Consider the following 57,671-nt stretch of genomic DNA (forward strand, 5'->3'; position numbering starts at 1 on the left):
CGAGCTGTTCTTCAAGTGGATCAAGCAGAACCTGAAGATCCGCAGCTTCCTGGGCCGGAGCCTGAACGCGGTCGCCTCGCAGATCTTCGTGGCGCTGTGCGTCTACCTGCTGGTGGCCTTCCAGAAATTCGTCTCACGCTCGGCCATGGGCATCCAGGCCGTGCTACGCCTGGTGCAATTGAACCTGTTCCAGCGCAGACCCTTGGCCGATCTCCTCCGCGGTCGGAAACACGATCCACCCGATCCCCAGATGCCACTGCGGCTGAGGGCCGCGTAAGTGGGACAGCAGTGGGGCCCATCTGTCCTTTCAGGGTTTCCAAGAACTCATGGGTGTCCTCTGCTTTCGACAAGACAATTTCCTAAATTCACGGATAGTATTTGTTCCCACGAAATCGACAGCCGTTTGGTTGCATGTACTTTGGATACATCTCGGGCCGCCTCCGGTCTGTCGATCTTCGTCCCCCAGTTTTCTATGCCGAATAGCCTGCGCGCCCTACTGCGGTCCTAGCCCGGTATACTGCCCGCCCTCTTCTTTGCGGCGTCAGCCCGATCGAAACGAGATCCCTCTGGATCACGTCATCAGGACCCTCCTAGTTCATGCACTCCCTCTGCAACCGAGACGGACCGCCTCAGACCGTCAAGACGATCATGGGTGTCCTCTTCCCTATGGACAATAACCCGGCCACACCTCCACGTCGAAGAGAAACTCACCCGACCGCCCAGAATAACGATAAACCATCCCTGCACCAGCCTCCAACAGCGATCTTATCTCCTCACTGGCGCACACTCGGTCAATGAGACCTCCCGAAACAGCGGAATTTAATTCGTCGACTCGCACTTGCGAACCGTCAAACGCCGTAAGGGTGTAGAAATATATTATTCTCGATCCGTGACTAACCATTGCACCATCTAGGCGCGGCATCTCGTCTAGCTGCATCGGTGCTGCCTCATTCACATCGTCAACGGCTTCCTGGAGCGAAGCCTCAAGCCCGGAACTAGAAGGGGACCCACCACGATCAGACAATAGATGCCGCGCAAACTCCTTGCCGAGAAACCCACTCAACGACAAAACAATAACAACACCGAAAAACCCCACGACCAATAATATAAACCGACTCATACGCCCTCCCACACTCACGGTTCCCGGAATTTATAGAATTTTTATATTACCTCAGATTTTCGGGGGAAAACTTTTTCTGTTGCGCTTCATGGCTCCAATTAGGGCGTAAAAAAGGACGCCATCAGGCGCCCTTTTCTGCTTCTTCATCGCCATCTCCCTGGCTCCTTTTCCCTATGCTTCACGTCTCCAGTTCAATCCCAGCTCAACGCCCCACCCGTCTGATACTCCGTAACCCGCGTCTCAAAGAAGTTCTTCTCCTTCTTGAGATCCAGCACTTCGCTCATCCACGGGAACGGGTTGTCGGCACCCGGGTACATCTCGGCCAGGCCGATCTGGGCGCAGCGGCGGTTGGCGATGAAGTGCAGGTATTCCTCGAACATCTGGGCGTTCATGCCGAGCACGCCGCGGGGCATGGTGTCGCGGGCGTACTGCGCCTCCAGCTCGACCGCATCATGGATCAGGGTGCGCATCTCGTCCTTGAAGTCTTCGGTCCACAGGTGCGGGTTCTCGACCTTGATCTGGTTGATCACGTCGATGCCGAAGTTCATGTGCATGGACTCGTCGCGCAGGATGTACTGGAACTGCTCGGCCACGCCGGTCATCTTGTTGCGCCGGCCCATGGAGAGGATCTGCACGAAGCCGACGTAGAAGAAGATGCCCTCGAACACGACATAGAAGGCAATCAGTTCGCGCAGCAGCTTCTGGTCCGCCTCTGGCGTGCCGGTGCGGAAGTTCGGGTCCGCCAGGTGCTTGGTGAACGGCAGGGCCCACTCGGCCTTGACGGCGACGGAGGGCACCTCGCGGTACATGTTGAAGATCTCGCCCTCGTCCAGGCCCAGGGACTCCACGCAGTACTGGTAGGCGTGGGTGTGGACTGCTTCCTCGAAGGCCTGGCGCAGCAGGTACTGGCGGCACTCGGGGTTGGTGATGTGGCGGTACACGGCCAGCACCAGGTTGTTCGCCACCAGCGAGTCGGCGGTGGAGAAGAAGCCCAGGTTGCGCTTGACGATGGTGCGCTCGTCCTCGGTCAGCCCGTTCGGGTCCTTCCACAGGGCGATGTCCGCGTTCATGTTGATTTCCTGCGGCATCCAGTGGTTGGCGCAGCCGTCCAGGTACTTCTGCCAGGCCCACTTGTACTTGAAGGGCACGAGCTGGTTGAGGTCCGCGTGGCAATTGATGATCTTCTTGTCATCCACGCGGATGCGCTCGGCACCCATCTCGATGTCTTCCAGGCCGGTGCCGGTCAGGGCCTCCTCGTTGGGCTCGGCCAGCGGCTGGCCGGCGTTCTCCGGCTCCGGCGGGACGCTGGGCGCAGCGCCGGCGGTGCTCATCAGGGCGTCGTTCTCCTGAAAGCCCATGCCCGGGCGTACGGCGGGTTGTTTCTGGCCTTCGCCTTTTACGGCGGCAATCGGATCGTCCCAGGAAAGCATAGTGTCCCTCTTCTTTCGGTGGCGGCCCGGCGCGGTGGCCGGGCCTTTGTTCAGTTTGCTTGGTCGTACGGTTTCGGTGCCCGCTCGCGGGCTGGGCCTTACTGGCAGGCCTCGCAGTCCGGGTCGAGGATGGAGCACGCCTTGGGCGCTTCCGGCTCGGACGCCTGCTGGCCGCCGGAGACGGCGTTCAGCTTGTTGGCGCGCGAGGAGTCGGCCACGGTGCTCTTCTCCACGTGGGTCGCACCCATGGAGCGCAGGTAGTAGGTCGTCTTCAGCCCGCGCACCCAGGCCAGCTTGTACAGGGCGTCCAGCTTGGGCCCGGAGGGCTCGGCCATGTACAGGTTCAGGCTCTGCGCCTGGTCGATCCACTTCTGCCGGCGCGAGGCGGCCTCGACCAGCCAGCGGGTGTCCAGCTCGAACGCGGTGGCGTACAGGGCCTTGAGGTCCTCCGGCACGCGATCCAGCGGCTGCACCGAGCCGTCGTAGTACTTGAGGTCGTTGACCATGACCTCGTCCCACAGCTCGCGGTCCTTCAGATCGCGCACCAGGTACGGGTTGATCACGGTGAACTCGCCCGACAGGTTCGATTTGACGAACAGGTTCTGGTAGGTCGGCTCGATCGACTGCGACACGCCACAGATGTTGGAGATGGTCGCGGTCGGCGCGATCGCCATGGTGTTGGAGTTGCGCATGCCGACCTTCTTGACCCGCTTGCGCAGCTTGTCCCACTCCAGGCGCTGGGTGGTGTCCATCTGCAGGTAGTCGCCGCGGGTCTCGGCCAGCTTCTCGACCGAGTCGATCGGCAGGATGCCCTGGCTCCACAGGCTGCCGGGGAAGCTCTCGTAGCGCCCGCGTTCCTCGGCCAGGTCGGTCGAGGCCTTGATGGTGTAGTAGGACACCGCCTCCATGGAGGCATCGGCGAACTCCACGGCGGCCTCGGAGGCATACGGCAGACGCAGCTTGTACAGCGCATCCTGGAAACCCATGATCCCCAGGCCCACCGGGCGGTGGCGCATGTTGGAACGACGCGCCTGCGGCACCGAGTAGTAGTTGTAGTCGATCACGTTGTCGAGCATGCGCATGGCCGTGTTCACGGTGCGCTCGAGCTTGGCCTGATCCAGCTCGCCGGCCTCGTTGATATGCGCGGCCAGGTTGATCGAGCCCAGGTTGCACACCGCGATTTCGTCATCCGAGGTGTTCAGGGTGATCTCGGTGCACAGGTTGGAGCTGTGAACCACGCCGGTGTGCTGCTGCGGGCTGCGCAGGTTGCACGGGTCCTTGAAGGTGACCCACGGATGGCCGGTCTCGAACAGCATGCCGAGCATCTTCCGCCACAGGTCGACGGCCTTCATGGTCTTGTACACGCGCATCTCGCCGCGCGCGGCCTTCTCTTCGTACTCGCTGTAGCGCTTCTCGAAGTCGGCACCGATCAGGTCGTGCAGGTCCGGCGCCTCGTTCGGGGAGAACAGGGTCCAGTCACCGTCCTCGGCCACACGCTTCATGAACAGGTCCGGGATCCAGTTGGCGCTGTTCATGTCGTGGGTGCGGCGGCGGTCGTCGCCGGTGTTCTTGCGCAGCTCGATGAACTCCTCGATATCGATGTGCCAGGTCTCGAGGTAGGCGCACACCGCACCCTTGCGCTTACCGCCCTGGTTCACGGCCACCGCGGTGTCGTTGGCCACCTTGAGGAACGGGACCACGCCCTGCGACTTGCCGTTGGTGCCCTTGATGTGGGCGCCCATGCCGCGCACGCGGGTCCAGTCGTTGCCCAGCCCGCCGGCAAACTTGGACAGCAGCGCGTTGTCGCGGATGGCGCTGTAGATGCCGTCGAGGTCGTCCGGGATGCTGGTCAGGTAGCAGCTGGAGAGCTGTGGACGCAGGGTGCCGGAGTTGAACAGGGTCGGCGTGGAGCTCATGAAGTCGAACGAGCTCAGCAGGTTGTAGAACTCGATCGCACGCGCCTCGCGGTCGATCTCGTTGATCGCCAAGCCCATCGCCACGCGCATGAAGAACGCCTGCGGCAGCTCGAAGCGCGTGCCATCGCTGTGGATGAAGTAGCGATCAAACAGGGTCTGCAGGCCCAGGTAGGTGAACTGCAGGTCACGCTCGGGCTTGAGCGCGGCGCCCAGGCGTTCCAGGTCGTAGCGGGTCAGCTCGCTGTCGACCAGCTCCAGCTCGGCGGCGCGCTTGATATAGGCACCGAAGTAATCGGCATAGCGCTCGGCCAGCTGGGCCTGGGTGGCCTCCTCCGGGCGGCCGTGCACGAAGCTCAGGGCCTCGCGGCGCAGCGCGTCCATCAGCAACCGCGCGGTGACCTCGGAGTAGTTCGGCTCCTTCTCGATCATCACCCGCGCGGCCATCACCAGCGCGGTGGAGACATCCTTCTCGGCCACGCCGTCGAACAGGTTGCGGCGGGCCTCGGTCAGGATCTTATCGCCATCCACCTGCTCGATGCCGGCGCAGGCCTCGGCCACCACCGCCTGCAGGCGGTCCTCGTCCAGCGGGGCCAGGGTGCCGTCGGCCCGGGTCACGTTCAGCGTGGTGGCCTCGGCTTGTTCGTCCGCACCCTGCTCGGCGGCCTCGGCGGCGCGCTTCTGCGACTGCTGCTCGCGGTAGATCACGTAGGCCCGCGCGACCTTGTGGTGGCCGCTGCGCATCAGCGCCAGCTCCACGTGGTCCTGGATATCCTCGATGTGGACCGTCATGCCCTGGGTCCCGGCGCGGCGGAACAGGCTGTCCACCACCTGCCCGGCCACTTCCTTCGACACCTCGTGGATGCGCCGGCTGGCGGCGGCATTGCCGCCCTCCACCGCGAGGAAGGCCTTGGTCACCGCGACCTCGATCTTGGAGGCATCGAAGCCGGTCACCTTGCCATTGCGGCGAATCACCTGGTGCTGGCCCGGGCTGGTCGCCAGGACCTCGGCCGACGGTTCGGCTTGCGGCGGGTACTGGGTGCCCTGCTGGGCTGTGGCAGTATGGGAATCGCTGTGCATGACGGGCCTCGCGCTGGTGTTGGATCGAACGTGAGATACTATAGATCGGGGATCGAGAACTGCATAGCCACTAGATATAGTAGCTCCCGAAAGAACAAACCGCGCACAAGCCGTGGGCAAGCTGTGGATAAAAACGCCCATTCTCCGTCCTGTCGCCATTCCTGGCGAGGCGCCCCGGTTATCCACCAAACGCCGATGTAGTGACTCCCCGCCGGGTGCCTGCGGCCCACGCGAACATGAAAATGTTTTATGGCCCGCGATTACCGAATCGGTATCGCGCGCGGGGACCGCTTTGGGGCATCCACGTCCGGCGTGGCGATGTTGGACAAAGATCCGCCGCGTCCCAATAATCCCCGCCTTATCGAACCCACTTTTTTGCGTTGCCGGCCGGGCCGGCGGCGCCAGCCGTATTCATCGAATCGACAGGGAGTACCGCATGAGCGACGCCAAGGACTCATCCGACAAGAAGAGCAAGCAGGCCGGCACGAAGGACGCCCCCAAGGCCGCCGTCGCCACGGGTGCCATGCAGGCAGCCGCCGGCGCCGTCTCGCTCTCCTCCGGTAGCGACACCGCGACCCAGCCGAAAAAGGGCGGCAGCGAGAAGGCGCCGCGTCACTGCCCGCTGCTGATCCTGGGCTCCGGCCCGGCCGGCTGGACCGCCGCCGTCTACGCCGCGCGCGCCAACCTGAACCCGGTCGTGATCACCGGGCTGGAACAGGGTGGCCAGCTGATGACCACCACCGATGTGGACAACTGGCCCGGCGACAACGAGGGCGTGCAGGGCCCCGAGCTGATGCAGCGCATGCAGAAGCACGCCGAACGCTTCGATACCGAGGTGATCTTCGACCACATCCATACGGTGCAGCTGAAGGACAAGCCCTACCGCCTGATCGGCGACTCCGGCGAGTACACCTGTGATGCGTTGATCATCTGCACCGGGGCCTCCGCGCAGTACCTGGGGCTGGAGTCCGAGACCACCTTCGCCGGCAAGGGCGTGTCCGCCTGCGCCACCTGCGACGGCTTCTTCTACCGTGGCCAGAAAGTGGCGGTGATCGGTGGCGGCAACACCGCGGTCGAGGAGGCGCTGTACCTGTCGAACATCGCCTCCGAGGTCACCCTGGTGCACCGGCGCGATTCGCTGCGCTCGGAGAAGATCCTGCAGGACAAGCTGTTCGAGAAGGAAAAGAACGGCAACGTCACCATCGAGTGGAACCACACCCTGGAAGAGATCCTCGGCGACGAGACCGGCGTGACCGGTGCGCGTCTCAAGAGCACCGAGTCCGGCGAGACCAAGGATCTCGAGCTGATGGGCGTGTTCATCGCCATCGGCCACAAACCGAACACCGACATCTTCCAGGGCCAGCTGGATATGGCGGGTGGCTACATCAAGGTGCAAAGCGGGCTGGAAGGCAACGCCACGGCCACCTCCGTGCCGGGCGTGTTCGCCGCCGGCGACGTGATGGATCACGTCTATCGCCAGGCGGTCACCTCCGCCGGCACTGGCTGCATGGCCGCACTGGACGCGGAGAAGTACCTGGACAAGCTCGGTTGATCGCGTGAGCGCCGAGGGCGACACCCAGGCAGCGGACCCGTCGGAGGACGCCACGGGCAACACGGCGGAGCGCGTCGAGCTGCGTGACGGCCTGGCCGAGGTGGACCCGGCCGCCTGGGATGCCCTGACCGGCGGCACCGAACCGTTCCTGCGCCATGCCTTCCTGGAGGGCCTGGAGCGCCACGAGTGCCTGGGCCGGCAGTTCGGCTGGTTCCCGCAGCATGTGCTGATCTTCCGCGAGGGCCAGCTGGTCGCGGCGGCCCCGGCCTACGCCAAGACCAACAACTACGGCGAGTTCGTGTTCGACTTTGCCTGGGAAGGCGCGTGGAACCGCCACGGGCTGAACTACTACCCCAAGCTGGTCGTCTCCGTGCCCTATACCCCGGCCACCGGCCCGCGCCTGCTGGTGCACCCGGAGGCGCCGGACTTCGATCACCTGCGCACCCTGCTGGTGCGCGCGCTGGTCACCCGCGGGCGCGAGCTGAACGCCTCCGGCGTGAACATCCTGTTCCCCAATCAGGACGATCTGGACGTGACCCGCGAGCTGGGCCTGGCCGAGCGCATGGGCTGCCAGTACCACTGGACCAACGCCCCGGACGGGGGGTACGCGGACTTCGACGCCTTCCTCGGCGCGCTCAGCTCGAAGAAGCGCAAGAACATCAAGCGCGAACGCCGCCGCGTGAACGAGGCCGGGATCGTGTTTCGCACCCTGACCGGCGCCACCGGGCAGGCGGAGGACTGGGCGCGCTTTCACCGCTTCTACGTGGACACCTTCGAGAAGCACATGGGCATCCCGACGCTGTCGGAGGCCTTCTTTGTCGAGACCGCGGCCGAACTGGGCGATCAGGTGGTGCTGTTCGAGGCCCGGCGCCCCAGCGCGGCGGATCCGGATGCGACAGAACCGGACGCGAAGGGAGACGGCGAGACCATCGCCGCGGCGCTTTGCTATCGCAGCCACGACACCCTGTACGGGCGCTTCTGGGGCTGCACCGAGGAGCTGGCCGACCTGCACTTCGAGACCTGCTACTACCAGGGCATCGAGTTTTGCATCCGCGAGGGGCTGGCCCGCTTCGAGCCGGGTGCCCAGGGCGAGCACAAGATCCCGCGCGGCTTCCTGCCCACGCCCACGTACTCCGCCCACCTGATCCTGACCGAGGGCTTCGAGCAGCCGGTGCGCGACTTCTGCGAGCGCGAGGCCCAGATGATGCGCGCCCAGTGCGAACGCCTGCACGAACACTCGCCCTATCGCCAGGCCCATTCCGATGATGTGCCCGACCGCTAACCCGAGCCCGGCTCGCTGCGGCCGTCATCCCGGCCACAGCGCCCCACCTCGTCATCCCGGCCGTAGCGCAGCGAAGAGCCGGGATCTCCCGACCCAGGCAACCGGCTCGCCGACTGGACCTTCTCCGCACTCCGGGATCCCGGATCGCCCTGTGGGAGCGGGCTTGCCCACGAAGCCCCTGCCCGCGCTGGACTCCCCCACACCCCATTCGCCTGCAAGCAGGCTCCTACAATGCCGCCGGCACACCGACACCCATCATCCCGGCCGCAGTGCCCCACCTCGTCATCCCGGCCGTAGCGCAGCGAAGAGCCGGGATCTCCCGACCCAGGCAACAGGCTCGCCAACTGGAGCTTCTCCGCACTCCGGGACCCCGGGTCGCCCTGTGGGTGCGGGCTTGCCCGCGAAGCCCCTGCCCGCGCTGGACTCTGGCCGTTGGGGGCTCGCCCCATGACCTCCGGCCCCCAGATCACCCTGCCCTGGCTCGATCCGGAGCATCCGGAGGCGCCGTTTCCGGACCCGGCGCAGGCGTTGCCCGAGCCCAACGGGCTGCTGGCCGCCGGGGGCGATCTCTCCGTGCCGCGTCTGCTAAATGCCTATCGCTCCGGCGTATTCCCCTGGTTCGAGGCCGGGCAGCCAATCCTCTGGTGGAGCCCGGACCCGCGCGCGGTCCTGGAGCCGGGCCACTTCCGCCTGCATCGCAGCCTCAAGAAGGCGATCCGCAATCGCGGTTACACGGTGAGCTTCGATCGCGCCTTCGAGGCCGTCATCGAGGCCTGCGCCGGCCCCCGTGACTACGCCGATGGCACCTGGATCACCACCAGCATGCAGCAGGCCTATATCGCACTGCACCGCTCGGGCCACGCGCATTCGGTGGAGGTGTGGGACGGCCCGCGCCTGATCGGCGGGCTTTATGGCGTCGCGGTCGGGCGGCTGTTCTGCGGCGAGTCGATGTTCTCGCGCGAGCGGGATGGCTCCAAGATGGCGCTGGCCTGGTTGTGCCGCCACCTGGTCGCCTGGGGCTGGCCGCTGGTAGACGTACAAATGGAGACCGCCCACCTGCGCAACCTCGGGGCCATCACCCTGCCCCGCCAGGCGTTCATCGACCGCATCCGCGAAATCGCCCGCGATCCGGTCGAGCCAGGCCCGTGGCGAACCGACCCGACCCTGAGCCCCCTCGACCCCGACTGGACCACCCCCCGGTAGGAGCCTGCTCGCAGGCGAAGCCCCTGCCATTGTCGGACGCGGGCAGGGGCGTTCGCCTGCAAGCAAGCTCCTACCGGGAGATCCGGCCTGGCGTCTCTCGGGCAGGGTCTCTCCCACACAGACGGCCGGAGTCGATGAACCCTGACACCGCGCACGACGGCCGATTCCGGTGGCCCCGGACGGAGATCGCCGCGGCGCTGCACGCCTCGCGATGACGGGCATGTAGGGCGCGCCGGGACCGCGCCTCCCCGCTCCCGTCACGGCGAGGAGGCGCAGCCGACGTGGCAGTCTTTCGGGGCCACCCCGGCGTCGGAAGATCGCTTACAGCCGCTCGCGATGGCGGGTGACGCGACCCTGTCGTTGCGCAGCCCCGCAGGGGCCGCGGCAAGCTCCGGAAGCAGGCCCGGTGCACGGCGCGCCCGTTTCCCTCGCCGCGGGTGCTTTATACTCGCGGGCCATTGGGAAACCGGGCGGGAGATTCGGGTGGACAAGGCAGAATCAAGGAAGACGCGGCGGGCGGTCGTCGCCATTTTGCGGGCCGGGCTGCTGCTGGCGCTGGCAGCCATCACCGCTGGGTGTTCCATGCTGTCGCCCTCTCCGCCCGATGACCAGAGCAACATCTGCGAGATCTTCCGCGAGCAGCCGCGCTGGTACGATCATGCGCGGGATTCCGAGCGGGAATGGGGCACGCCGATCGCGACCCAGATGTCGTTCATCCAGCAGGAGTCCTCCTTCCGCAGCCACGTGCGCCCGGACCGCGAGCGTCTGCTCGGCTTCATCCCGTGGAGCCGCCCCTCCTCCGCCCGGGGCTATGCCCAGGCCCAGGACCCGGTCTGGGGCGAGTACCAGGACGATGCCGGAAGCCGCTTCGCGCGACGTTCGCACATGAAGCACGCGACCGACTTCATCGGCTGGTACAACGCCCGCACCCAGCGCATGACCGGCGTGTCGTTGTACAACTCGGAACACCTCTACCTCGCCTACCATGAGGGCCAGGGCGGCTATAACCGCGGCAGCTACCAGAGCAAGCCGCAGGTCCGGGCCGCGGCCCGACAGGTAGCGCAGCGCGCCGACCGCTACGAGTCCCAGCTACAGAGCTGCGAATCCGAGTTCCGCTGCCGGCGCTTCTACCAGGTCTGGCCGTTCTGCCGGCAGTAGCCGAACCGACGAACGCCATGCCTGCCCCGGGAGATCCCGGATAACCGCTGCGCGGTTTCCGGGATGACGGTGCTTTTGGACGCGGGCACGCGCCCCAAGCCCAGCATCTCGTCATCGCGAGCGCCGCGAAGCGAGCACCCCACGCGTCCCCGGCGTCGGGGCAACCCCGACAAACTGCCACGTCGGCTACGCCTCCTCGCAGTGACGGGGATGTGTGTTCCCGGCCGCTCCACCATCCCGTCATTGCGCGCATCGCGAAGCAATCGGCCAACGCCGCCTCCGGCGTCGGGGCATCCTCAACAGACTGCCGGCGTCGGCTGCACCTCCTCGCGGTGACACAACCCCAACCGCCCCACCAAGGCCACGCCTCCCGTCATTGCGCGCATCGCGAAGCAATCGGCCAACGCCGCCTCCGGCGTCGGGGCATCCTCAACAGACTGCCGGCGTCGGCTGCACCTCCTCGCGGTGACACAACCCCAACCGCCCCACCAAGGCCACGCCTCCCGTCATCGCGAGCGAAGCGAAGCGATCTCCCAACGCTGCCTCGCCGCCGGAAAGCACCCCCAACAGACAGCTACGTCGGCTGCGCCTCCTCGCAGTGACGGACAATGAACTGGCCGGGCGCGTCACAAATCCCGTCATCGCGAGGCGCGCAGCGCCGTGGCGATCTCCCGACGCAGCCACCGGCGCCGGGGCACTCCCTGAAGCCAGCGACGCCACCTGCGCGACTCGCGGTGGCGGAGCCCCTCGCTCCGAGCGCAACGCGTGACGGGCGCACTTGAGGGAACCTCGCCGCCTGTGTTCCAGTCTTCCGGGACACCCCCTTTGGCCGAGACAAGGACGCACCATGAGCGACAATCCCACCGCAGGCTTTCGCTTCAACCACACCATGCTGCGCGTGAAGGACCCGCAGAAGGCGCTGGACTTCTACCAGCGCGTGTTCGGCATGGAGCTGGTGAAGACGCTGGACTTTCCGGAGTTCGAGTTCACGCTCTACTTCCTCGCGCAGCTTGGCGAGGACGAACCGCAGCCGCCGAAGGACGCCGGCGAGGCCACCCGCTGGATGTTCAGCCAGCGCGGCATCCTCGAGCTGACCTACAACTACGGCACCGAGAACGACGCGGACTTCCACTACCACGACGGCAACGAGGAACCGCAGGGCTTCGGCCACATCTGCTTCTCGGTCCCGGACCTGGACGCCGCCGTGCGCTGGTTCGACCAGAACAACGTCGAGTTCGTGAAGCGCCCCGACGAGGGCGGCCTGAAGGACATCGCCTTCGTGAAGGACCTCGACGGCTACTGGATCGAGATCCTCGAACCCGCCCGCCTGACCGGGCTGGGCCGCTGAAGACGAGCGGTTCGCCGTATCCAGGCGTAACCGACAGACACAAAAAAGGGGCCTTGCGGCCCCTGCTCCCACCTGGGGAGAACGGCCCCGCCCGTAGCCGGGCGAGGCTGCTGGTCGGTCCGGATCAGACCTTGGTGTAGCGCAGGTAGGAGCGGATCTCCTCGAAGCCCTGCGGGAACTTCTTCTGCGCGTCCTCGTTACTGACCGTCGGCGGGATGATCACGCGAGCACCCGGGGTCCAGTCAGCCGGGGTTGCGATGCCATGCTTGTCACCGGTCTGCAGCGCATCGATCACGCGCAGGATCTCGTCGAAGTTGCGGCCCACCGACATCGGGTAGGTCATCATCAGACGGATCTTCTTGTTCGGGTCGATGATGTAGACCGAACGCACGGCGGCGGTCTCGCTCTCGCCCGGGTGGATCATCTCGTAGAGCTCCGAGATCTTCTTGTCGGCATCCGCGACGATCGGGAACTCCAGCGTGGTGTCCTGGGTGTCGTTGACGTCTTCAATCCACTTGTTGTGTTCCTCGACGGTATCCGTCGACAGACCCAGCGGCTTGGTGTTGCGGTCCGCGAACTGCTTGGCCAGCTGCGCGGTACGACCCATCTCGGTGGTGCACACCGGGGTGAAGTCGGCCGGGTGGCTGAAGAAGAAGCACCAGGAGTCGCCGATCCACTCGTGGAAATCGATCTTGCCCTTGGTGGTGTCAATCTGGAAATTCGGTGCGGTATCGCCCAAACGCAGTGCCATGATGTACTCCTTTCTTTCGGTTTAGAGATTGATTCGGTATCTCATGGGGCGTTGCCTCCATGTACGGATCACTTTATATGCAATTCCGTATTTAGTGAATTACTAATCATTTACCAGGCCAATAGTCTTTTTCTAACCGAGAGCCGGACAGGCGTTGTGCCCATCCAGCCCACCGCGCCCCGACTCACATGCGCCGGAACAGCTCCACCAGGTCTTCGCGCATATCCTGGCGGCCCATCTCCTCGGTCGTGAAGCTCTCGCCGTCGAAGTTCACGCCCAGCATCACCGCCTGACCCGCATCCAGGTCGGGCTGGAGCGCCACCATCCGCAGCCCTTCCAGGTAGTCGGCCACGGCCTCGTCGGCCTCCGCGACGGCCTGGACCTGCTTCTGCATCCACGAGGAGATATGCAGCACCAGCGTGCCGTCCCATTCGGAGGCCGCGAGTTCCTGCAGATACGCGTGGGCCAGGGCAACGTTCTCCTCGCGGTCCAGCTCGCCGCCCAGCGCCAGGTAGGCCACCTCCTTGTCCGCGGTCACGTCCACCGCGGCCGCGGCATCGTCAGCGGAGCGCAGGGTGGCGATGCGGAATCCCGCCTGCGGGTCGGCGGACAGCATGGATGCACCCAGACCGCCGGCCAGGGCGCCGCAGATCGGCGACGGGTTGTTGATCACGGCCATCGACCCGGCCCCCATCTGGTTGACGATGGCCTGGCCGATGCCGGCACTGGCCATCGAGCGGATGGTCTGCTGCTCGCCGAACGACAGCGGCTCGGCCGAGGCCAGCATCGGGGTCGCCAGGAGGGCGGCGGAGAGAGACAGGGTGATTGCGGTCTTTTTCATGACAGGCTCCAGTTCGGTTTTTCTATCGGTACTTGGTGATTTGCTAATTCTTGTGGCGGTACTTCAGCGTCCCCGTCGCTCATGACGGGCTCGTGACACGTCGCCCGGCCGCTCCCCCGGACGCCGTTCCATCACGGACGGGCGGGGCACAACCCGCCTCGTCCTGGTGGGCCGTCTCAGTGGCCGTCGCCGGCCTCGCCTTCGAGCTGGCGCAGGCGCCGATACAGGCTGCGTTCGCTAATCCCCAGGGTTTTCGCCAGCGCCCGGCGATCGCCCGGATACACCGCGGCGGCATGCCGCAGGTATTCGCGTTCGATCTCTTCCAGGGGGCGCAGGGACTGCGGATGGAGCAAGCCATCCAGGCCACCGGCCTCCCCTCCGCCCGGGGCCCGCCCTCCTTCCCGGACCCGATCCGGCAGGTGCTCCGGACGGATCGCCTCGCCGTCCGCCAGCAATGCCGCGCGCTCGAGGATGTTGCGCAGCTCGCGCACGTTGCCGGGGAAGGGGTATTGCCCGAGCATCTTCAGGGCCTCGTCTTTGAGACGCGGCGGCACGGCCAGGTCCAGACGCTCGCTGAGGGCCTCCACCAGCAAAGGGATGTCCTCGGGTCGCTCGCGCAGCGGGGGCACTTCGATCGGAAAGGTATTGATGCGGTAGTAGAGGTCCTCGCGGAAATCGCCGGCCCGCACCATGGACTCGAGGTCACGGTGGGTCGCACAAACCAGGCGGAAATCCGCCCGCCGCGACTCGACCCCCCCGACCCGACGATAGGCATGGGTCTCCAGCAGGCGCAGCAGCTTGACCTGCTGGCTCAGCGGGATATCCCCCACCTCGTCGAGAAACAGGGTGCCGCCGGCTGCGGCCTCCACCAGGCCGGCCTTGGCCGAGGTCGCACCGGTGAAGGCCCCCCGCTCATGTCCGAACAGCTCGCTTTCGAACAGGGTTTCGGTCAGGCCCGAGCACTCCACGGGCACGAACGGCAACTGCTGGCGCGGACTCGCCTCGTGAATGGCCCGGGCAATCAGTTCCTTGCCGGTTCCCGACTCGCCGAGCAGCAGGGCCGAGGCATTGCTCGGCGCCACCCGGCTGATCAGCCCCAGCATGGCATTGAAGGCCTTCGAGCGTCCGACCAGCCCGCCGCTACCCGCCTGCGGCGTCGAGACGGGCATGTGGTGCAGCCGTTCGATCAGGTAGCGTATCTCGCCGCCCTCGCCCCGGATCGGCAACAACTCGACATCCACGTGCTCGCGCCCGGTCTCGGTGTGGTGCACATGCAGGACGCGTTCGCGGTGGCCACTGCCCAGGGCCGCCCGCAGGGGGCAGGATTCGCCCGCCTCGTCGCAGGGGCGGCGGAAGCCATGCGAGGCCTCGAAACAGGTGCGACCCGAGCCGTCGCGATCGGTCCCGTAGACACGCTGGTAGGCGCCATTGGCGGCCAGGATGCGGTAGTCCGGCGACAGCAGGATCGCCGGCTCCCGGAACACCTCCAGTACCTGCCGCAGGGTCTCGACATGCGTGTCCTGCGGTTCCGGCGCCTTCTTCGTGATGCTCGTCACTTCGCCTCGCACAAGGGGGTCCAGGAATGCGCTTCCGATGCTCGTAACGTCACCGTCGCGCTGCCCAATAGACACGTTCAGTCGAGTGATGTTCAACGGCATGGAGTCACTCCCATAGGTTGCGACAGCATTGAAACCCGTTCTCCGGACGGCGCCGGCGGGTCGGCCGCGACCCACCGGCGTGCTCGCGCGCGCCCGGACAGACCTAGTGATAGCCGGTCTCCGGGGTCACCTTCCCGCGGAAGACCCAGTAGGTCCACGCGGTGTAGCCCAGGATGATCGGGATCACGAACAGCGCGCCCACCAGGATGAACAGCTGCGCATCCGGCGACGAGGCGGCGTCCCAGAAGGTGTAGTCCGGCGGCACCACGTACGGCCACTTGCTCACCAGCAGGCCCAGGTAGGTCGTGATGAACAGGGCAATCGTGGCGACGAACGGGATCCCCTCGTCGCGCCGGCGCACCGCGCGAATCAGAATCCAGGAAGAGAACAGCGCCAGGGCCGGGAGCACCCAGAGGTACTGCCAGGTTCCCATCCAGCGCTCCATCACCTTCGGATCGATGAACGGGGTGATGAGACTCACCGCGCCGAACACCAGCAGCACGGCCGCCAGCATCCAGGGCGCGACGCGGTAGGCAAAGGCCTGCGTCTCGCCCTCGGTCTTGACGATCAGCCAGGTGGCCCCCAGCAGGGCATAGCCCGCCAGCAGCCCGATCCCGGTGAGCACGGTGAAGGGCGTCAGCCAGTCCAGCGGTCCGCCGGCAAAACTGAACCCGTCCATCTCGAAGCCCTGGATGTAGGCACCCACGACCGCGCCCTGGGCGAAGGCCGCCACCGCCGAGCCGATCGCGAACGCGGCATTCCACAACCACTTGGAGCGATGCGCCTTGAAGCGGAATTCGAACGCGACACCGCGGAAGATCAGCCCCGCCAGCATCAGGAAGACCCCGATATAGAGCGCCGGCAGGAACACCGAGTAGACCAGCGGGAAGGCCGCCAGCAGCCCGGCACCCCCGAGGATCAGCCAGGTCTCGTTGCCGTCCCATACCGGGGCGACCGAGTTCATCATCACGTCGCGCGAGGTCTCCCCCGGGGCGAAGGGGAAGAGGATCCCCACCCCGAGGTCGAACCCGTCCATCAGCACGTAGGCGATCACGCCCACGGCGATGATGACGACCCAGATCAGCGTGATATCAATCGTGGTTTCCATGACTTAGCTCCTTTCACCGCTGGCCGCGGCGTCATCGATCCAGGTATCGGCGGCCGACAGGGGCCGCTTGGCGTGCGCCGCTGCATGCGTGGCATCGGCCGGTTCCGGGCCCTGGCGTACGATGCGGACCAGGTAGTAGACGCCCCCGGTGAACACCGCCGCGTAGACCGCGACGTAGCCGATCAGCGTGAACAGGGCCATGCCGCCGGTCAGCGCCGGAGTAATGCCCTCGGCGTGGTTCATCACGCCGTACACCAGCCAGGGCGCGCGCCCGGTCTCGGTCACGAACCAGCCCGCGACCACCGCAATGAACGGCGCCGGGATCATCCAGGACAGCCCCCTGAGGAACCGCGGGGAGGCATACATCCGGCGGCGGAAGCGCAGCCAGGCACCAGCCAGGGCGAACAGGATCATCACCATGCCGATCGCGACCATGATGCGGAACGACCAGAAGGTGACGCCCACCGGCGGGCGTTCCTCCGCGGGGACCTCCAGCAGACCCGGCACCTCGCCATCCATCTCGTGGGTCAGGATGAAGCTCGCCATCTTCGGGATGCCGATCTCGAAGTGATTGGTCTCGTTGGCCGAGTCCGGGATGGCGAACAGCAGCAGCGGGGCACCACGCTCGGTCTCCCACACGCCTTCCATCGCCGCCACCTTGGTCGGCTGATGCTCGAAGGTATTGAGGCCGTGGATATCCCCGACCACCAGCTGCGCCGGGGCCGCGAACAGCAGAACCCACATCGTGGTGCCCAGGGCCTTGCGGTTCATGACCACGTCGCGCTGACGCAGCAGGTACCAGGCGGAGACCCCGGCGACCACAAAGCCCGCCGTGAGCAACGAGGCCAGCCCCATGTGGAAGAAGCGCGGCCAGAAACTCGGGTTGAAGATCGCCGTGATCCAGGACGTGACGTGGAACACGCCGTCCTGCAATTCGAAGCCCACCGGCGTCTGCATCCAGCTGTTGGCCACCAGGATCCAGAACGACGAGATGAACGTGCCCAGTGCCACCATCAGCGCCGCGAACAGATGCACCCCCTGCGGGACCCGGTCGCGCCCGAACAGCAGCACGCCGAGGAAGGCCGCCTCCAGGAAGAACGCGGTCAGCACCTCGTAGGACAGTACGGGCCCGAGGAAATTGGCCGTGGCGTAGGAGAACGCGCTCCAGTTGGTGCCGAACTGGAACGACATGACCAGCCCGGAGACCACCCCCATGCCGAACACCACCGCGAAGATCTTGATCCAGAACTTCGAGATCTGGGTATAGATCGTTTCGCCGGTCTTCCAGGCGCGGAATTCCAGAAACGCAATAAACGAAGCCAGCCCGATCGTGAAGACCGGGAAGATCGCGTGGAACGAAACGACAAACGCGAACTGGATTCGCGATAGCAGTATGGGGTCGAGCTCCATGGCCTTTCCTCCGTAGTCAGGGGCACGCCGACATGACGTATCGGTGAACCTCCTAACAAGTACCGTGCCAGACTGCCTGTCCGCACCACGACCGCTGGCTGCACGCTACAAACCGTGTTTTTCCGCCTGGCGGGCGCAAGCAACCATCGGCCCTGTTCTGCCATATTTGTCAGCCCAGTCTCGAATGACTGCCAGATTCGGCAGCCTGGCCCCGCCCATACCGGCACACGAGGCCCAGTGGAGCGGCCTGCCGGTGTTGGCATGTAACTTGTAAGCAATCCGTCACACGAAGCGCCCGGTCGACGGCGCGACCATCGCAACTGACCCGCCCGGTCTCCGGCGCGGCAGACGGATACGCGGAGAGAGCCATGCATCATCCCGAAGACCCGAAGCATCCCGAGATTGAAAAGGCCCTGGCCCGTCAAGCCGACGAGACGCTGCGGGGCCTGTCCCGGCGCGATTTCCTGAAGATCGCCGGCGCCGCCGGTCTGGTGTCGGCGACCAGCGTACAGGCCGCCCCGGCCCGCGCGGCGGTCTCCAGCCAGGCCCGCATCGTGGTGCTGGGCGGAGGTGCCGCGGGCATGACCATGGCCGCCCGCCTGCGCGACCTGCTGGACGGGGCCCGGATCACGATTGTCGAGCCAAGCGAGATCCATCATTACCAGCCCGGCTGGACCCTGGTGGCCGCGGGCGTCTACTCGGTGGGCGAGGTCCAGCGCCGCAACGAACGCTACATCCCGCGCGGGGTGGAATGGGTCCGGTCCGCGGTGGCAGCCATTGATCCCGAGTCGCAGCGGGTCGAGACCACCGACGGCGACCGCCTGGACTACGACTTCCTGGTGGTCGCGACCGGGCTGCACCTGGATTACGAGGCGATCGAGGGGCTGCGGCGCGAGGATATCGGCCGTCCCGGGCTGACCAGCCTGTACGCCAGCGCCGAGGCCGCGCGGGACGCCTACGAGCAGATCCATGCGTTCGGCGAGCACGGCGGGGTGGCCCGCTTTACCATCCCCAGCACACCGATCAAGTGTGCCGGCGCGCCGATCAAGGCGACCTTCATCGCCGACGACCTGCTGCGTACCGCCGGGCAGCGCGCCGGCGCCGACTTCCACTATCACACCGGGTCGGACACCCTGTTCAGCGTGCAGCGCTTCGACCACATGGTGCGCGACCTGTACGCCGAACGCGGCGTAAGCGTGAACGACGGCGGCGCCCTGCTGGCGGTGGATGTCGACGCCCGCCAGGCCCAGTTCCAGACCCGCGATGGCGGCCGCGAGACCGTGGACTACGACTACCTCCACGTAACCCCGCCGATGCGCGCGCACGACTTCGTCCGCGAGGCCGGGCTGGCAGTCGAGGACGGCCCCCTGGCGGCCGGCGGCTGGCTGGCGGTGGATGACCGCACGCTGCAGCACACGGACTACCCAAACATCTTCGGTGCCGGTGACGTCGTCGCGACCGCGATCGGCAAGACCGCCTCCACCGTGCGCTCGCATGGCGCAGTGATGCCCGACAACCTGGTGGACGTGATCCAGGATCGCGAGCCGTCGCGTCAGTTCGACGGCTATACCTCCTGCCCGCTGATCACCGAGGTGGGCAAGGCGGCGCTGGTCGAGTTCGACTACAGCCTGGAGGAGGTCCCGACCTTCACCTTCCTGGACCAGGGCGCCCCAAGCTGGATGTGGTGGCGCCTGAAGGTCCACATGATCAAGCCGCTGTATTTCAACATGCTGCGCGGGCGCTACTTGCGCTAGTCGATGACGCAAGTGCCCGGAACAGACGCGGAGGCGACAGACGCCCGGACCTCGCCGGGCCCATGGCTGCGCGCGCGCCAGCAGCCGCACCGCCGCTGGCTTGTGCTAAGTGCGGCCAGCACGCTGGTGGCGACATTGGCCACCATTGCCCTGGCGGGGCTCGTGGCCTGGGCGGTCCACGGCACCCTGTTCGCCCCCGAGGCCCCGTACCTGCCCGGGATCCTGCTCGCGGGCCTCGTGTTGCTCGCCCTGCGCTATGCCGCCCAGGCCCTGCGGGACCTGGCCGGTCACCGGCTCGCCTTTGCGGTGAAGCAGGAGCTGCGCGCCGACCTCCTGCGCCAGGCCCGGCAGGCTGGACCGGCGCGACTGGCCGGGCTGACCACCGCGGGCGCCTGGGCGGAGCAGTTCCAGACGCGGGTGGAGGACCTGACCGGCTACTACGCCCGTTACCTGCCGGCGCGCCAGGCCGTCATCCTGACGCCGCTGGCCATCTTGGTCGCGGCGCTCTGGCTGGACTGGCTCGCCGCCCTGCTGCTGCTGTTCGCCGCCCCGCTGATCCCGGCGTTCATGGCGATCGTTGGCATGGGCGCGGAACAGATCCACCGGCGTCAGCAGGAAGAGGAGAACCGACTGGCGGGGCACTTTCTCGACCGCATCCGCACCCTGGACTGGCTGCGCCGAGCGCGCGCGATCGCCGCAACCGAGGCCGAGGTCGTCGAGCGCAGTCACCAGCAGCGGCGCCTGACCATGCGCACCCTGCGGGTCGCGTTCCTGTCCTCGGCGATCATGGAATTCTTCAGCGCGGTCGCGATCGGCATGGTCGCGATCTACATCGGCTTCGCCCTGTTCGGCGCCATCGACTACGGCCCGGCCGGCGACATCACCCTGTTCACCGGCCTGTTCATCCTGCTGCTGGCGCCGGAGTATTTCCTTCCGCTGCGCCAGTTTGCCCAGAGCTACCATGACCGCGCCGGCGCCCTGGCCGCCGCCGAGACCCTTGCCCCCGCCCTGGCGTCGCCCACGGGCCCCGTTGGGTCCGAGCACTCCCCAGAGGCCACCGCGGCCCCCGACGAGGGCGCAGTGGTCCCCTGGCTGCAACTGAAGGGAGTCACCGTGCACTACCCCGGTCAGCGCACGCCCACACTGGCGGAGCTCGACCTGGCCGTTCACGCCGGGGCGCATCTCGCGCTGACCGGGCCCAGTGGCAGTGGCAAATCCACCCTGCTCGCGGTGTGTGCCGGCTTTCTCACCCCCACCACGGGCACGGTACAGCGCCATCCCCAGGCCCGGCAGTTCGCCTGGATCGACCAGGACGCCCATCTGTTCCACGGCAGCCTGCGCGATAACCTGCAGCTCGCCCGCCGCGACACGATCGCAGACGCGGAGATGGCCACGGCACTGCAACAGGCCGGCCTGCCGCTCGACGCACCCGAGCTGCCCGACAGCCTGGATACCGCCATCGGCGAGGCCCGGCGAGGGCTCTCCGGCGGTCAGGCCCAGCGGGTCGCGGTGGCGCGCGCCCTGCTCTCGGGGCATCGGCTCTGGCTGCTCGACGAACCCACCAGCGCGCTCGACCCGGACACCGAACAGGCCCTGCTCGACACGCTGTTTCGGCTGGCCGAGGCCCGTGGCCTGACGCTGGTGATCGCGAGTCATCATGCCGCCATTCACGAGCGCTGCTTGCAACGCCTGGACCTGGCGCCGGCGACACCGGGGGCGCGCCATGCGTAACGCTACCCGCGCGGAACTGGCCTTTCTGCACCGCGTATTCCGCCAGCGCCGGGGCTGGTACTGGGGTGCCTGGGGACTGCTGGCGCTGACCTGGATCGCCGGCATCGCCCTGCTGGCATTGTCCGGCTGGTTCATTACCGCCACCGCCCTGGCCGGCGCGGGCCTGCTGGCCACACTCGACCTCTACGTGCCCTCCGGCGGCATCCGTACCGCCGCGATCAGTCGCACCCTGGCGCGTTACTTCGAACGCCTGGTCAGCCACGAGGCGGTGCTGCGCAGCCTGGCCGACCTGCGCGGCCGCAGCTTTCGCGGCCTCGCCGCGCTGCCCATGGAACGCATTCGCGCCTACCGCAGCGGAGACCTGCAGACCCGCCTGACCGGCGACATCGACACCCTCGATGCGATGCCCCTGCGGGTGGTCGGCCCCATGATCGCGGCGGCGCTCAGCCTGGTGGTCACGCTGGTTATCGCCGTCTGGCTGGCACCCTGGCCCGCCGCGGTCGTACTCGCCGCCTCCGGTGTCGCGACGCTCGCGGTCTCCGCCGTGCTCGCCCTTGCCGGGCAGCGCCGCAGCCACGCGCTGGTGCAGGCCCGGGCCGGCGAGCGCGTTGGACTGTTTGACTTCATTGGCGGCCTGGCCGAGTTGCTGGCCTACGACCGTGCCCGCGAGCACGAGGCCCGCCTGCGCCGGGAAAACGACCATTACGCGCGCCGGCAACGGACGCAGGAGGCGTTCGGGGTCGGCTCCGAGCAGATCGTGCAGGCCGTGGTCGGCGCCTCCGCCCTGCTGATGCTGGTGCTGGCACTGGGCTGGTACCGTGACGGAATGCTCGACGCTCCGGTCGCGGTGTTGCTGCCGCTGATGACCCTGGGCCTGGGCGAGGTTCTGGGCAGCCTGCCCGGCGCATGGTGGCGTGCCGGCGAGAGCCTCGAAGCCGCCGGGCGGGTGCAGCATCTGGAGGTGGCCGCCACCCATACCCCCGCAACCGCCGAGTCCGTGGACCCGACCCCGCCTGACGAGGCCCCTGCGCTACACGCACACGGCCTGACCATCGGCTTTCGCCGCGAGCGCCCGTTGCTCGGCCCCCTGGACCTCGAACCCGCGCGTGGCTATCCCCTGGTGATCAGCGGGGCCAGCGGGCACGGCAAGAGCACGCTGCTGGACACCCTCGCCGGCGAACTCCCGCCCCTGGCCGGTACCGTAGCGCTCGGCAACGACGATCTGGCAAGGATCCCGACCGATGCCCGGTACCGCCACATCAGCTACCTGCCCCAGGGCCTGCAACTGCCGGACACGACCCTCCGAAGCATCCTGTCCCCGGCGCACAGGTCGTTGAGCGATGCCGCACTGTGGGAGGCCCTGGAGCAGGTCGATCTCGCCGAGGCCGTGCGCGGCACCGACGAAGGTCTGGACTACCGCATCGGCGAGGGCGGCGCGTCCCTCTCCGGCGGTCAGCGCCGCCGTCTCGCCCTGGCGGCGGTCGTCCTTCAGGACCGACCGGTCGTCCTGCTCGACGAGCCGTTTTCCGGTCTGGATACCCCCACGCAACAACGAGTGGTGGAACGACTGCTGCCCTGGCTGCAAGACCGTCAGTGCATCCTCGTCACCCATGCCCCGGGACAACTGCCGGCCCGCTGGCCGCGCCTCGAGCTCGCGAAACCGCTCGGCCGGAGCTAAGGCCGGCGACGGGACCTCGCAGCGAAACGTGCCCGACACACCGGCACCCGACTTTCGGTGGCCGCACAAACAGGTTCGGATCACGAAGCAATGGGGGACGGGCTGGGGGACGAACGCCGGGGCCAGACGTGCGAAAGGGGCCACTCGGGCCCCTTCGCGGGATTTGGCGGAGAGTGAGGGATTCGAACCCTCGATGGGCTTTTGACCCATACTCCCTTAGCAGGGGAGCGCCTTCGACCACTCGGCCAACTCTCCGGAAACGCGGCACAGGATAAGGCCTTGGGCCTTCAAATGAAAGGCCCGGAAGGCTGATCGCAGCCTCCGGGCCTTTCGCTTTCCTTACGGGAGGTTCAGTCGTCGCGTGCGCCTGCCGCGGCACCACCCGCCCCAGTACCACCGCCACTGGAGTTCTCGCCGCCGCCCTCACCACTGGCGACGTTCGCTTCACGCTGAATGCGCTGAAAGATTTCCTCGCGATGGACCGCGACGTCCTGGGGTGCGTTGATGCCGATGCGGACTTGATTGCCCTTGACCCCCAGGACGGTGACGGACACATCATCGCCGATCATGAGGGTCTCGCCCACACGCCGAGTCAAAATGAGCATGCTCTTCTCCGCAGTGCCTGTGTCGGACGGAGTCGGTCGTCCGGTAACCGTTTTACGGTCTGTCATCCTTAACCGTCCTCCTGTTGACCGACTGGGGTCTGTTCGAGTTCAAACGCATCGTGCAATGCACGCACTGCAAGTTCGAGGTACTTCTCATCTACGACCACGGAGATCTTGATCTCCGAGGTGGAGATCATCCGGATGTTGATGGTTTCGCGCGACAGGGCCTCGAACATCTTGCTGGCGATGCCCGCGTGCGAACGCATACCGACCCCGACCACCGAGATCTTCACGATGTGCGTATCCCCGGACACCTCGCGGGCGCCCAGCGCTTTCGCGGCCGCCTGCAGGATCTCCAGGGCCTTGTCGTAGTCATTGCGATGGACGGTGAACGTGAAGTCGGTGGAATTATCCGCCCCGACGTTCTGCACGATCATGTCCACCTCGATATTGGCGTCCGCGATCGGGCCGAGGATGCGATGCGCGACCCCCGGCTGATCGGGGACGCCCTGAACCGTCAGCTGGGCCTCGTTCTGATTGAACGCGATACCCGCAACCAGCGCCTGTTCCACTTGCGCATCCTCCTCCGTGGTAATCAGGGTTCCAGGGCCTTCCTCGAACGAGGACAGCACTCGTAAAGGGACGTTGTACTTGCCGGCAAATTCCACCGCGCGGATCTGCAGCACCTTGGAGCCCAGGCTGGCCATCTCCAGCATCTCCTCGAAAGTGATGCTTTGCAGGCGGCGGGCCGTCGGCACCAACCGCGGATCGGTGGTGTAGACGCCGTCGACATCAGTATAGATGCGGCATTCGTCGGCCTTCAGCGCCGCGGCCAGCGCCACCGCGGTGGTATCCGATCCGCCCCGGCCCAGGGTGGTGATCGCACCCTCCTCGTCCACGCCCTGGAAACCGGCCACGACCACGACGCGCCCGGCCTCGAGATCGCCGCGCACCCGGGCATCGTCGATGCTGCGGATACGGGCCTTGTTGTGCGCACTATCCGTACGGATGGTCACCTGCGCCCCGGTGTAGGACCGCGCATCACAGCCCCGCGCCTCCAGCGCCATCGACAGCAACGCGATGGTGACCTGCTCCCCGGTGGACAGCAGCACATCCAGCTCGCGACCGTCCGCGCGCGGATTCAGTGCGTGCGCCAGGCCCAGCAGGCGGTCGGTCTCGCCGCTCATCGCGGAGACCACGATCACCAGCTGATGGCCTTCCTCGCGCAGCTTCAGCGCGCGTTCCGCCACCGCCTGGATGCGTTCGGGCGAACCCACCGAGGTGCCGCCAAATTTGAGTACCAGCAACGCCATTTCAAGATTCCGTTCCGTGCCCGGTCCTTGCGACCGTCCGGACAGGGCGCACCCCATCCATTAGCGTTTACTTAAGAAGCGGGCATTAAACACCAACTGGCCGCCGCATTAAAGCCCACCGCCCCGGCGAACCCCGCGCAGGGCCCCGTCATTGCGAGGCCCCAACGGGGCCGTGGCAGCCTCCGTCCAAAACCACCGGATCCCGCCGAACCCTCCAGCACCGGGGCTACCCCCGGAGATCGCCACGGCGCTACGCGCCACGCGATGACGGGGATCGCAGCATACGGGGCGGTCAGGCGCGTTCGCGCACCCAGGCCTCCACCGAGGCCAGGGCCGCGTCCAGCTTGTCCGGACTCTGGCCGCCGGCCATCGCCATGTCCGGGCGGCCGCCGCCCTTGCCGTCGACCTGCGTAGCGACATGGCCCACCAGATCGCCGGCCTTGAACTGGCCGGTCTCGGCCTTGGTCACACCTGCCACCAGGCTGACCTTGCCCTCGCCCGTCGCGGTGCCCAGCACCACCACAGCCTTGCCGAGCTTCTGCTTGAGCTGGTCGACCATGTCGCGCAGGGCCTTGGGCTCCACGCCCTCAACCTTGGCGGCCAGCACCTGGATGCCGTCGACATCCTTGGCCTGCGAGCCGAGGTCGTCGCCGGCCTGGCTGGCCAGCTTGCCCTTCAGCTGCGTGACCTGTTTCTCCAGCTCGCGGGTACGCTCCTGAAGCTGGGCAACCTTGTCGGCCGCCTCGCCGCGCCCGGCGCGCAGGCGATCGGCGATCGTGTCCAGGTGGCCGATCTGCTCGTCCACCCAGCGCAGGGCGACCTCGCCGGCGACCGCCTCGATACGCCGGATGCCGGCGGCCACCCCACCCTCGGAGGTAATGCGGAACAACCCGATGTCGCCGGTGCGGTCCACGTGCGTGCCGCCGCACAGCTCCACCGAGGTGCCGATCTTCAGCACGCGCACGCGATCACCGTACTTCTCGCCGAACAGCGCGACCGCGCCGGACTCCATCGCGGAGTCGATGTCCATGACGTTGGTATCGGTGGCCTCGTTGGCCAGGATCTCGGCGTTCACCTGGGCCTCGATGGAGCGCAGCTGTTCGTCGGTCAGCGGTTCCATATGGGTGAAGTCGAAGCGCAAACGATCCGGGTCCACCAGCGATCCCTTCTGTTGCACGTGGTCGCCCAGCTGATCGCGCAGCGCCTTGTGCAGGAGATGAGTGGCCGAATGGTGGCGGCGGATGTTCTCGCGGCGCGGGCCTTCCACGGCGGCCTGCAGGGTCTGGCCGCGCTCCAGCGTGCCGGCGCGGACCTGGCCTACGTGGATGTGCGCCGCACCCTGCTTGCGGGTGTCGGAGACCTGGAAGCGCACGCCGGAACCGCTGAGCGTACCGACATCGCCCACCTGGCCGCCGGACTCGCCATAGAACGGCGTGCGGTCCAGTACCACCAGCCCCTCGGCACCGACTTCCAGGCGATCGACGGCCTCGCCATTCTGGTACAGCGCCAGCACGCGGCCCTCGTCGTCCACGGTCTCGTAGCCGGAGAATTCGGTCGCGACATCGACCTGCGGCAGGCCGCCGTCGTCCATCGAGAAGTGGCTGGCCGCACGCGCCCGTGCACGCTGGCCGGCCATGGCGGACTCGAAGCCCTCCATGTCCAGCTCCAGCTCGCGCTCGCGCGCAATGTCGCCGGTCAGGTCCACCGGAAAGCCGTAGGTGTCGTAGAGCAGGAAGATGGTCTCGCCGGGGATCACCTTGCCCTCGAGATCGCGCAGGTCCTCTTCCAGGATCTTCATACCCTTGTCCAGGGTCTCCAGGAACTTGCGCTCTTCCTTTTCCAGGACCTTCTCGACCTGGGCCTGCGCCTCGGCCAGTTCCGGGAAGGCCTCGCCCATCGCGCGCACCAGGTCGCCCACGGTCTGGTAGAGGAAGGCGTCCTGCGCGCCGACCTTGAAGCCATGGCGCGCGGCGCGGCGGATGATGCGGCGCAGCACGTAGCCACGCCCCTCGTTCGACGGCAGCACGCCGTCGGTAATCAGGAAGGCGATGGAGCGAATGTGATCCGCGATCACGCGCAGCGAGGCGGAATCCTTCTCGGTCGCACCGGTTACCCGTGCGGCCGCCGCGATCAGGTCCTGGAACAGATCGATCTCGTAGTTGGAATGCACACCCTGCAGCACAGCCGCCAGGCGTTCCAGGCCCATGCCGGTATCCACGGACGGGCGCGGCAGCGGGTTCAGCGTGCCGTCCGCATCGCGGTCGTACTGCATGAACACCAGGTTCCAGATCTCGATGTAGCGATCGCCATCCTCGTCCGGCGAACCGGGCGGGCCACCCGCGACCTCCGGCCCGTGGTCGTAGAAGACCTCGGTGCAGGGGCCGCAGGGGCCGGTTTCGCCCATCTGCCAGAAGTTGTCGGAACCGCCGTCAGGGTCGTCGCCGATGCGGATGATGCGTTCGGCCGGGACCTTGATCTCGTCGGCCCAGACCTTGTAGGCATCGTCGTCGGTCTCGTAGACCGTGACCCACAGCTTTTCCGGCGGCAGGCCGATGGTGTCGGTCAGGAACTGCCAGCAGTAGTGGATCGCGTCGCGCTTGAAGTAGTCACCGAAACTGAAATTGCCCAGCATCTCGAAGAAGGTGTGGTGCCGCGCGGTGTAGCCGACATTCTCGAGATCGTTGTGCTTGCCGCCGGCGCGCACGCAGCGCTGGCTGGACACGGCCCGGGTGTACGGGCGCTTCTCGCGCCCGAGAAACACATCCTTGAACTGCACCATGCCCGCGTTGGTGAACAGCAACGTGGGGTCGTTGCCGGGCACTAGCGGGCTGGACGGCACGATCGTGTGTCCGTGCCCTTCAAAGAATTCGAGGAAACTCCGGCGAATGTCGGCGCTTTTCATGCGGTTCCGATAGCAATGGGGTCAAACCCGGAATGCTATCACGCAAGCGCCCCACCCGCGTATTGCCGGGCCCGTCTTCCGGCCATCTTCCTAGTCATTGCGAGGCCCCCAAAAGGGGCCGGAGCGATCGTTTGGGACATGCCCCGCCGCCGGATCCGGTGGCCATGGACACGGATTGCTTCGTCGCGATGCTCCCCGCAATGACAGGACACTAAAACGTCATTGCGAGCGTAGCGAAGCAATCGGTCAGGGTTCGTCCTTCCAGGCGGCGAGGGCCTGGTGGGCGACACCGCCGGGGAATCCACGACCCGCGAGGTGGCGAAGATAGCGGGCCTCGTCCTCGCGGGTCTCGGGGGGATGACGGAAGTGGCGTTCGAGCTGGCCACGGGCCTGGTCGATCCAGTCGATCTCCAGGGCATCGATGGCGGCGTTCACGGTGTCGTTGCCGATGCCATTGTGGGCCAGTTCGGCACGGATGCGCTGTTCGCCGTAACCCTGCTCGGTACGGTGGCGGGCCATGAAGTCCGCGTAACGGGTATCGCTCAGATAGTCGAGCTCGCGCGCACGTTCCAGCGCGGCGTCCACGGCATCCCGTTCGAAGCCGCGCTCACCGAGCTTGCGCGCCAGCTCCAGACCGGAGTGTTCACGCCGAACCAGCAACCGCAGGCCCACCTCAAGCGCAGCCTCGGGGTCGGCCGGGTCAGCCTTGCTCCTCGACCGGGGCATCGACCGGCACGTCCTCTACCGTGGCCTTGTTGCGCTTGGGCAGCAGGCGTTCGCGCAGCGTCTTTTCGACTTCCTCGGCGATGTGCGGGTTGTCCTTCAGGTACTGGCGGGCGTTTTCCTTGCCCTGGCCGATACGCTCGCCGTTGTAGCTGTACCAAGCACCGGCCTTGTCGATCAGGCCTTCCTTCACGCCCATCTCGATGATCTCGCCAACGCGGGAGATGCCCTCGCCGTAGAGGATCTCGAAATAGGCCTCGCGGAACGGGGGCGCCATCTTGTTCTTCACGACCTTCACGCGGGTCTCGTTGCCGATGACCTCGTCGCCCTTCTTGATCGCGCCGATGCGGCGGATGTCCATGCGCACGGAGGAGTAGAACTTGAGCGCGTTGCCGCCGGTGGTGGTCTCGGGGCTGCCGAACATCACGCCGATCTTCATGCGGATCTGGTTGATGAAGATGACCAGCGTGTTGGAACGCTTGATGTTGGCAGTCAGCTTGCGCAGGGCCTGCGACATCAGCCGCGCCTGCAGGCCGACGTGGGAGTCGCCCATCTCGCCCTCGATCTCGGCCTTGGGCGTCAACGCGGCCACCGAGTCGACGACCACGACGTCGATCGCGCCGGAACGCACCAGCATGTCGGAGATCTCCAGGGCCTGCTCGCCGGTATCCGGCTGCGAGACCAGCAGGTCGTCCACGTTCACGCCCAGCTTCTCGGCGTAGGTCGGGTCCAGTGCGTGTTCGGCGTCGACAAACGCGGCCGTACCGCCGGCCTTTTGCGCCTCGGCGATTACCTGCAGGGTCAGGGTCGTCTTGCCCGAGGATTCCGGCCCGTAGATCTCGACCACACGCCCGCGCGGCACACCGCCGATGCCAAGCGCGATATCCAGTGCCAGGGAGCCCGTGGAGATCGCGGGGACGTCCACCGCCTCCTGATCGCCCATGCGCATGACCGCGCCCTTGCCGAATTGGCGTTCGATCTGCCCGAGTGCGGCGGTCAGGGCCTTCTTGCGATTGTCGTCCACGGTATGCCTCCCGATACTTGCTGCGATGGTTTCCGACCCGTTGCCCAAGACGGGGCGGATACGGGGCCGCAGTATCCCACAGGGCGGGGAGTGACCCAACCCGTGATCGTGCAGGGACAAAGGACTTGCCCAAGACACCCGCGGCGCGGGAGCCAAGCCGCCTGGCCTGCGGGCGGGACGCTTGGGTTGGCCCGGGTCACGGCCCCGGGCCAACGAACCGGGCACCCGTCACCGATCCATGGGGTTTCCGGGTTCGTCGGGACCCGCCGCGGGGGGCACGGCACGACGCCTCCGGGTTTCGTCGTCGTGCAGGTGAACATCCATCTGCGGAAAAGCGATCTCGATCCCCTGTTCGCGGAAACGCTTGATGATCGCGGTGTGGAGCCCGCTCAGCGTGACCAGCCGGTCCGCCATCTGGCAGACGAACACTCGCAGTTCGAAATTCAGCGCGTTATCGCCAAACCGGAGGAAATACACTACCGATTCGGGATCCTCCAGGACGTGCGGGTCTTCGTGGGCCACCTCCAGAAGGGTCTCCCGGACAAGATCGACATCGGACGCATAGCTGACCCCCACCGGGATCACCAGCCGCGTGGTGGTGTCGCTCAGAGTCCAGTTGATCAGATGGTCGGAGATGAACGTCTTGTTGGGAACGACGATCTCCCGGTTGTCCCAGTCGACGATCGTGGTAGCACGGCCCCGGATCTTCGATACCGTCCCGCTGTATTCGCCAACGGTGATGGTATCGCCCACCCGGACCGGGCGCTCCAGCAACACGATCAGCCCGGCAACGAAGTTGGCCACGACCTCCTGCAGACCAAAACCCAGACCGACGGTCAGCGCCGCCACCAGCCACTGGATCTCGCTCCAGCGCAGGCCCAGAAGCGAAAACACCACGATAACCGCCACCACGGCCAGCAAATAGCGCAGGAGCATGGTGAACGTGTAGCGCCCGGGCGCATCCATCTGCGTGCTGCGCGACAGCAGGATCTCCACCAGCCCCGGCAAGTTGCGCGCGGACAACAGAAACAGCAGCCCCAGAAACCCAGCCAGCAACAGATCCTGGAGGGACACGCTGGTGAGGATCTCGCTCTCGCCGATCTCGATCGTGCGCGACCACAGTGTGATCCCGTCCAGCCAGGCCAGGGCCGGCAGGATGTCCGACCACACCCACAACAGTCCCACTACCGTGCCGCCCAGCGCCGCCACCCGCAGCAGCGTGCGGCTTTGCAGATTGACGTCCTCCATGCTCAGCTGCGGCTCGGGGACGTCCAGCCCAGTTTCGCCGCCGCTGCCGCCCTCGGTGACTGCCTCCTGCTCGCGCCGCTCACGGTTCCGGAGCAGCGCCAGCCGCATCTCTCCCAGGACCAGCCACCGGGCCGCCAGGCTGTAACCAAGACCGACAACAATCAGCACCAGCACCGTCCCGATCAGGTGCCGCAGGAGCTCGGCCACGGTGTACAGATAACCGGCCAGGGCAAGGGCCGCCAGGCCCACCACCATCACGATCACGAGCCCCCGCAGCAATAACCGGCGGCGCTCGTCCAGCGTGCCGCCTTTCGAACCGTCCGGGACCGGCGCCAGAAGCAGCCAGGCCACCATCGCAAAATTCAGGATGACCGCCAGGAGTGCCAGACGGCCATAAAGGTCGAATACCTCGTCGCTCGGGTGCCCGAAGGCCAGGGCCACGAACAGGAACAGCAGGGTCTGCACCGGAAGAAACCAGTGCAGGTGACGATACAGACGCGTCAGCAATGGCTCGGGCCAGCCGAAATGCACGGTCCCGACCCCATGGCGGCTGATGAAGAGCAGCAGGAGGTGACCCGCCGTCCACCACACTGAAACCGTGATCAGTGCCAGGGACAGGACCTCCACCGCAAAACCCGGCTCCGGGACCGCATGCAACTGGAATGCGAGAGTCAGCAGCAGAAACGGCACGGGTAAAACGCGCAGCAGACTCCACCCCAGGGCCCGGACGGTGACCGAAATACTGTCCGTGTAGCGGTGACGGGTCGTTTCGGCGAGACGCTCCAGATGCCGGTGGACATTGCGCCCGGCGAGATACAGCAACCCCGCCACCAGCAGAATGAACCCGATGAACCATGGCCGGTGCAGCGTCTGGCGCAGGAATGTCTCCCGCAACTCCGCCCAGGCGGCGGGGTCCAGCAGCGCCAGGGTCGCGGCCGGCGCCCGCTCGAGCCACGCGACCCCGACCGGGGAATGGCTCGGCCACCAGAGCAACGCTTCTTGCAGGATCCGGTCGAGCTCCGCCACCAGATCGACGACCGCACGCAGCCGCAGGTCGGCCTGGCGCAGTTGTTCGGTCCGCGCCTCCTCGGCATGCAGCTCCGCATTCAGTGTCTGCCGGCGCAGCTCGCGCAAGGCCGCACGGGCCGCAGGTTCCCATTCCGCCACCGGGTCCGCCGGCAGCGCAGCCAGACGCTCGCGCAGGCTGATGGTCCGTAACTGCGACTGCGCCAACTCCCGCTCCAGATCACGTAGCTGGAAACGGACCTGGTCAAGATCGCGCAGGCGTCGCTGCTCCTCCAGGAAGACCCCACCCAGCGCCTCGGTCAGGCCACTGATCTCCAGACGCTCGTGGACATGGGACAGGGATTGCGCCAGTTCCCGCTCGACCCGGACCAGCCGGTCACGCTCATACTGCAGGGTGCGGGTCTGTGCCTGGGCCTCCGCGATGCGGTCGAACGCCGCATGCAGTTCCTCGATTTCCTCCGTATGGTGCAGCTGCGCTTCCGGCTGACGCTCCAGCAGGGTACGCAGCTCCGCCCGCAGTTCCTGCAGTTCCTCGCTGGACAGTTCGGTCAACCGGACCTCCAGCCGACCCTGCAGGACACTCTGCCAGCGCGCCTCCAACTCCAGACCGCGGATCAGCAGGCCCCGCGCCTGCATCCGCGGCGGCAGCGAAACGGCATCCAGCTGCGCCGCAAGCAGGCGAGCATCCGCCTGTCGCGCCCGGGCCTCCTGCACGGCTGCGTGAGCCTCCGTCCATTCGACCTCCTCGGGCAGCGGCTGTGGCCCGTCCTCCAGCTCCTGACGCTCCCGGCGCAGGCGTTCCAGGGTCTCCGCCTGAACCTCCGCCTGCTCTTCCAGTTGCGCGTGCAGGATGCGCTGGTCATCGAGTTCCGCTTCCAGTCGCTCGCGGTCGCGCCCCACCCGTTCCAGCTCATCCTCGATGCGGCGGATCGAGACCTCTTCACCCAGCCCGGCCGGGAATGCCCCGACCTCGTCCAGACCCTGTTCCAACTCGCCCAGACGCTCCGGCACCTCCCGGGCGGTGGTCGCACGGTCCAGCGCTCCCCGCACTCGCTCCACGGCCGCCTGCTCGTACTCGCGGGCCTCCTCCCACAGTGCCCGTTCCGCTTCCGCCCGGTCCTCGTCAGCGCTGCGCGCCTCGAGCTCGTCCAGCGGACTGGCCTCCAGCCACTCCTCCGCCGGCTGGGTATCCACGGCTTCCAGAAGCTCGGGGAGACGGTCGCGGAAAACGGCCAGATCGGCCTCCAGGGCCGCCACTTCCGCCGGGCTGACCACAACCGGCGAGGATGACTCCGGATCCGCGTCCGCCCCCGCCAGTGGACCGGCCACCAACCACAACAACAGGGCGATCCCAAGAAACGCGAGCCGCCACGTCCGGCGGCCCTTGTTGCATCCGTCGATCCTTCTCATGATCTACCTGTCCGCGAACCCGCCCGCCGTCGACTTGCGATCCCGCCCCGCCCGGCATACTCCGCGCGTTCCGGGGCATACGACCTCCGTATGCACAACATATACCGTATACCGCGTCGCCCCGGTTCGCCTGCCCGGTTCTGTGACTGCGTTAATCCCGCAGCGGTATCCCCGACCGCGATCCCGGCGGCCATGCAACCCCGACGCCGCGGAACGGACGCCGGCACACACCCGCGCAATCGGGCACCCCCGCCCCGAACGCGGCCCACACAGGCGTGACCCCGCACACGTTCCGGCGCGGGGTTCAGGACGAAATTCGGGGTCTGTGAGCCAGTTGGCTTGCGAGGATCAAAGGGGGCGAATAGCGTTTCCTGCGAGCACCCCTCCCCCCCTGTGTGCTCGACGCCCCGCGCCTCCAGAGGCCGGGGCGTTTTCATTGGCGGGGCCCGTTTGCCCAGGAGACTCCAGGTGCGGCGCGCGCAGGCGTTACGACTCCCTTGCGCCGGGTGACTGCACGGCGGTCACCGCGCCTTGTTCGCACGCAAGACCGACTCGCGCGCGAACGGGTCCCTTGATCAGGGTTTCCCTAGTGTGCCAGCAGTTCGCTCAGGGCATGCAACATGGACTGCAGGCGGACCTCGTGGCGTTCGCCATCGAAATGGCAGGTCTCGACACGGGCATCCTGGCCTCGCTGTTGCCAACCGAAGCAGACCGTACCGACCGGCTTGGCGTCGGTCCCGCCCCCGGGTCCGGCGATTCCGGTGACCGAGAGCGCGTGATTTGCCCCGCTGCGGGCCAGCCCACCCTCGACCATTGCACGGGCCACCGCCTCGCTGACGGCGCCGTGTTCCTCGATCAACTCGGGCGGCACGCCAACCATCGCGGTCTTGGCGGCGTTCGAGTACGCCACCCAGCCGCATTCGAACCACTGCGAGCTACCCGGAATATCCGTCATCGCCTGCGCGATGCCGCCGCCGGTGCAGGATTCCACGGTGCACAGGCGTTCGCCCTTCGCCATCAGGCGCTCGCTCAGGTCATAAACCAGGGCCGACAGGCTCGGGGCGTCGGACTCGCGGAGGGTCAGGAGGGTGGTGCTCGATTCTGCCGTCATGGGGCGATCATCCCTCCGGATCGAAGGCGACCGCAACCCGCCAGCCGTTGCCGGATGCGCCCTCGACGGGGGCGCAGCGCACCACGCGGCCGTGGCGCTCAAGCCCTTCCAGGCGACCGTCCGGGCTAGGCACCGAGACCGTAATGCCCACACCGGCATCGGTCTCGCGCTGCGCCACAAAGGCGCAACCCATGGCGGAGAGGTCCTCCAACTGCACGCTGATGGACTCGCCACTGGAGCGCCAGGTGACGCGCGCCGCCGTGCTGACCTGCATCCGCCGGTGATCGCGCCGATCCTCTTCCCCGATCATGCTCGCCTCCTCCCTGACATCGCGTCACTTGCGCTGTCCCGAGTGTGGCACAACTCCCGCACCTGACCCAGCTGCCATGCCGGGCACCGCATCCGTATACTGCGCATCTGCCCGAATCGAGCGCCGCCGGACCGATGAGCGCCGCCGCCCATACGCCGATGAGATGTCGCATTAGCCGGGCCAATCGCGGGCAGACCACGCCACAGGGCCATGCCAGCCGCGCGAGCGCCGGCCCCCTGCTTGAGGGCGTTACAGGCAGGGGTATGGAGCGTTAGTTGGCCTGCTTGCGGTCCGCATGGGCGCGGGATAGCGTGACTGAAGAGCACCGCCCCCCTGTTGTGCTCGGCGCCCCGTGCCTCCCCCCCTGAGGCCGGGGCGTTTCTCGTTGGGGTACGGAGCCCGCACGGGAGCACGGGGGATTGCCAACCGATGCATCCGCGCGCGTGATACCGTGCGCGGCGAACCGCCGAGTATTGGACAAATGTCTGATTGCGAATCCCGATTTTCTGGACAGCCGCTAACAAGTGACTGACAAGACGCCACTTTCCGCACACACCCCGATGATGCAGCAGTACCTCGGTATCAAGGCCGAGTACCCGGATACGCTGCTGCTCTACCGCATGGGTGATTTCTACGAGCTGTTCCATGATGACGCCGAGCGCGCCGCGGGACTGCTCGATATCACCCTGACCCGGCGTGGCGAATCGGCCGGACAGCCGATCCCCATGGCCGGGATCCCGGTGCACACGCTGGAGAGCTATCTCGCGCGCCTGCTGAAGCTGGGCGAGAGCGTGGCCATCTGCGAGCAGACCGGCGCCGTCGGAGAACAGAAGGGCCCGGTCAAGCGCGAGGTCGTACGCATTGTCACCCCCGGCACGGTCACCGAGGAGGCCCTGCTGGAGGCCCGCAGCATCAACCGGATGGTCGCGGTGTGCCCCGCCGGCTCGGCCGCGATCAAGGGCCGCAAGGAGGGCTACGGGATTGCCAGCCTGGAGTTCGCCTCCGGCCAGTTCCGCCTGCTGGAGGTGCGCGACGCGACCGAACTGGCCGCCGAGCTGGCACGGCTGGACCCGGTGGAATGCCTGATCCCCGACCAGGCCGCGCCCATCCCCGGGATCGAGGGCTTCGCCCCGCAGCGCCACGCGGACTGGCATTTCGACGGTGTCTCCGCCCGCCGGGTCCTGACCACCCACTTTGGCACCCGGGATCTCTCCGGCTTTGGCTGCGACGGCCTGGATCTCGGCATCGCCGCGGCCGGCGCCCTGCTCGCCTACGTGCAGAACCGCCATCGCGGGGATCTCGCGCACATCACCGGCCTGGCGCACGAGCTGCGCAGCCAGATGCTGGTGCTGGACCCGGCCACCCGCCGCAACCTGGAGCTGACCCGCACCCTGGGCGGCGAACGCCACGGATCCCTGCTGGCCCTGCTGGACACCACCCGCTCGGCGATGGGTTCACGCCGGCTGCTGCAATGGCTGCACCAGCCACTGCGCGACCGCGCCATCATCCGCGAGCGCCAGACCGCGATTACCGGACTTCTGGAGTCGGGGGCCACCGCGCCCCTGCGCGAGGTCCTGGCCGGCAGCGCGGATGTCGAACGCATCCTGTCGCGTATCGTCCTCGGCAGCGCCCGGCCGCGCGACCTGACCGCCCTGCTCGCGAGCCTCGAACGCCTGCCGCCCCTGCACCAGGCCCTGACCCCGCTGGCCGCCAGCGCAGCCTCCCTGCAGGCGCTGTACGACGCCCTGGCCCCGGAAGATGAACTGAGCGCGACCCTGGCCGCCGCCCTGGTCGAGGAGCCACCACTGCGCGTCACCGACGGCGGCATGATCCGCGCCGGCTTCGATGCCGAACTGGATCGCCTGCGCGCACTGGAGAACGATGCCGACTCGTTCCTGCGCGAGATCGAGGCGCGCGAGCGCGAGGCCACCGGCATCCCCACGCTCAAGGTCGCCTACAACCGCGTGCACGGCTACTACATCGAGGTCTCGCGCACGCGCTCGGCGGAGCTGCCCGGGCGCTTCATGCGCCGCCAGACGCTGAAGAACGCCGAGCGCTACACCACCGAGGAACTCAAGCGCTTCGAGGACGAGATCCTCTCCGCCCGCGAGCAGGCCATGGCCCGCGAGCGCGCCCTGTTCGACGGCCTGATCGCCGAGCTCCAGGGTCGCGCCCCGGGTCTGCGCGTGATTGCGGACGCGCTGGCCGAACTGGATGCCCTGGCCTGCCTGGCCGAGCGGGCCAGGCGCCTGGACTGGCACTGCCCGGAACTGGTCGACACGCCCGGCATCCGCATCGAACAGGGCCGCCACCCGGTAGTGGAGGCCGGCCTGGATGCGCCCTTCGTCGCCAACGACACCGAGCTGGACCCCGAAGAGCGCAGGCTGCTGGTCATCACCGGCCCCAACATGGGCGGCAAGTCCACCTACATGCGCCAGACCGCGCTGATCGTGCTGCTGGCCTGCATGGGCAGCTTCGTGCCAGCCGCGCGCGCGCAGATCGGGCCGGTGGACCGGATCTTCACCCGCATCGGGGCCTCCGACGACCTGACCTCCGGGCGCTCCACCTTCATGGTGGAGATGACCGAGGCCGCCAACATCCTGCACAACGCGGGCCCCGAGAGCCTGGTGCTGATGGACGAGATCGGCCGCGGCACAAGCACCTTCGACGGCCTCGCCCTGGCGCTCGCCTGCGCCGAACGCCTGACGCGCCACAATCGCGCCCTGACCCTGTTCGCCACGCACTACTTCGAGCTGACGGCGCTGGCCGAACGCGAACCGGCGGTCGCCAACGTGCACACGGATGCCATGGAACACGAGCACAGCATCGTGTTCCTGCACCAGGTCCGCGAGGGGCCGGCCAATCAGAGTTACGGCCTGCAGGTAGCGCAACTGGCCGGGGTACCGGCCGATGTCCTGAAGCTCGCGCGCCAGCACCTGCGCGAGCTCGAGGACCGCGCCGCCGAGAGCGACTCGCCGCAACTGGGGCTGTTCACGCCCAAACCCGACCCGGCGGACGTGGCCGCACGCGAACCCGAGCCGTACGAAGCGGAGGCACGCGCCCTGAAGGCCCTGTTCGATACTCTGGATCCGGACGACATGTCCCCGCGCGAGGCCCTGGATGCCCTCTATCGGATGAAAGACGCCCTGCGCGAAAAGTAGCCGCTGCGTCGGGGGTCAGTCGTCCGGATCCGCGGGCGTGACCGCCTCTTCCTTGGCATCGTCCGGATCGCCATCTTCCAGCACATCCGACGGGATCGCCGCGCTGTCCCAGCCGCCACCCAGCGCACGGAATAGCGTCGCGGTGGCCGCCAGCCGATCGCGCGAGGCCTCGGTCAGGGTCAGGCTCGCATCCAGCAGGGCGCGACGCGCGTCCAGCACCTCCAGATAGCCCACGAAGCCGCCGAGATAGCGCCGCTCCGCCAGGTCAAGGACCTCGATCCGGGCACGCATCTCGCGCTGGCGTGCCTCCACCCGCTCGTGGGCCGCGTTCAGGACGCTCCAGGCATTGCCCACCTCGACCAGGGCCTCCTGGATCGCCAGGCGATACTCCAGCTCCGCGATCGTATATTCGGCCTCCACCCCGTCAATGGTCGCCTGACGTCGCCCAAAATCGAGGAGCGGAACCGTGGACCCGACCAGCAACTCCCAGATCGCCGAATCACCGGAGGCCAACTGGCTCACCCCGCTCGCCTCCTGCCCAAACAGGGCCGCCAGATTCAGGCTCGGCAACCATTCGGCCCGCGCCGGCACCACACGGGCCGCGGCGATCCCAGCGTCGAGGTCGTTCTCCAGGGCGTCGCGCACTAGGCGGTCGAGCCGCGGGTCCTCGAATCTCTCCCACCAGAACTCGGCAGCGGCGGAGTCCTTGTCCATCTGCTCGCCAACCGCCCCCGGCCACGCCTCCGGGAGGGCGACCTCCGGGCGCTCGTAGTCCGGCTCCACCGCACAGCCCGCCAGCACGAGGGCCACACGGGGACGCCACCGACCCATCCCGTAAAGGCTGTTGCGGCCCATCGGATCCCGAAATGACGCCGGCCCGCGCCCGGGATTCACGACTCCGGTGGTGGAGGCGTTACAATGCCGCCATATCCTGTCGGCAGGGCCAGGGACACGTGCCGCCGCGACCATGACCGGGCCTCAAAAATCCCGGTCAACTGACTGAATTCAAAGGGAGACAAGCATGGCTTTCATCGTTCTCGATAACTGCATCAAGTGCAAGTACACCGATTGCGTCGAGGTCTGCCCGGTCGACTGCTTCCATGAAGGACCGAACTTCCTGGCCATCGACCCCGACGAATGCATCGACTGCACCCTGTGCGAGCCGGAATGCCCGGCCGAAGCCATCGTGCCGGAGGACGACGTCCCCGAAGACCAGCTCCAGTTCATCGAACTGAACGCCGAACTCGCCCGCACCTGGCCGGTCATCACCGCGCGCAAGGACCCGCCGGCCGACGCCGAGGATTGGGACGGCGTGGAAGGCAAACTCCAGTACCTGGAACGCTAACCCCGGCAAGACCGGTCCCAGCCAGCCGCCAGCCTGGGCGCAGCTCACAGTCAGGAGCTGCGCCACCACCCGGGGAGCGGCTCCTCCGCTGGCCCCGCGCAACGCCCACCCGCCCTCCTACGCACCCGCGCCAGGAAGTGCTTGCCGCGCGGCCGCCTCCGCTGACGGCCGCATCGTCCCGCGAGCGGCCCTGCACGCAATGGATGATCGACCCAGCACGAGAAGGCCGGACGACGATCCGGGGCCCGGAAGTGCCGCCTCAGGCGGCAGGGCGATCGGGGAACAGGTGGCAGGGAATCCACCACAGGTACACCATCATTCCGATCAGCTCGACCAGGGACTGGAACACCACCACGACCACGGCGAGTTCCAGCCCCTGCGGCAGGGCGAGCGCGATGGGCAGGACCACGAAGGAGTTGCGCGACCCGAGGCTGAAGGCGAGCACCCGCCCTTCGGCTATCGGCAGGCCGAACACCTGGGCCAGGGCCCGCGCCAGCAGGGCCGCGACCACCAGGAAACCGGCAAAGATCAGTAGCAGCGGCAACAGCACACCGACTCCGTCGAGCACCGTGTTGATCTGCGAGGCCGCAATGATGAACACCACCACGGCCAGCAACGGGACCGGCAGCCAGGCCAGGCCCGAGATCAGGTGTCCGCGGCCGGGGTCGTCGTAGGCCCAGCGTTCGGTCAGATAGGCAAGGATCAGCGGGACCAGGATCAACCCCGCGAAGGCCTTCAGCACGTCCTCGCCAGCCAGCGCCAGGGTGAACTCACCGCCAAAGAACAGCCACAGGTACAGCGGCAGCAGGGCCAGCTGCAGCAGGAGCGAAATGGGTGAGAAGGCGATGGCCCGGCGGGTATCGCCGCCGCCGAGATGGGTAAAGGTGATGAACCAGTCGGTGCAGGGCACCAGCAGCACGAGGGCGATCCCCAGCAGGATCGCTGGATCGCCCGGCGCCACCTGGAGGATCGCCCAGACCAGCGGCGGGATCACCACGAAGTTGCCGATCACCGCTGCCAGCAGCAAACGCGGCTCGCGGAACGCCGCGCCCAGGTGGAGCAGCGGCGTCTGCGTGAAGGTGGCGTACAGCAGCACCCCGAGTACGGGCCAGAGCACCACCTCCAGCCACTCGCTGGCCCCTGGCGCGGCCACCCCCAGGAAAAGCCCTAGGGCGATCGTCACCAGGTAGATCAGTACCTGATACTGCTCCAGCCGCTCACGCATCCGCGAACGCGGCTCGGGCACGACACAAGGCGTTTACCAGAGCCAGGTTTCAGGTTGCTCGATAGCACGGTTGTCGTTGTTGGCCAGCAGGCCCTTGATGCAGCGCACCAGCAGCCAGATCACCAGGGCGAGGAAGATCACGAAGCCGATGCCGATCGGCGTCGTGATGACCCCGAGCACGGCAAACAACAGCCCGATCCAGAACGTGCGGATCTGGTAGGTGAAGTGGGAGACGCTGACGGTATCGGCCTCGCCGCGCTTGATATAGGCGATGATCAGACCGGCGATGGCGGTCAGCGCGGTCAGGAAGCTGACCAGATAAAGCACGTATACCACGGTGACCATGGTGGCATCCTTGCGCGGGCCGAGCGTGGGCTTGCTCACGTCGCTGCGCACAACTTCCGGTTTCGGATCTTCGGACACTTCGCACCTCCTGTGGCGTGAATGACGGGGACCAACTTATCAGACTCTCCCGATGCCTATCCGGGCCCGCCCAGCACGATGAGCAGGATACCGACAAGGGCAAAGAAGAACCCGGCCAGTTGCACCCGTGACATGCGCTCGGCCTGGAACAATCGCGCCATCAGCGCCGTCGGCGCCGGGGACAGCGCCCCGGCCACCGCGATGATCGACAACAGGCCCATGCGCACCGCGACCACGAAGGCCAGAGTGGCCGCCGCCTGTAACAGACCTGCCAGCGACAGCAACACCAGGGTCGAGCGGCTCATCCCCAGCTGCGGACGGCGGATCAGCATCACCACCAGAAGGGCCAGGGCACCCACTGCCGAGGTCGCGACTACCGGCCACAGCGGCGAGCCGGCCTCGGCCTCGTTGAGGAACACGAATATCAGACCGAAGCAGGCCCCTGCGATCGCCGCGTCGAGCAGGCCACGAACCGGATGCTCCCCCCTCGCCAGCGCCATCAGGCCACGTACCGGTTCATCCAGGTTGCGCGGACTCGCCTTGCGCGCCCCGCCAGAGATCATCCCGATCGCGATCACGATCGCGGCGATCCCGAGCAACGCCAGCAGCCCCGGCTGTTCACCCAGCGCGAGTCCGACCAGCAGCGGCACCAGCGCCGAGATCACCCCGGTCACCGCAGCGACCAGCCCCATCGAACCCTGGGCCAAGCCGTGGTAGTACGCCAGCAGGCCCAGCGCCAGGGCAAGCCCCGCGGCCCCACCCCAGATCAGGGCCTGCGCTCCAGGCAGACCCGCCAGCGGAAGGGCGATCACCAACAGGGCTGCGGTCGCAAGGATCTGCGAATAGCAGGCCACCACCAGCGCCGGAATGCGTCGCGAGGCCAGCCCGCCGAAGAAATCGCCGGCGCCAAACCCCAGGGCCGTCAGCAGGCCCAGAAAGAACGCCAACTCAGACCCTGCCGCGGTTCGAACCCATCATGCGCGGGCTTACTCGTGCGCGCCGTCGAGCATGTCCTTCAGGGCCTCTTCGCCACCGGCATGGCCGACGCCGGTCACCACACCCTCGGTGTCCAGCAGGATCACGGTCACCTGCTCGCGCTGATGCGGCAGGAAGCCGGCATCGGCCTCGCTGGAGGTCACCACGATGGAATAGTCCCGCGCCTGCATCCGCGGCAGCACCACGTTCTGCATCGGTTGCGCCGGCATCTCGTGGATATCGGCGATGTAGATGATGCCCAGCGCATCGCGCGCCTCGGCGCCCATGCCATCCAGCACCGCATTGGCCACACCAGCCGGCGCGGCCTCCACGGTCTTCAGGATCACGCGGGCATCGCCCGGCAGCTCCACCGGATTGCCGTGCTGGTCGTTCAGGGTGCGCTCGGGAAAGGGCTGGCCCTCGCCGAACTCGGGCTCCGGGCCACCGCCGGACATGCAACCGGCGACAAGCCCGGCCGCGGCCAGCAGGACGGCGGGCAGGAAGGATCGGGCGATACGGGACATGACAGTTCTCCTGCGAGTCAGAACATGGAATCGAGCGCGCAGCACGGGCGCGCTTTAGCGCCGCCGATGGTAACGCATCGAGTGCGTCAGTAGACTGCAACGACCTTCACGACCGACGCCTGCATGCTGTATTCGCTGATCAAACTGCTGCGCCCGCACCAGTACATCAAGAACGGGTTCGTGTTCCTCGGTGTGGTGTTCGCGCACGAGTGGGGCGAACCCGGCACGGTGCTGGCGGCCAGTCTCGCCTTCCTCGCCTTCTGCGCGATCGCCAGCGCGGTGTACGTGCTGAACGACATCGTCGATGTCGAGGCCGACCGCCAGCATCCGACCAAGCGCGACCGCCCCATCGCCAGCGGTGCGATCAGCGTACCCACCGCCTGGGCGATCTTCGCCACCGCGGCGATCCTCGCGCTGGTCCTCGCGGCGATGGTCAGTACCTGGGTCATCGCGCTGATCCTGACCTACCTGGTGCTGAACGTGGCCTATTCCTGGTCGCTGAAGCACATCGTGATCCTTGATGTATTCAGCATCGCGGCCGGCTTCATGCTGCGCATCCTCGCCGGCACCCTGGGCCTGGGCATCGAGCCCTCGCAGTGGCTGCTGCTGTGCGGCCTGATGCTGACGCTGTTTCTTGGCTTCGCCAAGCGCCGCGCGGAGCTGGCCGACGACACCATCGAACGCCGCGGCAACGCCGATCGGCCGCGGCGCGTACTCGACGACTACAGCCTCAGCCTGCTCGATCAGTTCACCTCCATCAGCGCCGCCTGCACGGTACTCGCCTATGGCCTGTACACCGTCAGCGCGGAGACCATGGCCCTGCACGGCACCGACGGGCTGATCTACACCCTGCCGTTCGTGATCTACGGCATCTTCCGCTACCTGTTCCTGCTGCACGCCCGCGGCGGCGGCAACGACACCTCGCGCGACCTGGTCACCGACCCCCACCTGCTGGCCACTGTTGCGGTGTGGCTGGGGGTCACCATCGCCGTGCTCGCATGAGCACGGTACGGCTCTCCGGCTGGCGCCTGCGCGCGGTGATGTTCTCGGTCATCGTGGCCGTCGCCCTGTATCTCGGGGTCGCCCTGTGGGCCGGTGCGGACGAGGTCTGGCGCGCCCTCAAGCTGGTGGGCTTCGGCGGACTGCTGCTGGCACTGGCGCTGTCACTGTTGAACTACAGCCTGCGTTTCACCCGCTGGCAGCTGTACCTGCGCACCCTGGGCCATGCCGTCCCGACCCGCGCCAGCCTGCACATCTACGTGGCCGGCTTTGCCCTGACCACCACCCCCGGAAAGGCCGGGGAGGCGCTGCGCGGGGTACTGCTGAAACGCCGCCACGTACCCTACCCCGACAGCTTCGCGGCGTTCGTCTCCGAACGCCTGTCCGACCTGATCGCGGTGGTGCTGCTGTCCATGCTGGGACTAACCCTTGTCGCCCAGGGCACCTGGCTGATCCTGATCGGTGCCGCCTGCATCCTGGCCGCGCTGGTGGTGCTCGCCTGGCGCCGGCCACTGGCGTGGCTGCAGATCGTGAGCGACCGCCCGGGGCAGCGCCTGTGGCGCACCCTGCACCATCTGGTTACCGTCCTGCTGCAGGCGCGGCGCTGCCACCGGCCCGCCCTGCTGGCCGGCGCCACCGTGCTCAGCGTGATCGCCTGGAGCGCGGAGGCCCTGGCCTTCTGGTGGATCCTCAACGCCATGGGCTTCGAGGCCACGTTCGCCTTTGCCGCGTTCGTGTTCGCCCTGGCCATGCTGGCGGGCGCGCTGAGCTTCCTGCCGGGGGGGCTCGGCGGCACCGAGGCGGTGATGATCGCCCTGCTGCTATGGGCCGACATGCCACCGGCCGATGCGGTCGCGGCGACCATGCTGATCCGCTTCACCACGCTGTGGTTCGCGGTGATCCTCGGCCTGATCGCGCTGGGCACCAACCCCGAGGCGCGCGGCCGCGAACTCCCGGACCCGCACCATGGCTAGGCTCGCCACGCCAATCCCGTCATTGCGAGGCCCCGCAGGGGCCGTGGCAATCTCCCGAAGCTGTTCCGGGCGTTGGGGGCAGGAGACGGCGATAACTCGCTGCGCTCGCCCGTCGGGCCGGCCTGCGGCCGTTCAACGCGCTACGCGCCTTTGTGCCGCGGCCGCGCAGCGGCCTCGCAATGACGGGGACATTGGGCGCGCGGAGGGCATGGCATGACCGCCAGCTGGAACCGCATCCCTCGGGTGGAACACGCGGCCGAGGTCGCGCTCGGTCGCCGCGGGCGCGCATTGCCCGACGTGCCGCGCCCCCTGCTCGCCCACGGGCTGGGGCGCAGCTATGGCGACGTCTGCCTGAATCCCCAGGCCTCGCTGCTGCACACGCCGGGGCTGGATCGCTTCGTGGCCTTCGACGCCGCCACCGGAGAGCTCACGGCCGAGGCCGGGGTATCGCTGGATGCGCTGCTGCGCTTTGCCGTGCCACGCGGCTGGTTTCCGCCGGTGGTGCCCGGCACGCGCTTCGTTACCCTGGGGGGTGCGATCGCCAATGACGTGCACGGCAAGAACCACCACCAGGCCGGCAGCTTCGGCGACCATGTACGCGCCCTGACCCTGCGTCGTTCCGATGGCCAGGTGCTGGAGGTCACCCCCGAGAACACACCCGACTGGTTCGCCGCGACCGTCGGCGGCCTGGGCCTGACCGGCCTGATCGAGACCGTGACCCTGCAGCTGGCCCCGATCCGCAGCGCCTGGATGCGCGCCTGGTCGCAGCGCTTCGACTCGCTGGACGCGTTCTGGGAACTGAACACCCAGTCCGAGCGCGAGTGGCCCTACACCGTGGCCTGGATCGACTGCCTGAACCCGGGAGCCGGCGGCCGGGTCGGTCGCGGCATCTACAGCGGCGGGCGCCATGCGACCACCGCGCCGCGCAAGGACGCCTGGCACGAACACCGCCGCAGCATCCCGCTGGACCCGCCGGTGTCGCTGGTCAACCGCCTGACCCTGCGCGCGTTCAACCACCTCTACTACCGCCAGCCGGTGCACGCGACCCCGCGCACGGTCCATCACCTGCCCTGGCTGTTCCCGCTGGACGCCATCCGGCACTGGAACCGGATCTACGGTCACAACGGGTTCTACCAGTACCAGTGCGTGCTGCCGCCCGGTGCTGCGAAGGACGGCGTACAGGCCCTGCTGGATGCCATCGCCGCCAGTGGCCAGGGGTCGTTCCTCGCGGTGCTCAAGACCTTCGGCGACCGCGCCGCGCCGGGCCTGCTGTCCTTCCCGCGCCCGGGTGCCACGCTCGCGCTGGACTTCCCGGAAAAGGGCCGCGACACCGAACGCCTGTTCGCGCGCCTGGACGCGATCGTGCAGGAGGCCGGCGGTGCCCTGTACCCTGCGAAGGACGCACGCATGCCGGCCGACGTCTTCCGCCAGGGGTTCCCCCGCTGGGAGGCCTTCGCCGAGTATGTGGACCCCGAATTCTCCTCCGGCTTCTGGCGCAGGGTGACTGCATGAACCCAATGAAGAACGTTGTCCTCTTTGGTGCCACCTCGGCCATTGCCTCTGCGGTGGCGCGGGAGTTGGTGGACACCGGTGCCCGGCTGTTCTGCGTGGCCCGCGACGGCGAGGCGCTGGAGGCCCTGCTGGCCGACCTGCGGGTGCGTGGCGACGACCCGGACGGCGCCCGTATCCTCGGCGCCACGGCGGATCTGGCCGACGTCGACGGCCACGCCGCCATCTGGCAACAGGCGCAGGAGGCCCTGGGCGAGGTGGACAGCGTGCTGCTGGCCTGGGGCACCCTGCCCGACCAGGCGGCCTGCAACGCCTCGGTGGACGAGACCCTCGAGGCGATCCACGTGAACGGCACCAGCGCCATCGCCCTGCTTGCCCGCATCGCGCCGGACTTCGAGGCCCGCGGCCGGGGCGTGATCGCCGCCATCGGCTCGGTCGCCGGCGACCGCGGGCGCCAGAGCAACTACGCCTATGGCACGGCGAAGGGCATGCTCGCGATCTACCTGCAGGGCCTGCGCAACCGCCTGTTCTTCAGCGGCGTGGACGTAGTCACGCTCAAGCCCGGCTTCGTGCGCACCCCGATGACCGAGGGCTTCAACCGCGCCGGCGCCCTGTGGGCCGAACCGGAAACGGTCGCCCGGGGCATCGTCCGCGCCATGCACCGTGGCCGCGACGTGGCCTACCTGCCCGGCAAGTGGTGGGTCATCATGACCATCATCCGCCTGATCCCCGAATACCTGTTCAAGCGCCTCAAGCTGTAACGACCATGTCCGCCCCCACCCGGCCCGGCCCCGCGCGGCAGATCGTGCTGTTCGATTTTGATGGCACCCTGACCCGGCGCGACAGCCTGTTCCCCTTCCTGCGCCACGCACTGGGGACAGTGGAATTCCTGCGCCGCCTGCCGGACTGCCTCCCCGCCCTGACCGGCCTGGCGCTGAAGCGCCTCTCCAACCAGGACGCGAAGGAGGCCGTGCTGACCCGCATGCTGGCCGGCGAGACCCTCGCCCACCTGCAGGCAAAGGGCCGCGAGTTCGCCGAGGGCCGCCTGGACCGTCTGCTGCGCCCGGCGGGCATGCGCGCGCTCCAGGCCCACCAGGCCGCGGGCCATGACTGCGTACTGGTGTCCGCCTCGCTGGATCTCTGGCTGCAGCCCTGGGCCGAGCGCCACGGCCTTGCCGGCGTAGTCAGCTCGCGCCTGGCGGTCGATGACAGCGAACGCGTGACCGGACACCTCGACGGTACCAACTGCCGGGGCGCGGCCAAGCCGGCCGCCATCGCCGCCTGGCTGGCGACCCTGCCCCCGGAGGAGCCGGTGGACCTGGTCGCGGCCTACGGCGACAGCGACGCCGACCAGCCAATGCTGGAGCTGGCCCGCAGCGGCTACCGGCTGCGTCGGGGCCGCTTCCGGCGCGTCCACGGACCCGCCCTGGAGGACACCCCCGAGTGAGACCGACACCCAACTCGTGGCCGTGGCTCGCGCGCCACTACGGCGCGATCCTGCTGGCCGTCCTGCTGGTCAAGATCGGCATGGCATGGGCGCTGCCGATCACCGGCGACGAGGCCTATTTCCTCATCTGGGGCCATAACCCGGATCTGGGCTATTACGACCACCCGCCGATGATCGGCTGGTGGCTCGGCGCCATCCTGCCGCTGTCGGACCACCCGCTGGCGATCCGCGCGCTGGGCATCTTCGCCTCCATGGCCCCGGCGCTTGCGGTCTTTCTCTGGTGGCGACATACCGATCCGGTCCGGGCGCGCCTGGTCTCGCTGCTGGCGCTGTTCATGCCGCTGTTCTTCATCGCGGTCATCACCGCGACGGACACCCCGCTGATCCTGTTCGCCCTGCTCGCCACCGGCCTCGCCTGGCGGGCGCTGCGCACCGGGCGCGCGGCCTATTTCCTGCTCGCCGGGCTGGCCCTGGGGCTGGCGTTCCTGTCGAAGTACTTCGCGGTGCTCCTGGGCATCGCGCTGGGGCTGCACATCCTGCTGTTCGCGCGGCACCACTGGCGTGGGCTCCTGCTAATCATCCTCGGCGTGGTGCCGGCGGTCGCCCTCAACCTCTACTGGAACTGGGACAACTGCTGGTACAACGTGATGTTCAACGTCGTGAACCGGCATGGCGATGGCGGCTTCGATCCCGGCAACTGGCTCACCTATGCGATCCTGCTCGTCTATCTGTTCACGCCCTGGCTGCTGTGGTTCTACGCCCGCCAGTGGCGCGCCCTGGCCGCCGGCATCCGCGAGTACCAACTGGGCGTGTTCCTCTCCGCCGGGCTGATCCCGCTGATCCTGTTTGCCCTGCTCGCCCCCTTCAAGAGCATCGGGCTGCACTGGCTCGCCGCCTTCGCGCCCTTCCTGCTGCTGCCCGCGCTGTTCCTGGCCCAACGCTCGCTGACGCTCGGCGTCTGGCTCTCCGGGGCCCTCGCGATGCTGCACGCCGTCGCGATCCTGACCCTCGCGCTGATGCCGGTGGAATGGCTGAAGGGCCAGGACCGCTACGCCGACGCCGTGTTCTACCTGGCCCCGGAATCGGTGGCCGGGGTGGTGGGCGAATACGACGCGGACTGGCACGTCTTCACCCGCAGCTACTCGCGGTCGGCGGTACTGGGCTACTACGCCGGCCGCGAGGTCGGGGTGTTCGGCCCCGGCTCGCACTATGGCCGCCAGGACGACCTGCTCACCGACTTCCGCGCGCTGGACGGCGCCAACCTGCTCTACGTCCCCACCCGCGGCGAGCTGGACCCGGCGCATGTGGAGCCCTTCTTCGACGAGGTGCGCGTACGCGAAGTCACCATCCGCGGCGTCGCCTGGACCCTCGCCGAGGGCCGCGGCTTCGACTACGCCGCCTACCACGACCTGGTGCTGCAGCCGGTGCTCGAACGTTACTACGACCTCCCGGACTGGCTGCCCGAGGGCCGCTGCGACTTCGTCGAGCGCTACACTCGCTGACCCACGGACGGGAGGGAAATGCGCCTACCACGTCCCCGAAACCGAAGCCGGTTCGAGGCACCGACTTGTGCGGCGCGCTAGAGTAGGGGCGTCATTTCAATACCGGAGATACCTCGACTCATGCATACGGCCATCCAGTGTGTTCGCCGCGTCCGCCGCGGTCCCTCCATCGCCCTGCTTGCCTTGCTGCTCGCGGGCCTCGCCGCCCCGGGGGCGGCGCAGGACATGGGACAACCCGGCCAACCGCAGCAGCCCGTGCAGCAGGAGCCGGAAACCACCGTCTACCAGGACTGGGAGGTCGCCTGCATCGACACCCCGAACGGCGAGCGCTGCCAGATGCAGCAGACCCTGCAGATTCAGGACGAACAGGCGCAGGGACTCTTTCTGCAGGCCACCATCCGCCGTGAAGGTGACCAGCATGTGATCGAGGTGCTGGTGCCGCTGGGCGTGGATCTGCGACCCGGTATCCGCATGCAGGTCGATGACGCGGGCGAGGAAATGGACGCCGGCTATGTGACCTGCGTGCAGCAGGGCTGTGTCGCCGGACGCGAACTGAATGACAGTCAGATGAGCTCGCTGCGAGGCGGGCAGGCCCTGACCGTGGCCTTCCGCGCCCTGCACCAGGAGCAACCGTTCGTCTTTGACGTGTCCTTGATGGGGTTCACCGACGCCAGCAACGAGCTGAGATAAGAGCGCCAGGATCACCGCGGCACCTCCGCCAGTCAGCGACTCGATGACGCCCGCGTCTCGCTCCTCGCAACCGAACCCCGGCTTCCCGGGACGCGCGCGGTCACGTGGCAGGCGGGCGATCGGGACTGCGGCCGCGGCCGCGCTGCTGTGGTGGGTACTCGCGGGCCACGAGGCCCTGCTGGAACCGCTGGCCCTGCTGGCGATCGTTCTGGCCGGTAGCGCCAGCCTGCTGCTGCCGACCGGCCGGCCGCTCCCGTTACGCCTGCGTGCCCTGCCCGGCCTGCTGGGCTTTTTTCTTCGCAACTCGTTTCTGGGCGGCCTGGATGTCGCGCGCCGCGCCCTGGATCCGCGCCTGCCAATCCATCCGGCGTTCGTCACCTACCGAACCGAACTGGCCCATGGGCCGCCGCTGACCCTGTTCATGGCGGTCATTAGCCTGTTGCCCGGCACGCTCAGCATTCGGCTGGAGGGCCGGTTGTTGACCCTGCATGTGCTGGATCGCGACGCCGACACCCGGGCGGCGCTGATCGCTCTGGAACGACGCATCCGGGCCGCCTTCCGCGACCCGCGTGACCACCGCGACAAACGCAACGGGCAAACCTCGTGAGCGTCTTCTACCTGGCCGCGGCGCTGTTCCTGCTGGGCACCATCCTGCTGGGTCTCGTTCGGGTACTGCGCGGGCCGGGTTCCGGGGACCGGATGCTGGCCGCGCAACTATTCGGCACCACCGGGGTGACGATCCTGCTGCTGCTGTCGCTGGCACTGGAGGAATCCGCCCTGGTGGATGTGGCGCTGGTCTTTGCGCTGCTGGCGGTGGTCGCCGCCGTGGCCTTCGTCCGCCAGCACGGCCTGCCGGAACCGCCGGATACCCCGACCCACCGCCAGCATCCCGAGTCCACGGAATCAAGGGAGTCGAACGATGATCGCTAATACCCTGACCGTACTCCTGGTCCTGGCCGGGCTTGTGTTCTTTGCCGCCGGCACCGCCGGGCTGCTGCGCTTTCCGGACGTCTACTCGCGCCTGCATGCGTTGACCAAGGCCGACAACGTCGGGCTCGGGCTGGTGGTACTCGGACTGATGTTCCAGGCCAGCGGTCCGGCGGACATCCTCAAGCTGCTGCTGATCTGGCTTCTGGTCCTGGCCGCGGGGACCACCGCCGCGCACATGGTGGCGCAACGAACCTGGACCCACGGGGAGTTCGAGTCGGATCGATGAACGGGCTGCTGGTCCTCTTCGATCTGGCCCTGCTGGCCGGCATCGTCGGGGTGGCCTGGCGCTGCCTGGCGAGTACCGACCTGTTCCGGGCCGTGGTGCTGTTCATTACCTTCGGATTGCTGCTGGCGCTGGCCTGGGTGCGGCTGGAGGCCCCGGACATCGCGCTCGCCGAGGCCGCGATCGGCGCGGGCATCACCGGGGCCCTGCTTCTGGTCACGCTGGAACGCCTGCGCAGCATCATGGCGGAACGTCGCAGTGGCCGCCCGCATACGCCCCCGCCCGACCCCACCGGGCCGCATGCCCTGCTGCGGGCGCTGCACGACCCACCGCCCGAACGCCGGACCTTTATCCCCGCGCTGAGCTTTGCCCTGGTGGTCGGTGGACTGCTGGTCACGGCGCTGTGGCACCAGCCGCATTCCACCGGGCTGGAACCGGTAGTGGATGCGCACATGGACGTCTCGGGCGTCGATCACCCGATCACCGCAGTGCTGCTGAACTTCCGCGCCTACGACACCTTCCTCGAGCTGGCGATCGTGCTGATCGCGCTGCTCGGCGCATGGTCCCTTGGGCGACATGACCTGATCCCGGCGCGCCCGGCCCCGGGCCCGATCCTGCCCGGTACCCTGCGCCTGCTGGTCCCGGTGGCGATCGTCACCGGGATCTACGTGCTGTGGGCCGGGGGCCACGCCCCCGGCGGGGCCTTCCAGGCCGGGGCCATCCTCGGCGCGGCCGGAATCCTGCTGGTCCTGGCGCGACCGCACCAGCTGCCAATGGCGCCGGGGGTGCCACTGCGCCTGGGCATAACCGCCGGCGTCGCCCTGTTCCTGCTGGTGGGGCTGTACGGCCTCGTGGCCGGACACGGCTTTCTCGGCTATGCGGACGCCTGGGCCTACCCGCTGATCCTCCTGATCGAGATCGCGGCGACGCTGTCCATCGCACTGGCCCTGGTGGCCCTGTTCGTGGCCGGGCGCCCGTCCGGGGACGACGCATGAACGGCCTGGCCGAAACGCTGGCCCACACGCTGGCACCGGGCCTGTTGTACCCCACCGCTGGCGCCATCCTGTTTGCCCTGGGGCTGTACGGGCTGATCCGCCGGCACCATCTGGTCCTGCGCATCCTGGCCCTGAACATCATGGGCTCGGGCGTGTTCATGGTGCTGCTGGGTGTGGCCGCCCGCGGCGAGGGCCCGCCGGACCCGGTGGCGCAGGCCCTGACCCTGACCGGCATCGTGGTCGCGGTCAGCGCGACCGCCTTCGCCCTGGCTTTGGTGGTGCACCTGACGCGGCTGACGGGCCATGCAGTGATGCTCCCCGGGCCACCGGACGACGACGCCCCGGTGGAAGACATCTCGCGCGGAGAACATCACGCCGACGGCGGCCCCGCCGCCTCGGACGAGGATCGGCCCTCGTGACCCCGGCAAATGCCGAGTGGCTCCCGGCGGCGATCGCCGGGCTGGTCGCGCTGTCACTGGTAGTGGCCGTATTGGCGACGGCCTGGCCGCGCCAGGCCCATCGCGTCGGCCTGCTGGGGGCGCTCGCGATCACGGCCTGGGTGCTCGGTCTGAGCGCGCTGTTCCTGAACGCCGGACCGGATCCGGAGGCCGCCGCGACGCGGGTGGCTCTGGGGGGCTGGGAGGCGCCACTGGGCCTGATGCTGCATCTGGACGGGCTGTCCATGACCCTGCTGGTGCTGACGGCCGTCGTGGGGCTTGCGACCAGCCTCTATAGCCTGGGCTATGTGCATGATCGCATCGAGCGGCGCCAATTCTGGCCCTTGTGGCTCTGGCTGTGGGCCGGCCTGAACATGCTGTTTCTCTCCGGCGATGCCTTCAACCTGTACATCACGCTGGAGGTGGTCTCGCTGTCGGCAGTGGCATTGGTCGCCTTCACCGGAACGGCCGCCGCGGTCTCCGGCGCGGTGCGCTATCTGCTGGTCAACATCCTCGGCTCGCTGAGCTTCCTGATGGGGGTGGTGCTGCTGTTCGGGGAGCACGGGGTCCTCGATCTGGTGCTGCTGGAGGCGCGCACCGAGGCGGGCCCGACCGAGCGCATGGCGGCCGTGCTGATGACCGCCGGGCTGATGCTGAAGGCCGCGCTGTTCCCGCTGCATGTCTGGCTGGCGCCGGCCCACGGGTCGGCCCCGGCGCCGGTCAGCGCGGTGCTCTCCGGGCTGGTGGTCACCGGGTCGTTCTACCTGATCCTGCGTCTGTGGATGGGCGTGTTCGCCCCGCTGGCCACCCCGGCCTTCGGCATCCTCGTCGGGATGCTGGGCGTGGCGGCGCTGGTCTGGGGCTCGCTGCAGGCCCTGCGCGCCGGGCGCCTCAAATCGATTGTGGCCTATTCCACCGTCGCCCAGTTCGGTTATCTGCTGATCGCCTTCCCGCTGATGCTGGTGGACCCGGGCGCCTGGCGGGTGGTGGTGTTCTTCGCGGTCGTCCACGCGCTGGCCAAGGCCTCGGTCTTCCTCGCGGCGGGCACGCTGCAGCACGCCGCCGGGCATGATCGGCTGGCCGACCTGGGCGATGTACTGCGGGCGCGGCCGCGCACGGTCTTCGCCCTGGGGCTGGCCGGCGTCAGCCTGATGGGGCTGCCGTTCACCGGCGGATTCATCGCCAAGTACCTGCTCCTGGAGGCCGGCCTGGGCACGGTCCTGGCCGGTAGCGTCATCGGCGTGCTGTGGGTGCTGGCGATCGCCGGCGGCGGCCTGCTCGCGGCGGCCTACATATTCCGGATGGTGGCCCCGGCCTTTCACCGCGGACACGAAGATGCCGGCGAGGCGGTCTCGCCGTGGATGGACTGGGTACCGCTGGGCCTGGCGACTGTCGCGGCGCTCGCCGGGCTGGCCGGGACGCTGACCCTCAACACGCTCGCGCTGACGCCGGGGGCCCCCTGATGGACGGCGGCTGGCTGCTGCTCGCGATCCTGTTCAGCTCCCTCGGGCCGGGGATCGCGATCTTTTTTCTGCCCGAGCATCGCCAGGGCCTGCGTACCGCGCTGAACCTGGGTGGCGCCGGCACCAAGCTGGCACTGGTCGGAGTCCTGCTGGCCGGGGTGCTGCGCGGCGACGAATACCGCTTCAGCCTGCCGCTGATGCCGGGCATCGACCTGGTCCTGGCCGCCGATGCGTTGTCGCTGCTGTTCGCGAGTCTTTCGGCCGTGCTGTGGTTCGTGACCACCGTCTACGCGATCGGCTACCTGGAGGGTTCGCCCCGGCGCAGCCGCTTCTTCGGGTTTTTCTCCTTGTGCGTCAGTGCGACGGTCGGCATTGCCCTGTCCGGCAACCTGATCACCTTCCTGATCTTCTACGAGATCCTGACGCTGGCGACCTGGCCGCTGGTGGTCCATCGCGGTACGCCGGCGGCGCTGCGGGCCGGACGGCTCTATCTCGCCTACACGCTGACCAGCGGACTGGTGCTGTTCACGGCGATTGTCTGGCTCACGCTCCTGGCCGGAGCCGAGGGCTTCACCCCGGGCGGGTACCTGGACGGTCTCGCGGAGACGCACGCGACCACCCTCCAGATCCTGTTCGTGCTGCTGATGATCGGCTTCGGGGTAAAGGCGGCGCTGGTGCCGCTGCATTCGTGGCTGCCCATCGCGATGGTCGCGCCGGCGCCGGTGAGCGCGCTGCTGCACGCCGTGGCCGTGGTCAAGGCCGGCGCCTTCGGCATCATCCGCGTCGTCAACGACGTCTATGGAACCGAGCTGGCCATCGAACTGGGCCTGACCGCCGGGCTTTTGGTGGTGGCGGCGATCACCATTGTCTACGGTTCCATCCAGGCCCTGCGCACGGACGACCTGAAACAGCGCCTGGCCTTCTCCACCATCAGCCAGGTTTCCTACATCATCCTCGGCGTGGCGCTGGCCGGGCCGCTGGGGATCATCGGCGGACTGGTGCACCTGGTGCACCAGGGCATCACCAAAATCACCCTGTTCTTCTGCGCCGGCAACTTCGCCGAGACCCTCGGCATCCACCGCATCAGCGAGCTCGACGGGGTCGGCCGGCGCATGCCGCTGACCATGCTCGCCTTCACCCTCGGGGCGCTGGGCATGATCGGCCTGCCACCGCTGGCAGGATTCGTGACCAAGTGGCACCTGGGGCTGGGGGCGCTGGAGGCCGGCATGCCCTGGGTGCTGGGCGTGCTGGTCCTCAGCAGCCTGCTGAACGCCGCCTATTTCCTGCCGCCGGTAATCCGTGGCTGGCTCGGTGAGCGCCGCGAGCCGTGGCATGAACCGCTGCACGCACATGCCGGGCCGACCCGCTTCGAGACCCACTGGATGCTGCTGTTTCCGGTGGTCTTCACCGCTGCCCTGGGCCTCCTGGTGGGACTCTTCGCCGGGCTGGGGCTGAGCCCGCTGGGCTGGGTCAGCCTGATCGTGCGGCGCGACTATTCGCTGCCGGAGTTCGGGCTGTGAGCAGCATCCTCCTGCTCGCCGTCCCACTGCTGCCGTTACTGCTGGCGGTATTTATCGGCCTGCGCCCGGGGCAGGCGCGGCTGAACCGCCTGGTCCCCTGGGCCGCGCTCCCCGGGCTGCTGCTCGCCGCCCTGGCCCCGACCGGGCTGGAGGCGACCTTCGATAGCCTGCTGATGGGGACCCACCTGGCCGTCGACCCAACCGGGCGGGCGTTTCTGGCCCTGACTGCAGGCCTTTGGCTGGCAGCCGGACTATTCGCCCTCGGCGAGCGGCGTGACGACGCCCGGCGCGAGCGCTTTTACGTGTTCTGGCTGCTGGCCCTGGCCGGGAATCTGGGCCTGGTCCTCGCGCAGGACGCGGCATCGTTCTACCTGTTTTTCTCCCTGATGAGCCTCTCCGCCTACGGGCTGGTGGTCCACTCCGGAAAGCCGGAGGCGTGGCGCGCCGGGCGGGTGTACCTGATCCTCGCGGTACTGGGCGAGGTCCTGCTGCTCGCGGGCCTGCTCCTGGCCGTCCACGCCGCAGGGCAATCCAGCCTGGCGGCGGTGGCAGCCGCCCGCCCCGAGGGCTTGGCGCTCGCACTGCTGGTCGTAGGCCTGGGGATCAAGGCCGGCATGCTGCCGCTGCACTTCTGGCTGCCTCTGGCCCACCCGGCGGCCCCCGTACCGGCCAGCGCCGTGTTGTCCGGGGCGATGATCAAGGCCGGGCTGCTGGGCTGGATGCGGTTGCTGCCGCTCGACGCCACCGGGCATGCAGTGCTGGGCGAGACCCTGGTCCTGCTGGGCCTGGCAGCGGCCTTCCTCGGGGTCCTGGTGGGCGTCCTGCAGGTACGACCGAAGACCATCCTCGCCTACTCCAGCATCTCGCAGATGGGGCTGATGACGGTCGGCATTGGCCTGGCCCTGTTGCTGCCGGAGGCGCGCGGTTGGCTACTGGCCGCTGTCACGCTGTACGCCGTTCACCACGGCCTGGCGAAGGGCGCGCTGTTCCTGACGGCCGGGATGCAGAACCAGTGGCCGGGTACGCCCCTGGCCCGGGCCGCGTTTGCCCTGTTCACCCTGTTGCCGGCCCTGGCCCTGGCCGGGCTGCCGTTCACCAGCGGCGCGCTGGCCAAGAACACGCTAAAGGGCCCGCTGGCCCCCGACGCCCTGCCCGGCTGGCTGGCCCATACGGAGTTGCTGCTGACCCTCGCCGCGGCAGGCACCACCGTGCTGCTGCTGCGTTTCCTGTGGTGCTGGCAGGCCGGGCTGCAGGCACCCGCCAACGGACTTGACCGGCACCGGTGGTGGGCCTGGGGCGCACTTGCACTGACGGGGTTGTTGCTCCCGTTCGGGGTCCTGGCCGTCGGGCCCGGCGGCCTGCCCGTCGAGCCTCGGGACCTCTATGGCCTGGCCCTGCTGTGGCCGATCGCCCTCGGGCTCGTCCTCGCCGGCATCGCCTACCAGCTGATCCGTGACGGCGAGACCCCGCGCGTGCCGGAGGGCGATCTGGCCGCCCTGGCCGAGGCCGCCTGGAGCGGCGCCCGGCGTACACACCGAAACCTGGCCCTGCCACCACCCCGGCCGCGCCGGATGCCGGCACGCCTCCGGCTACTGCGCCTGAAACTGCGCCAGCGCCTGGAAGACGCCGAACGCGTCCTGACCCGATGGGAGACCATCGGGTTGCTGTTCTCCGCCGCGATGCTCGGGCTCTACCTGACGCTGCTGGTCGGATAGCCCCTAACACGGGCACGAAAAAGGCCGGCCCGGGGAATTCCCGGGCCGGCCTTGCACTAGCGCCGACTTGTTCTTGAGGGCTTACCGATCAGTTCTGATCGATGAAGTCCGCGGTGAAATCGGCCACGTCATCCGCGAAGAAGTCGCGGAAGAAGTGATCGGCACCGTCCACGGTCATCAGGGTGATGTCGCCGCTGTCCTTCACCGCCTCGACCTTCTGCGGAAGATCCGGGACCACGTCGTCCTCGGAGCCCACGATCACCAGCGTCGGGATCTGCATCCCGCGGATCACCGAGGGGGTGTCGTTCTGGCGAGTCGGTTCGTAGTAGCCAAGGAAGGCGCGCGGGGTCACGTCCAGCTCCTCGCAATAGAGGAAGCGCACGTCCTCCATCAGGGTCTCTTCCTGGTTCATGCGCTGCAGTTCGCGGGCACGATCCAGCATCACCTGCAGCGGCAGGCCGCTTTGCTCCTCGAAATCCGCCGCAGCCTCATCCTCGTCAAAGGTGGAAGCCGCCACCAGCACCAGGGCGCGGATGCCGTCCGGGTCGTGCTCGGTCAGGTAGCGGGCGACCTGATTGGCCCCACGGGAGTGCCCGAACAGGGTGACCGGGCCGTAGCCTTCGTCCTGCAGCCACTCGTGCCACAGGCTGACCTCCTGCAGGTGATCGTCGACCCCGTGACGCACCGGGGCGTCACACTCGAACATCCCTTCACGTGCATCGATCCCATAGCTCAGGTTGATCGACAGGGAGTTCAATCCGTGCTCGGCCAGCAGGTCCTGGACCCCCGCCATCACCTCCATGCGCCCGTGCGCCAGGGTGCCGTGCAGCATCAGCACCACACCATCGGAGGGGCTCGCCCCCAT

At 67.7% G+C, this 57,671-nt stretch carries 46 protein-coding genes, 1 tRNA gene and 1 pseudogene (1 of these 48 running past the window's edge); 26 read left to right on the forward strand and 22 right to left on the reverse strand.

Annotated elements, in window-relative coordinates:
* Nucleotides 1–277: pseudogene (locus D573_RS14660) on the forward strand (IS4 family transposase); the annotation flags it as partial.
* A 1,034-nt stretch (nucleotides 278–1,311) separates the two neighbouring features.
* On the opposite strand, the gene D573_RS0104980 reads toward D573_RS14660, so the two are convergent.
* Together D573_RS0104980 and D573_RS0104985 are read right to left on the reverse strand one after the other, a co-directional pair.
* Nucleotides 1,312–2,550: a ribonucleotide-diphosphate reductase subunit beta gene (locus tag D573_RS0104980; RefSeq protein WP_018937796.1), complete on the reverse strand. Its 1,239-nt coding sequence runs from the start codon at nucleotides 2,548–2,550 to the stop codon at nucleotides 1,312–1,314.
* Nucleotides 2,551–2,648: 98 nt separating this feature from the next.
* Nucleotides 2,649–5,543 carry a ribonucleoside-diphosphate reductase subunit alpha gene (locus tag D573_RS0104985; protein WP_018937797.1) on the reverse strand — a complete coding sequence of 965 codons (2,895 nt, stop codon included), beginning with the start codon at nucleotides 5,541–5,543 and terminating at the stop codon, nucleotides 2,649–2,651.
* 436 nt (nucleotides 5,544–5,979) lie between these two features.
* On the opposite strand from D573_RS0104985, the gene trxB reads away from it, so the two are divergent.
* The 5 genes from trxB (at nucleotide 5,980) to gloA (ending at nucleotide 12,086) form a co-directional block, all read left to right on the forward strand.
* Entirely contained in the window at nucleotides 5,980–7,095 is a 1,116-nt protein-coding gene (gene trxB / locus D573_RS0104990; protein WP_018937798.1) for a thioredoxin-disulfide reductase, read from the forward strand.
* 4 nt (nucleotides 7,096–7,099) lie between these two features.
* Nucleotides 7,100–8,377 (forward strand): GNAT family N-acetyltransferase, encoded by a 1,278-nt coding sequence (locus tag D573_RS0104995; protein WP_018937799.1) that lies wholly within the window; start codon nucleotides 7,100–7,102, stop codon nucleotides 8,375–8,377.
* Nucleotides 8,378–8,824: 447 nt separating this feature from the next.
* Nucleotides 8,825–9,580: a leucyl/phenylalanyl-tRNA--protein transferase gene (gene aat / locus D573_RS0105000; protein WP_018168651.1), complete on the forward strand. Its 756-nt coding sequence runs from the start codon at nucleotides 8,825–8,827 to the stop codon at nucleotides 9,578–9,580.
* A gap of 582 nt (nucleotides 9,581–10,162) precedes the next feature.
* A complete protein-coding gene (locus tag D573_RS0105005; protein WP_231362682.1) occupies nucleotides 10,163–10,738 on the forward strand; it encodes a lysozyme-like domain containing protein in 576 nt (191 codons plus the stop codon).
* Between the two features lie 847 nt (nucleotides 10,739–11,585).
* Nucleotides 11,586–12,086, forward strand: a complete 501-nt coding sequence (gene gloA, locus D573_RS0105010) for a lactoylglutathione lyase (RefSeq protein ID WP_018168649.1) — start codon at nucleotides 11,586–11,588, stop codon at nucleotides 12,084–12,086.
* 124 nt (nucleotides 12,087–12,210) lie between these two features.
* On the opposite strand, the gene D573_RS0105015 is transcribed toward gloA, so the two are convergent.
* The 5 genes from D573_RS0105015 to D573_RS0105035 all read right to left on the reverse strand — a co-directional run bounded on the left by D573_RS0105015 (nucleotide 12,211) and on the right by D573_RS0105035 (nucleotide 17,854).
* Complete coding sequence (locus D573_RS0105015) at nucleotides 12,211–12,837, reverse strand: peroxiredoxin (RefSeq protein ID WP_017941735.1); 627 nt, start codon at nucleotides 12,835–12,837, stop codon at nucleotides 12,211–12,213.
* Nucleotides 12,838–13,021: 184 nt separating this feature from the next.
* A complete protein-coding gene (locus tag D573_RS0105020; RefSeq protein ID WP_018937800.1) occupies nucleotides 13,022–13,678 on the reverse strand; it encodes a hypothetical protein in 657 nt (218 codons plus the stop codon).
* Between the two features lie 176 nt (nucleotides 13,679–13,854).
* Entirely contained in the window at nucleotides 13,855–15,336 is a 1,482-nt protein-coding gene (locus D573_RS0105025; protein WP_018937801.1) for a sigma-54-dependent Fis family transcriptional regulator, read from the reverse strand.
* A 103-nt stretch (nucleotides 15,337–15,439) separates the two neighbouring features.
* A complete protein-coding gene (cydB, locus tag D573_RS0105030; protein WP_018168646.1) occupies nucleotides 15,440–16,444 on the reverse strand; it encodes a cytochrome d ubiquinol oxidase subunit II in 1,005 nt (334 codons plus the stop codon).
* Nucleotides 16,445–16,447: 3 nt separating this feature from the next.
* Entirely contained in the window at nucleotides 16,448–17,854 is a 1,407-nt protein-coding gene (locus tag D573_RS0105035; RefSeq protein ID WP_018937802.1) for a cytochrome ubiquinol oxidase subunit I, read from the reverse strand.
* Nucleotides 17,855–18,222: 368 nt separating this feature from the next.
* Here D573_RS0105035 and D573_RS0105040 point away from each other — a divergent pair, with 368 nt between their 5' ends.
* From D573_RS0105040 to cydC, 3 genes are read left to right on the forward strand one after another with little or no spacing between them, the layout of a single operon-like run.
* Nucleotides 18,223–19,608 carry an NAD(P)/FAD-dependent oxidoreductase gene (locus D573_RS0105040; protein ID WP_018937803.1) on the forward strand — a complete coding sequence of 462 codons (1,386 nt, stop codon included), beginning with the start codon at nucleotides 18,223–18,225 and terminating at the stop codon, nucleotides 19,606–19,608.
* Nucleotides 19,609–19,611: 3 nt separating this feature from the next.
* Complete coding sequence (gene cydD / locus D573_RS0105045) at nucleotides 19,612–21,339, forward strand: thiol reductant ABC exporter subunit CydD (RefSeq protein WP_026287915.1); 1,728 nt, start codon at nucleotides 19,612–19,614, stop codon at nucleotides 21,337–21,339.
* Nucleotides 21,332–23,017 (forward strand): thiol reductant ABC exporter subunit CydC, encoded by a 1,686-nt coding sequence (gene cydC / locus D573_RS0105050; RefSeq protein WP_018937805.1) that lies wholly within the window; start codon nucleotides 21,332–21,334, stop codon nucleotides 23,015–23,017. The genes cydD and cydC overlap by 8 nt, the downstream gene beginning before the upstream one ends.
* A 164-nt stretch (nucleotides 23,018–23,181) precedes the next feature.
* Here the strand turns inward: cydC and D573_RS0105055 are convergent.
* The 9 genes from D573_RS0105055 to D573_RS0105095 all read right to left on the reverse strand — a co-directional run bounded on the left by D573_RS0105055 (nucleotide 23,182) and on the right by D573_RS0105095 (nucleotide 34,689).
* Nucleotides 23,182–23,272 (reverse strand) — tRNA-Ser (locus D573_RS0105055).
* 95 nt (nucleotides 23,273–23,367) lie between these two features.
* Complete coding sequence (gene csrA, locus D573_RS0105060) at nucleotides 23,368–23,622, reverse strand: carbon storage regulator CsrA (protein WP_018144301.1); 255 nt, start codon at nucleotides 23,620–23,622, stop codon at nucleotides 23,368–23,370.
* Nucleotides 23,623–23,690: 68 nt separating this feature from the next.
* Nucleotides 23,691–24,935: an aspartate kinase gene (locus tag D573_RS0105065; RefSeq protein WP_018937806.1), complete on the reverse strand. Its 1,245-nt coding sequence runs from the start codon at nucleotides 24,933–24,935 to the stop codon at nucleotides 23,691–23,693.
* A gap of 292 nt (nucleotides 24,936–25,227) precedes the next feature.
* A complete protein-coding gene (gene alaS / locus D573_RS0105070) occupies nucleotides 25,228–27,837 on the reverse strand; it encodes an alanine--tRNA ligase (RefSeq protein ID WP_018937807.1) in 2,610 nt (869 codons plus the stop codon).
* A gap of 246 nt (nucleotides 27,838–28,083) precedes the next feature.
* Complete coding sequence (locus D573_RS0105075) at nucleotides 28,084–28,563, reverse strand: regulatory protein RecX (protein ID WP_026313031.1); 480 nt, start codon at nucleotides 28,561–28,563, stop codon at nucleotides 28,084–28,086.
* A complete protein-coding gene (gene recA, locus D573_RS0105080; RefSeq protein WP_018144305.1) occupies nucleotides 28,538–29,584 on the reverse strand; it encodes a recombinase RecA in 1,047 nt (348 codons plus the stop codon). The genes D573_RS0105075 and recA overlap by 26 nt, the downstream gene beginning before the upstream one ends.
* A gap of 228 nt (nucleotides 29,585–29,812) precedes the next feature.
* Nucleotides 29,813–33,133 carry a mechanosensitive ion channel domain-containing protein gene (locus D573_RS0105085; RefSeq protein ID WP_018937808.1) on the reverse strand — a complete coding sequence of 1,107 codons (3,321 nt, stop codon included), beginning with the start codon at nucleotides 33,131–33,133 and terminating at the stop codon, nucleotides 29,813–29,815.
* Nucleotides 33,134–33,854: 721 nt separating this feature from the next.
* Nucleotides 33,855–34,379, reverse strand: a complete 525-nt coding sequence (locus D573_RS0105090; RefSeq protein ID WP_018937809.1) for a CinA family protein — start codon at nucleotides 34,377–34,379, stop codon at nucleotides 33,855–33,857.
* A 7-nt stretch (nucleotides 34,380–34,386) separates the two neighbouring features.
* Entirely contained in the window at nucleotides 34,387–34,689 is a 303-nt protein-coding gene (locus tag D573_RS0105095) for a PilZ domain-containing protein (protein WP_018144308.1), read from the reverse strand.
* A gap of 563 nt (nucleotides 34,690–35,252) precedes the next feature.
* On the opposite strand from D573_RS0105095, the gene mutS reads away from it, so the two are divergent.
* Entirely contained in the window at nucleotides 35,253–37,850 is a 2,598-nt protein-coding gene (mutS, locus tag D573_RS0105100; RefSeq protein ID WP_026287916.1) for a DNA mismatch repair protein MutS, read from the forward strand.
* A gap of 15 nt (nucleotides 37,851–37,865) precedes the next feature.
* Here the strand turns inward: mutS and D573_RS0105105 are convergent, their stop codons facing one another.
* Nucleotides 37,866–38,705 carry a TolC family protein gene (locus tag D573_RS0105105; protein WP_018937811.1) on the reverse strand — a complete coding sequence of 280 codons (840 nt, stop codon included), beginning with the start codon at nucleotides 38,703–38,705 and terminating at the stop codon, nucleotides 37,866–37,868.
* Nucleotides 38,706–38,871: 166 nt separating this feature from the next.
* Between D573_RS0105105 and fdxA the strand changes: the two genes are divergently transcribed.
* Complete coding sequence (gene fdxA, locus D573_RS0105110; RefSeq protein ID WP_018168634.1) at nucleotides 38,872–39,195, forward strand: ferredoxin FdxA; 324 nt, start codon at nucleotides 38,872–38,874, stop codon at nucleotides 39,193–39,195.
* Nucleotides 39,196–39,454: 259 nt separating this feature from the next.
* Here the strand turns inward: fdxA and D573_RS0105115 are convergent, their stop codons facing one another.
* The 4 genes from D573_RS0105115 to D573_RS0105130 are packed head-to-tail and all read right to left on the reverse strand — an operon-like array spanning nucleotide 39,455 to nucleotide 42,342.
* Nucleotides 39,455–40,420, reverse strand: a complete 966-nt coding sequence (locus D573_RS0105115) for an arsenic resistance protein (protein WP_018937812.1) — start codon at nucleotides 40,418–40,420, stop codon at nucleotides 39,455–39,457.
* 33 nt (nucleotides 40,421–40,453) lie between these two features.
* Complete coding sequence (locus tag D573_RS0105120) at nucleotides 40,454–40,843, reverse strand: hypothetical protein (protein ID WP_018937813.1); 390 nt, start codon at nucleotides 40,841–40,843, stop codon at nucleotides 40,454–40,456.
* A gap of 56 nt (nucleotides 40,844–40,899) precedes the next feature.
* Entirely contained in the window at nucleotides 40,900–41,790 is an 891-nt protein-coding gene (locus tag D573_RS0105125) for a DMT family transporter (protein WP_018168631.1), read from the reverse strand.
* 39 nt (nucleotides 41,791–41,829) lie between these two features.
* Nucleotides 41,830–42,342: a hypothetical protein gene (locus D573_RS0105130; RefSeq protein ID WP_018937814.1), complete on the reverse strand. Its 513-nt coding sequence runs from the start codon at nucleotides 42,340–42,342 to the stop codon at nucleotides 41,830–41,832.
* A 123-nt stretch (nucleotides 42,343–42,465) separates the two neighbouring features.
* Here D573_RS0105130 and D573_RS0105135 point away from each other — a divergent pair, with 123 nt between their 5' ends.
* The 15 genes from D573_RS0105135 (at nucleotide 42,466) to D573_RS0105205 (ending at nucleotide 56,806) form a co-directional block, all read left to right on the forward strand.
* Entirely contained in the window at nucleotides 42,466–43,344 is an 879-nt protein-coding gene (locus D573_RS0105135) for a decaprenyl-phosphate phosphoribosyltransferase (RefSeq protein WP_018168629.1), read from the forward strand.
* On the forward strand, nucleotides 43,341–44,315 hold the full coding sequence (locus D573_RS0105140; RefSeq protein ID WP_018937815.1) for a lysylphosphatidylglycerol synthase transmembrane domain-containing protein: 975 nt from the start codon (nucleotides 43,341–43,343) through the stop codon (nucleotides 44,313–44,315). The genes D573_RS0105135 and D573_RS0105140 overlap by 4 nt, the downstream gene beginning before the upstream one ends.
* Nucleotides 44,316–44,528: 213 nt before the next feature.
* On the forward strand, nucleotides 44,529–45,827 hold the full coding sequence (locus D573_RS0105145; RefSeq protein ID WP_018937816.1) for an FAD-binding oxidoreductase: 1,299 nt from the start codon (nucleotides 44,529–44,531) through the stop codon (nucleotides 45,825–45,827).
* 5 nt (nucleotides 45,828–45,832) lie between these two features.
* Entirely contained in the window at nucleotides 45,833–46,585 is a 753-nt protein-coding gene (locus D573_RS0105150; RefSeq protein ID WP_018177041.1) for an SDR family oxidoreductase, read from the forward strand.
* A gap of 5 nt (nucleotides 46,586–46,590) precedes the next feature.
* Entirely contained in the window at nucleotides 46,591–47,271 is a 681-nt protein-coding gene (locus tag D573_RS0105155; protein ID WP_018937817.1) for an HAD-IB family hydrolase, read from the forward strand.
* Nucleotides 47,268–48,773: a glycosyltransferase family 39 protein gene (locus tag D573_RS0105160; RefSeq protein ID WP_018937818.1), complete on the forward strand. Its 1,506-nt coding sequence runs from the start codon at nucleotides 47,268–47,270 to the stop codon at nucleotides 48,771–48,773. Before D573_RS0105155 ends, D573_RS0105160 begins: the two co-directional genes overlap by 4 nt.
* 120 nt (nucleotides 48,774–48,893) lie before the next feature.
* The gene (locus D573_RS0105165) at nucleotides 48,894–49,463 is read left to right on the forward strand and encodes an invasion associated locus B family protein (protein WP_018937819.1); all 570 of its coding nucleotides are present in this window, start codon (nucleotides 48,894–48,896) and stop codon (nucleotides 49,461–49,463) included.
* 43 nt (nucleotides 49,464–49,506) lie between these two features.
* Nucleotides 49,507–50,070 carry a Na+/H+ antiporter subunit E gene (locus D573_RS0105170; protein ID WP_018649845.1) on the forward strand — a complete coding sequence of 188 codons (564 nt, stop codon included), beginning with the start codon at nucleotides 49,507–49,509 and terminating at the stop codon, nucleotides 50,068–50,070.
* The gene (locus D573_RS0105175; protein WP_018177035.1) at nucleotides 50,067–50,393 is read left to right on the forward strand and encodes a monovalent cation/H+ antiporter complex subunit F; all 327 of its coding nucleotides are present in this window, start codon (nucleotides 50,067–50,069) and stop codon (nucleotides 50,391–50,393) included. Before D573_RS0105170 ends, D573_RS0105175 begins: the two co-directional genes overlap by 4 nt.
* Nucleotides 50,383–50,679 carry a monovalent cation/H(+) antiporter subunit G gene (locus tag D573_RS0105180; RefSeq protein WP_018144325.1) on the forward strand — a complete coding sequence of 99 codons (297 nt, stop codon included), beginning with the start codon at nucleotides 50,383–50,385 and terminating at the stop codon, nucleotides 50,677–50,679. Before D573_RS0105175 ends, D573_RS0105180 begins: the two co-directional genes overlap by 11 nt.
* Nucleotides 50,676–51,671 (forward strand): hydrogenase subunit MbhD domain-containing protein, encoded by a 996-nt coding sequence (locus D573_RS0105185; RefSeq protein ID WP_018937820.1) that lies wholly within the window; start codon nucleotides 50,676–50,678, stop codon nucleotides 51,669–51,671. The genes D573_RS0105180 and D573_RS0105185 overlap by 4 nt, the downstream gene beginning before the upstream one ends.
* Nucleotides 51,668–52,090, forward strand: coding sequence for a cation:proton antiporter subunit C (locus D573_RS0105190; RefSeq protein WP_018649842.1), 423 nt, complete (start codon nucleotides 51,668–51,670; stop codon nucleotides 52,088–52,090). Before D573_RS0105185 ends, D573_RS0105190 begins: the two co-directional genes overlap by 4 nt.
* Entirely contained in the window at nucleotides 52,087–53,571 is a 1,485-nt protein-coding gene (locus tag D573_RS0105195) for a complex I subunit 5 family protein (protein WP_018937821.1), read from the forward strand. The genes D573_RS0105190 and D573_RS0105195 overlap by 4 nt, the downstream gene beginning before the upstream one ends.
* Nucleotides 53,571–55,091, forward strand: coding sequence for a complex I subunit 5 family protein (locus D573_RS0105200; protein ID WP_018937822.1), 1,521 nt, complete (start codon nucleotides 53,571–53,573; stop codon nucleotides 55,089–55,091). Before D573_RS0105195 ends, D573_RS0105200 begins: the two co-directional genes overlap by 1 nt.
* Nucleotides 55,088–56,806, forward strand: a complete 1,719-nt coding sequence (locus D573_RS0105205) for a complex I subunit 5 family protein (RefSeq protein WP_018937823.1) — start codon at nucleotides 55,088–55,090, stop codon at nucleotides 56,804–56,806. The genes D573_RS0105200 and D573_RS0105205 overlap by 4 nt, the downstream gene beginning before the upstream one ends.
* A gap of 88 nt (nucleotides 56,807–56,894) precedes the next feature.
* On the opposite strand, the gene D573_RS0105210 is transcribed toward D573_RS0105205, so the two are convergent.
* On the reverse strand, nucleotides 56,895–57,671 hold the 3' portion of the coding sequence (locus tag D573_RS0105210) for an alpha/beta hydrolase (protein ID WP_018168614.1). Its footprint extends 129 nt past the window's final position; only the last 777 of its 906 coding nucleotides appear in the window; its start codon lies off the right edge, out of view — the gene reads right to left on this strand; the stop codon is at nucleotides 56,895–56,897.

It is taken from the genome of Thioalkalivibrio sp. AKL9, assembly GCF_000377825.1.
Lineage (GTDB): Bacteria > Pseudomonadota > Gammaproteobacteria > Ectothiorhodospirales > Ectothiorhodospiraceae > Thioalkalivibrio > Thioalkalivibrio versutus.

Excerpts from the sequence above, each read along its gene's own strand:
- D573_RS0104980 (WP_018937796.1), bottom strand. The coding sequence starts at position 2,550 with ATGCTTTCCTGGGACGATCCGATTGCCGCCGTAAAAGGCGAAGGCCAG.
- D573_RS0104985 (WP_018937797.1), bottom strand. The coding sequence starts at position 5,543 with ATGCACAGCGATTCCCATACTGCCACAGCCCAGCAGGGCACCCAGTAC.
- trxB (WP_018937798.1), top strand. The coding sequence starts at position 5,980 with ATGAGCGACGCCAAGGACTCATCCGACAAGAAGAGCAAGCAGGCCGGC.
- aat (WP_018168651.1), top strand. The coding sequence starts at position 8,825 with ATGACCTCCGGCCCCCAGATCACCCTGCCCTGGCTCGATCCGGAGCAT.
- D573_RS0105005 (WP_231362682.1), top strand. The coding sequence starts at position 10,163 with ATGCTGTCGCCCTCTCCGCCCGATGACCAGAGCAACATCTGCGAGATC.
- gloA (WP_018168649.1), top strand. The coding sequence starts at position 11,586 with ATGAGCGACAATCCCACCGCAGGCTTTCGCTTCAACCACACCATGCTG.
- D573_RS0105015 (WP_017941735.1), bottom strand. The coding sequence starts at position 12,837 with ATGGCACTGCGTTTGGGCGATACCGCACCGAATTTCCAGATTGACACC.
- D573_RS0105020 (WP_018937800.1), bottom strand. The coding sequence starts at position 13,678 with ATGAAAAAGACCGCAATCACCCTGTCTCTCTCCGCCGCCCTCCTGGCG.
- D573_RS0105025 (WP_018937801.1), bottom strand. The coding sequence starts at position 15,336 with ATGCCGTTGAACATCACTCGACTGAACGTGTCTATTGGGCAGCGCGAC.
- cydB (WP_018168646.1), bottom strand. The coding sequence starts at position 16,444 with ATGGAAACCACGATTGATATCACGCTGATCTGGGTCGTCATCATCGCC.
- D573_RS0105035 (WP_018937802.1), bottom strand. The coding sequence starts at position 17,854 with ATGGAGCTCGACCCCATACTGCTATCGCGAATCCAGTTCGCGTTTGTC.
- D573_RS0105040 (WP_018937803.1), top strand. The coding sequence starts at position 18,223 with ATGCATCATCCCGAAGACCCGAAGCATCCCGAGATTGAAAAGGCCCTG.
- cydD (WP_026287915.1), top strand. The coding sequence starts at position 19,612 with ATGACGCAAGTGCCCGGAACAGACGCGGAGGCGACAGACGCCCGGACC.
- cydC (WP_018937805.1), top strand. The coding sequence starts at position 21,332 with ATGCGTAACGCTACCCGCGCGGAACTGGCCTTTCTGCACCGCGTATTC.
- csrA (WP_018144301.1), bottom strand. The coding sequence starts at position 23,622 with ATGCTCATTTTGACTCGGCGTGTGGGCGAGACCCTCATGATCGGCGAT.
- D573_RS0105065 (WP_018937806.1), bottom strand. The coding sequence starts at position 24,935 with ATGGCGTTGCTGGTACTCAAATTTGGCGGCACCTCGGTGGGTTCGCCC.
- alaS (WP_018937807.1), bottom strand. The coding sequence starts at position 27,837 with ATGAAAAGCGCCGACATTCGCCGGAGTTTCCTCGAATTCTTTGAAGGG.
- D573_RS0105075 (WP_026313031.1), bottom strand. The coding sequence starts at position 28,563 with ATGCCCCGGTCGAGGAGCAAGGCTGACCCGGCCGACCCCGAGGCTGCG.
- D573_RS0105090 (WP_018937809.1), bottom strand. The coding sequence starts at position 34,379 with ATGACGGCAGAATCGAGCACCACCCTCCTGACCCTCCGCGAGTCCGAC.
- D573_RS0105095 (WP_018144308.1), bottom strand. The coding sequence starts at position 34,689 with ATGATCGGGGAAGAGGATCGGCGCGATCACCGGCGGATGCAGGTCAGC.
- mutS (WP_026287916.1), top strand. The coding sequence starts at position 35,253 with ATGCAGCAGTACCTCGGTATCAAGGCCGAGTACCCGGATACGCTGCTG.
- D573_RS0105105 (WP_018937811.1), bottom strand. The coding sequence starts at position 38,705 with ATGGGCCGCAACAGCCTTTACGGGATGGGTCGGTGGCGTCCCCGTGTG.
- fdxA (WP_018168634.1), top strand. The coding sequence starts at position 38,872 with ATGGCTTTCATCGTTCTCGATAACTGCATCAAGTGCAAGTACACCGAT.
- D573_RS0105115 (WP_018937812.1), bottom strand. The coding sequence starts at position 40,420 with ATGCGTGAGCGGCTGGAGCAGTATCAGGTACTGATCTACCTGGTGACG.
- D573_RS0105130 (WP_018937814.1), bottom strand. The coding sequence starts at position 42,342 with ATGTCCCGTATCGCCCGATCCTTCCTGCCCGCCGTCCTGCTGGCCGCG.
- D573_RS0105135 (WP_018168629.1), top strand. The coding sequence starts at position 42,466 with ATGCTGTATTCGCTGATCAAACTGCTGCGCCCGCACCAGTACATCAAG.
- D573_RS0105140 (WP_018937815.1), top strand. The coding sequence starts at position 43,341 with ATGAGCACGGTACGGCTCTCCGGCTGGCGCCTGCGCGCGGTGATGTTC.
- D573_RS0105145 (WP_018937816.1), top strand. The coding sequence starts at position 44,529 with ATGACCGCCAGCTGGAACCGCATCCCTCGGGTGGAACACGCGGCCGAG.
- D573_RS0105150 (WP_018177041.1), top strand. The coding sequence starts at position 45,833 with ATGAAGAACGTTGTCCTCTTTGGTGCCACCTCGGCCATTGCCTCTGCG.
- D573_RS0105155 (WP_018937817.1), top strand. The coding sequence starts at position 46,591 with ATGTCCGCCCCCACCCGGCCCGGCCCCGCGCGGCAGATCGTGCTGTTC.
- D573_RS0105165 (WP_018937819.1), top strand. The coding sequence starts at position 48,894 with ATGCATACGGCCATCCAGTGTGTTCGCCGCGTCCGCCGCGGTCCCTCC.
- D573_RS0105170 (WP_018649845.1), top strand. The coding sequence starts at position 49,507 with ATGACGCCCGCGTCTCGCTCCTCGCAACCGAACCCCGGCTTCCCGGGA.
- D573_RS0105180 (WP_018144325.1), top strand. The coding sequence starts at position 50,383 with ATGATCGCTAATACCCTGACCGTACTCCTGGTCCTGGCCGGGCTTGTG.
- D573_RS0105185 (WP_018937820.1), top strand. The coding sequence starts at position 50,676 with ATGAACGGGCTGCTGGTCCTCTTCGATCTGGCCCTGCTGGCCGGCATC.
- D573_RS0105190 (WP_018649842.1), top strand. The coding sequence starts at position 51,668 with ATGAACGGCCTGGCCGAAACGCTGGCCCACACGCTGGCACCGGGCCTG.
- D573_RS0105200 (WP_018937822.1), top strand. The coding sequence starts at position 53,571 with ATGGACGGCGGCTGGCTGCTGCTCGCGATCCTGTTCAGCTCCCTCGGG.